This window comes from Kutzneria sp. 744 (assembly GCF_000568255.1).
Classification (GTDB): domain Bacteria; phylum Actinomycetota; class Actinomycetes; order Mycobacteriales; family Pseudonocardiaceae; genus Kutzneria.
In genome coordinates this window covers 11,467,061-11,523,984 of the sequence record NZ_KK037166.1, presented here as the reverse complement: position 1 = coordinate 11,523,984, position 56,924 = coordinate 11,467,061, and the positions used below count along the sequence as shown (strand labels likewise).

Annotated in this window: 53 protein-coding genes and 6 pseudogenes (1 of these 59 cut by a window edge); 31 read left to right on the top strand and 28 right to left on the bottom strand. The window is 67.8% G+C overall.

Going from position 1 to position 56,924, the window contains the following annotated elements; genetic code table 11:
* Positions 1-1,138, top strand: partial view of a pentapeptide repeat-containing protein gene (locus KUTG_RS52100; RefSeq protein WP_232241397.1) — the 3' portion only. The gene continues 95 nt to the left of window position 1, outside the view; 1,138 of the gene's 1,233 nt are visible here — the last part of the coding sequence; its start codon lies beyond the left edge, outside the window; the stop codon is at positions 1,136-1,138.
* Positions 1,139-1,685: 547 nt separating this feature from the next.
* On the opposite strand, the gene KUTG_RS52095 is transcribed toward KUTG_RS52100, so the two are convergent.
* The 7 genes and pseudogenes from KUTG_RS52095 to KUTG_RS52070 all read right to left on the bottom strand — a co-directional run bounded on the left by KUTG_RS52095 (position 1,686) and on the right by KUTG_RS52070 (position 6,064).
* Positions 1,686-1,892, bottom strand: a complete 207-nt coding sequence (locus KUTG_RS52095; protein ID WP_157495455.1) for a hypothetical protein — start codon at positions 1,890-1,892, stop codon at positions 1,686-1,688.
* A 230-nt stretch (positions 1,893-2,122) separates the two neighbouring features.
* On the bottom strand, positions 2,123-2,431 hold the full coding sequence (locus KUTG_RS65010) for a hypothetical protein (protein WP_052396471.1): 309 nt from the start codon (positions 2,429-2,431) through the stop codon (positions 2,123-2,125).
* A gap of 45 nt (positions 2,432-2,476) precedes the next feature.
* A pseudogene (locus tag KUTG_RS66950) lies at positions 2,477-2,620 on the bottom strand (MucR family transcriptional regulator); the annotation flags it as partial.
* Positions 2,621-3,221: 601 nt separating this feature from the next.
* On the bottom strand, positions 3,222-3,554 hold the full coding sequence (locus KUTG_RS52085) for a hypothetical protein (RefSeq protein WP_043727616.1): 333 nt from the start codon (positions 3,552-3,554) through the stop codon (positions 3,222-3,224).
* The gene (locus KUTG_RS52080) at positions 3,554-3,958 is read right to left on the bottom strand and encodes a hypothetical protein (protein ID WP_157495453.1); all 405 of its coding nucleotides are present in this window, start codon (positions 3,956-3,958) and stop codon (positions 3,554-3,556) included. The genes KUTG_RS52085 and KUTG_RS52080 overlap by 1 nt, the downstream gene beginning before the upstream one ends.
* Positions 3,959-4,294: 336 nt before the next feature.
* Positions 4,295-4,519 (bottom strand): hypothetical protein, encoded by a 225-nt coding sequence (locus tag KUTG_RS52075; RefSeq protein ID WP_043727612.1) that lies wholly within the window; start codon positions 4,517-4,519, stop codon positions 4,295-4,297.
* A 168-nt stretch (positions 4,520-4,687) separates the two neighbouring features.
* Positions 4,688-6,064 carry an AlbA family DNA-binding domain-containing protein gene (locus KUTG_RS52070; RefSeq protein WP_043727610.1) on the bottom strand — a complete coding sequence of 459 codons (1,377 nt, stop codon included), beginning with the start codon at positions 6,062-6,064 and terminating at the stop codon, positions 4,688-4,690.
* A gap of 273 nt (positions 6,065-6,337) precedes the next feature.
* Here KUTG_RS52070 and KUTG_RS52065 point away from each other — a divergent pair, with 273 nt between their 5' ends.
* The 3 genes from KUTG_RS52065 to KUTG_RS52050 all read left to right on the top strand — a co-directional run bounded on the left by KUTG_RS52065 (position 6,338) and on the right by KUTG_RS52050 (position 10,422).
* A complete protein-coding gene (locus KUTG_RS52065; protein ID WP_043733807.1) occupies positions 6,338-6,775 on the top strand; it encodes a hypothetical protein in 438 nt (145 codons plus the stop codon).
* A gap of 560 nt (positions 6,776-7,335) precedes the next feature.
* Positions 7,336-8,934, top strand: coding sequence for a hypothetical protein (locus KUTG_RS52055; protein ID WP_043727606.1), 1,599 nt, complete (start codon positions 7,336-7,338; stop codon positions 8,932-8,934).
* A gap of 450 nt (positions 8,935-9,384) precedes the next feature.
* Positions 9,385-10,422: an MFS transporter gene (locus KUTG_RS52050; protein ID WP_052396470.1), complete on the top strand. Its 1,038-nt coding sequence runs from the start codon at positions 9,385-9,387 to the stop codon at positions 10,420-10,422.
* A gap of 347 nt (positions 10,423-10,769) precedes the next feature.
* On the opposite strand, the gene KUTG_RS52045 is transcribed toward KUTG_RS52050, so the two are convergent.
* The 8 genes and pseudogenes from KUTG_RS52045 to KUTG_RS55155 form a co-directional block, all read right to left on the bottom strand.
* Positions 10,770-11,240 (bottom strand): hypothetical protein, encoded by a 471-nt coding sequence (locus tag KUTG_RS52045; protein WP_157495452.1) that lies wholly within the window; start codon positions 11,238-11,240, stop codon positions 10,770-10,772.
* 109 nt (positions 11,241-11,349) lie between these two features.
* Positions 11,350-11,487 (bottom strand): annotated as a pseudogene (locus KUTG_RS66945) (PHP domain-containing protein); the annotation flags it as partial.
* A gap of 249 nt (positions 11,488-11,736) precedes the next feature.
* Positions 11,737-11,940 carry a hypothetical protein gene (locus KUTG_RS52035; protein ID WP_043727596.1) on the bottom strand — a complete coding sequence of 68 codons (204 nt, stop codon included), beginning with the start codon at positions 11,938-11,940 and terminating at the stop codon, positions 11,737-11,739.
* A gap of 189 nt (positions 11,941-12,129) precedes the next feature.
* Positions 12,130-12,381 carry a hypothetical protein gene (locus KUTG_RS60290; RefSeq protein ID WP_157495451.1) on the bottom strand — a complete coding sequence of 84 codons (252 nt, stop codon included), beginning with the start codon at positions 12,379-12,381 and terminating at the stop codon, positions 12,130-12,132.
* 729 nt (positions 12,382-13,110) lie between these two features.
* Positions 13,111-13,779: a hypothetical protein gene (locus KUTG_RS52025; protein ID WP_043727592.1), complete on the bottom strand. Its 669-nt coding sequence runs from the start codon at positions 13,777-13,779 to the stop codon at positions 13,111-13,113.
* Positions 13,776-16,103 (bottom strand): hypothetical protein, encoded by a 2,328-nt coding sequence (locus KUTG_RS52020; RefSeq protein ID WP_043727590.1) that lies wholly within the window; start codon positions 16,101-16,103, stop codon positions 13,776-13,778. Before KUTG_RS52020 ends, KUTG_RS52025 begins: the two co-directional genes overlap by 4 nt.
* Before the next feature lie 239 nt (positions 16,104-16,342).
* Complete coding sequence (locus KUTG_RS52015) at positions 16,343-17,968, bottom strand: IS1634 family transposase (protein ID WP_232241396.1); 1,626 nt, start codon at positions 17,966-17,968, stop codon at positions 16,343-16,345.
* Positions 17,969-18,039: 71 nt separating this feature from the next.
* Positions 18,040-18,954: a hypothetical protein gene (locus KUTG_RS55155; protein WP_157495449.1), complete on the bottom strand. Its 915-nt coding sequence runs from the start codon at positions 18,952-18,954 to the stop codon at positions 18,040-18,042.
* A gap of 318 nt (positions 18,955-19,272) precedes the next feature.
* Between KUTG_RS55155 and KUTG_RS55150 the strand changes: the two genes are divergently transcribed.
* On the top strand, positions 19,273-20,190 hold the full coding sequence (locus KUTG_RS55150) for a winged helix-turn-helix transcriptional regulator (protein WP_157495448.1): 918 nt from the start codon (positions 19,273-19,275) through the stop codon (positions 20,188-20,190).
* 282 nt (positions 20,191-20,472) lie between these two features.
* Here KUTG_RS55150 and KUTG_RS55145 read toward each other — a convergent pair whose 3' ends face one another.
* The 5 genes from KUTG_RS55145 to KUTG_RS66940 form a co-directional block, all read right to left on the bottom strand.
* Positions 20,473-20,658: a hypothetical protein gene (locus KUTG_RS55145; RefSeq protein ID WP_052396467.1), complete on the bottom strand. Its 186-nt coding sequence runs from the start codon at positions 20,656-20,658 to the stop codon at positions 20,473-20,475.
* Positions 20,637-21,239 (bottom strand): hypothetical protein, encoded by a 603-nt coding sequence (locus KUTG_RS55140; RefSeq protein ID WP_157495447.1) that lies wholly within the window; start codon positions 21,237-21,239, stop codon positions 20,637-20,639. The genes KUTG_RS55145 and KUTG_RS55140 overlap by 22 nt, the downstream gene beginning before the upstream one ends.
* Positions 21,236-21,739, bottom strand: a complete 504-nt coding sequence (locus KUTG_RS62805; RefSeq protein WP_198047679.1) for a hypothetical protein — start codon at positions 21,737-21,739, stop codon at positions 21,236-21,238. The genes KUTG_RS55140 and KUTG_RS62805 overlap by 4 nt, the downstream gene beginning before the upstream one ends.
* Positions 21,740-21,801: 62 nt before the next feature.
* The gene (locus tag KUTG_RS62800) at positions 21,802-23,247 is read right to left on the bottom strand and encodes a hypothetical protein (protein WP_198047678.1); all 1,446 of its coding nucleotides are present in this window, start codon (positions 23,245-23,247) and stop codon (positions 21,802-21,804) included.
* Positions 23,248-23,494: 247 nt separating this feature from the next.
* Positions 23,495-23,902, bottom strand: a complete 408-nt coding sequence (locus KUTG_RS66940) for an RNA polymerase-binding protein RbpA (RefSeq protein ID WP_369794691.1) — start codon at positions 23,900-23,902, stop codon at positions 23,495-23,497.
* Positions 23,903-25,196: 1,294 nt separating this feature from the next.
* On the opposite strand from KUTG_RS66940, the gene KUTG_RS60280 reads away from it, so the two are divergent.
* The 16 genes and pseudogenes from KUTG_RS60280 (at position 25,197) to KUTG_RS60260 (ending at position 37,319) form a co-directional block, all read left to right on the top strand.
* Positions 25,197-25,649, top strand: a complete 453-nt coding sequence (locus tag KUTG_RS60280; protein WP_157495444.1) for a hypothetical protein — start codon at positions 25,197-25,199, stop codon at positions 25,647-25,649.
* 677 nt (positions 25,650-26,326) lie between these two features.
* On the top strand, positions 26,327-26,767 hold the full coding sequence (locus KUTG_RS60275) for a hypothetical protein (RefSeq protein WP_232241395.1): 441 nt from the start codon (positions 26,327-26,329) through the stop codon (positions 26,765-26,767).
* A 175-nt stretch (positions 26,768-26,942) separates the two neighbouring features.
* Positions 26,943-27,104 (top strand): hypothetical protein, encoded by a 162-nt coding sequence (locus KUTG_RS60270; RefSeq protein WP_157495442.1) that lies wholly within the window; start codon positions 26,943-26,945, stop codon positions 27,102-27,104.
* A complete protein-coding gene (locus KUTG_RS51970; RefSeq protein ID WP_052396465.1) occupies positions 27,101-27,991 on the top strand; it encodes a formyltransferase family protein in 891 nt (296 codons plus the stop codon). Before KUTG_RS60270 ends, KUTG_RS51970 begins: the two co-directional genes overlap by 4 nt.
* A complete protein-coding gene (locus KUTG_RS51965; protein WP_084580868.1) occupies positions 27,991-29,442 on the top strand; it encodes an MFS transporter in 1,452 nt (483 codons plus the stop codon). Before KUTG_RS51970 ends, KUTG_RS51965 begins: the two co-directional genes overlap by 1 nt.
* Positions 29,439-29,726: a hypothetical protein gene (locus KUTG_RS51960; RefSeq protein ID WP_043727581.1), complete on the top strand. Its 288-nt coding sequence runs from the start codon at positions 29,439-29,441 to the stop codon at positions 29,724-29,726. Before KUTG_RS51965 ends, KUTG_RS51960 begins: the two co-directional genes overlap by 4 nt.
* Positions 29,723-30,187, top strand: coding sequence for a cupin domain-containing protein (locus KUTG_RS51955; RefSeq protein ID WP_043727580.1), 465 nt, complete (start codon positions 29,723-29,725; stop codon positions 30,185-30,187). Before KUTG_RS51960 ends, KUTG_RS51955 begins: the two co-directional genes overlap by 4 nt.
* Positions 30,184-31,056: a YczE/YyaS/YitT family protein gene (locus tag KUTG_RS65800; RefSeq protein ID WP_052396464.1), complete on the top strand. Its 873-nt coding sequence runs from the start codon at positions 30,184-30,186 to the stop codon at positions 31,054-31,056. Before KUTG_RS51955 ends, KUTG_RS65800 begins: the two co-directional genes overlap by 4 nt.
* 221 nt (positions 31,057-31,277) lie before the next feature.
* Positions 31,278-31,649 (top strand): hypothetical protein, encoded by a 372-nt coding sequence (locus KUTG_RS51945; protein WP_198047676.1) that lies wholly within the window; start codon positions 31,278-31,280, stop codon positions 31,647-31,649.
* Between the two features lie 452 nt (positions 31,650-32,101).
* Positions 32,102-33,040 carry a glutaminyl-peptide cyclotransferase gene (locus KUTG_RS51940; RefSeq protein WP_052396463.1) on the top strand — a complete coding sequence of 313 codons (939 nt, stop codon included), beginning with the start codon at positions 32,102-32,104 and terminating at the stop codon, positions 33,038-33,040.
* Positions 33,041-33,229: 189 nt separating this feature from the next.
* Positions 33,230-35,080, top strand: a complete 1,851-nt coding sequence (locus KUTG_RS55130; RefSeq protein WP_052396462.1) for a pyridoxal phosphate-dependent decarboxylase family protein — start codon at positions 33,230-33,232, stop codon at positions 35,078-35,080.
* Complete coding sequence (locus KUTG_RS55125; RefSeq protein WP_232241394.1) at positions 34,971-35,978, top strand: pyridoxal-dependent decarboxylase; 1,008 nt, start codon at positions 34,971-34,973, stop codon at positions 35,976-35,978. The genes KUTG_RS55130 and KUTG_RS55125 overlap by 110 nt, the downstream gene beginning before the upstream one ends.
* A complete protein-coding gene (locus tag KUTG_RS55120) occupies positions 35,971-36,150 on the top strand; it encodes a hypothetical protein (RefSeq protein WP_052396460.1) in 180 nt (59 codons plus the stop codon). Before KUTG_RS55125 ends, KUTG_RS55120 begins: the two co-directional genes overlap by 8 nt.
* A 15-nt stretch (positions 36,151-36,165) precedes the next feature.
* A pseudogene (locus tag KUTG_RS66935) lies at positions 36,166-36,525 on the top strand (nitric oxide synthase oxygenase); the annotation flags it as partial.
* A gap of 34 nt (positions 36,526-36,559) precedes the next feature.
* Positions 36,560-36,844 (top strand): annotated as a pseudogene (locus tag KUTG_RS66930) (nitric oxide synthase oxygenase); the annotation flags it as partial.
* A 46-nt stretch (positions 36,845-36,890) separates the two neighbouring features.
* The gene (locus KUTG_RS60260) at positions 36,891-37,319 is read left to right on the top strand and encodes a hypothetical protein (RefSeq protein ID WP_157495441.1); all 429 of its coding nucleotides are present in this window, start codon (positions 36,891-36,893) and stop codon (positions 37,317-37,319) included.
* Positions 37,320-37,457: 138 nt separating this feature from the next.
* Here the strand turns inward: KUTG_RS60260 and KUTG_RS51915 are convergent, their stop codons facing one another.
* Complete coding sequence (locus KUTG_RS51915) at positions 37,458-37,877, bottom strand: amino acid permease (RefSeq protein WP_052396456.1); 420 nt, start codon at positions 37,875-37,877, stop codon at positions 37,458-37,460.
* Positions 37,878-37,966: 89 nt separating this feature from the next.
* Between KUTG_RS51915 and KUTG_RS51910 the strand changes: the two genes are divergently transcribed.
* The 4 genes and pseudogenes from KUTG_RS51910 to KUTG_RS64995 all read left to right on the top strand — a co-directional run bounded on the left by KUTG_RS51910 (position 37,967) and on the right by KUTG_RS64995 (position 40,116).
* The gene (locus KUTG_RS51910; protein ID WP_157495440.1) at positions 37,967-38,890 is read left to right on the top strand and encodes a hypothetical protein; all 924 of its coding nucleotides are present in this window, start codon (positions 37,967-37,969) and stop codon (positions 38,888-38,890) included.
* Positions 38,890-39,435, top strand: coding sequence for an RAD23 family protein (locus tag KUTG_RS51905; RefSeq protein ID WP_157495439.1), 546 nt, complete (start codon positions 38,890-38,892; stop codon positions 39,433-39,435). Before KUTG_RS51910 ends, KUTG_RS51905 begins: the two co-directional genes overlap by 1 nt.
* 103 nt (positions 39,436-39,538) lie before the next feature.
* A pseudogene (locus KUTG_RS66925) lies at positions 39,539-39,655 on the top strand (phosphate transport system regulatory protein PhoU); the annotation flags it as partial.
* 65 nt (positions 39,656-39,720) lie between these two features.
* Positions 39,721-40,116, top strand: coding sequence for a phosphate signaling complex PhoU family protein (locus tag KUTG_RS64995; protein WP_232241393.1), 396 nt, complete (start codon positions 39,721-39,723; stop codon positions 40,114-40,116).
* Here KUTG_RS64995 and KUTG_RS51895 read toward each other — a convergent pair.
* Positions 40,050-40,877 carry a hypothetical protein gene (locus KUTG_RS51895; RefSeq protein WP_043727575.1) on the bottom strand — a complete coding sequence of 276 codons (828 nt, stop codon included), beginning with the start codon at positions 40,875-40,877 and terminating at the stop codon, positions 40,050-40,052. The genes KUTG_RS64995 and KUTG_RS51895 overlap by 67 nt on opposite strands.
* Positions 40,878-41,211: 334 nt before the next feature.
* Between KUTG_RS51895 and KUTG_RS55095 the strand changes: the two genes are divergently transcribed.
* Positions 41,212-43,614 (top strand): LuxR C-terminal-related transcriptional regulator, encoded by a 2,403-nt coding sequence (locus tag KUTG_RS55095; RefSeq protein WP_198047675.1) that lies wholly within the window; start codon positions 41,212-41,214, stop codon positions 43,612-43,614.
* 21 nt (positions 43,615-43,635) lie between these two features.
* Here the strand turns inward: KUTG_RS55095 and KUTG_RS51885 are convergent, their stop codons facing one another.
* The 3 genes from KUTG_RS51885 to KUTG_RS51875 all read right to left on the bottom strand — a co-directional run bounded on the left by KUTG_RS51885 (position 43,636) and on the right by KUTG_RS51875 (position 48,678).
* The gene (locus KUTG_RS51885; RefSeq protein ID WP_063753674.1) at positions 43,636-44,904 is read right to left on the bottom strand and encodes an MFS transporter; all 1,269 of its coding nucleotides are present in this window, start codon (positions 44,902-44,904) and stop codon (positions 43,636-43,638) included.
* Positions 44,905-45,001: 97 nt separating this feature from the next.
* Entirely contained in the window at positions 45,002-46,375 is a 1,374-nt protein-coding gene (locus KUTG_RS51880; RefSeq protein ID WP_198047674.1) for a GGDEF domain-containing protein, read from the bottom strand.
* 1,109 nt (positions 46,376-47,484) lie between these two features.
* Complete coding sequence (locus KUTG_RS51875) at positions 47,485-48,678, bottom strand: cytochrome P450 (protein WP_043727573.1); 1,194 nt, start codon at positions 48,676-48,678, stop codon at positions 47,485-47,487.
* Positions 48,679-48,848: 170 nt separating this feature from the next.
* Here KUTG_RS51875 and KUTG_RS51870 point away from each other — a divergent pair, with 170 nt between their 5' ends.
* On the top strand, positions 48,849-51,191 hold the full coding sequence (locus KUTG_RS51870; protein ID WP_157495438.1) for an ATP-binding protein: 2,343 nt from the start codon (positions 48,849-48,851) through the stop codon (positions 51,189-51,191).
* A 373-nt stretch (positions 51,192-51,564) separates the two neighbouring features.
* On the opposite strand, the gene KUTG_RS51865 is transcribed toward KUTG_RS51870, so the two are convergent.
* The 3 genes from KUTG_RS51865 to KUTG_RS51855 all read right to left on the bottom strand — a co-directional run bounded on the left by KUTG_RS51865 (position 51,565) and on the right by KUTG_RS51855 (position 53,827).
* On the bottom strand, positions 51,565-51,951 hold the full coding sequence (locus KUTG_RS51865; RefSeq protein WP_043727571.1) for a hypothetical protein: 387 nt from the start codon (positions 51,949-51,951) through the stop codon (positions 51,565-51,567).
* 7 nt (positions 51,952-51,958) lie between these two features.
* Positions 51,959-53,158 carry a DUF1173 family protein gene (locus KUTG_RS51860; protein ID WP_043727570.1) on the bottom strand — a complete coding sequence of 400 codons (1,200 nt, stop codon included), beginning with the start codon at positions 53,156-53,158 and terminating at the stop codon, positions 51,959-51,961.
* A gap of 78 nt (positions 53,159-53,236) precedes the next feature.
* The gene (locus KUTG_RS51855) at positions 53,237-53,827 is read right to left on the bottom strand and encodes a helix-turn-helix domain-containing protein (protein ID WP_043727569.1); all 591 of its coding nucleotides are present in this window, start codon (positions 53,825-53,827) and stop codon (positions 53,237-53,239) included.
* A 513-nt stretch (positions 53,828-54,340) separates the two neighbouring features.
* Here KUTG_RS51855 and KUTG_RS51850 point away from each other — a divergent pair.
* The 4 genes and pseudogenes from KUTG_RS51850 to KUTG_RS62790 form a co-directional block, all read left to right on the top strand.
* Positions 54,341-55,489 carry an inositol-3-phosphate synthase gene (locus KUTG_RS51850; RefSeq protein ID WP_084581719.1) on the top strand — a complete coding sequence of 383 codons (1,149 nt, stop codon included), beginning with the start codon at positions 54,341-54,343 and terminating at the stop codon, positions 55,487-55,489.
* Positions 55,490-55,519: 30 nt separating this feature from the next.
* Positions 55,520-55,861: a SemiSWEET family sugar transporter gene (locus KUTG_RS57705; RefSeq protein WP_084580855.1), complete on the top strand. Its 342-nt coding sequence runs from the start codon at positions 55,520-55,522 to the stop codon at positions 55,859-55,861.
* A gap of 56 nt (positions 55,862-55,917) precedes the next feature.
* A complete protein-coding gene (locus tag KUTG_RS60250; protein ID WP_157495436.1) occupies positions 55,918-56,343 on the top strand; it encodes a hypothetical protein in 426 nt (141 codons plus the stop codon).
* Between the two features lie 379 nt (positions 56,344-56,722).
* Positions 56,723-56,924, top strand: a pseudogene (locus KUTG_RS62790) (hypothetical protein); the annotation flags it as partial.

Here is a 56,924-nt window from a genome sequence, read left to right as displayed (position 1 = left end):
CGCCGCGCTGTGGCTGACCGCTCGCCGACAGCAGACCGGCGAGATCGGGCTCAACCAGAAGGCTGTCGACCAGCACCACGCCGAGCAGCAGTTCGCGTTCCAGCAGCAACAGGCCGCCGACACCCGCACTCACCTGGAGCGCGTTGCGGCCGCCACCGAGGCCGACGCCCGGGAACGCCGGACCATCGACCTCTACGCCAAGGCAGCCGACCAGCTCGGCTCCGACAAGGCCCCGGTCCGGTTGGCCGGCGTCTACGCGTTGGAACGCCTCGCGCAGGACAACCCCGACCAGCGGCAGATGGTCGTAAACCTGCTGTGCGCGTACCTGAGGATGCCATTCGAGCCAACGCTTCGCCGCCCAGAGCAGCGTGGTTCCTCCCGCATCGGATCGCGCAGCTTGCGGATCGCTGGACCGGCCGGCCGTGTGCAAGGCAACGACGAGGAACTGCTGGTCCGCAAAACGATCCAACTCGTCCTCCGCAGCCACCTGTGCGCCAACGGCCACTCCTACGCCTGGTTCGCCGACGCGTTCGACGGCCAGTGGCCCGGCCTGAACCACCTCGACGGAGCCTTCTGGCCTGGCATGGATCTGGATCTCGCTGGCGCGACCCTTGTTGACTTCGAGATGAACTGCGCGGCGATGGCGAGCGCGGACTTCCGGCACGCACGGCTCATCGGTGGAGGCTTGTTCGGCGGCGCCCGCTTCAGGTTCTTCGCGAACTTCGCGTACACACGGTTCGAGGACGGAGCGGCGTCCTTCCCGAATGCGTGGTTCGGCTCGACCACCCAGTTCACGCATGCGGACTTCGGCCCGCAACAAGCCAACTTCGCCGGCACCACGTTCAGCGGGATGGCCAGCTTCACGGACATCACAGTCCCCGGCGGCATCGACCTCACCGCTGCCCGGGCCCTTACCAACTACAAGACCAACGCCGGCGCACCCCGGCTGTGGCCGACCGGCTGGACCGAGCGGCCACTGGGCGCGGACGAGCCGATGCCTCAGCCATCGTTTGACCGCTTGTGGGATGTCGAAGACGAGCTTCCGACAGGAACCGGTGTCTGGTCCGTTGTTGGGCGTGACGAGGCCAGCGCAGAGCCGGTGGTGCCGCCGAGCGCGGTACGCCCAGACGCGGGATAGGTCCGCTGCTGTGGCCGAGCACGCCACGCGCTGTCAGCGTCCAACGGCAGGTCGGACCGTGCTGCTGGGGAGCGCACGGCCGATGTCCGACCCGCCTCCGTGGGGACGCAGGCGCTGTTTCGTACAACGCACGAGCGGAGAAACGACTCAGCCCCAACACTTTCGTGCTGGGGCTGAGTGGAGCAGCGGGCTGATAAGAACCCGACGGCGACCCACGGCCTGCCACGCGCCTGCTCGACACCACCGCCGAGTCTGCCAGACCATCTGCCGTACCAGCGAGGCCCCTCCTCTGTAGGTTCCCGCGCAGTCGAACATGTGGATCTTGTGCGACCTGGGCTTTCCTTGCCGGTCTCAGTGCGACCGCACCATGATCAGTCTCAAGGTTCGTCGCATCTCGTCGTTGACCCGAGTGGCGAGTCGGGGCGGGAGCTGGGCGCCAGCATCTCCGGACATCCCGCCACGATCGCGCCGCTTGCGGGTCAGCCAGCGGCGGCGGACACTGCCGACGTGCCGTTCGATAGGAACCGGCCGATGGTGACGGTGTTGCTCACTCCGCTTCCACGACGCCCATCTCGACCACCCGCTCGGTGTCCTCTTCGTCGATCATCACCAACTCGGCCAGCAGCTGCTCTCCGGGCTCACCGCCTACATCCTCGGCGCTGATGCCGATCTGGTCGAACGACAACATCTCGTCGCGCTCGACGACGTCGACGGTGTCCCAACTAGCGGTCGTCGGGTTCCACAACTTCTTCACGTACCTGTGCTTCACGTGGTCACATGTCCATTCGAGCGGTGCTTTTTGATCGTGTTCACAGACAGGCCGGTGCGGCGCGCGAGCGGCCTGACCGCCTCGTCGCGGGTCGCATCGATCAGGGTCACAAAGTCGGTGTAGCCAACGGCATGCGCCTTGGTGTCAAGCGCTTGTTGTCGTACCCGTTGTCGGGCCTCGAATTTGTCCGACGTGACGCCGCACAGGCGTCGTCGCTACTGGCCGGCCGCTCCCAGCGTCATGCCCAGCAGGGCCGCCGGTTCGGTGTTCGAGGCGGAATGGAGCGTGATGAGAAGGTCATGCAGGTCGGCATGACCGAGTTCCCGGGCCCGTTGGTCGAGAACGTCCCTACGCTGCTGGGCTTGCTGTTCGCCGATTCGGCGCCCACTGGCTTGGTTGGTTGTGCGGCGCTCTGGACGGGCCGACGTCGCCGTGGACCTCTCCCGTCCGAGGGCCGCGAACTGCTCGCGTTGGTCTGGCGGATGATCGAAGTTGGTGGTCCACCAGTGCGGGTCGGCCGCCATGCGAGCACGAGCACGGTCCGCGTAGCCAGCTCGAATATCTACGGCTGCCAGGGGATGGTTGAGTTTCAGGCCGTGTTGACGCCGATAGTCGGCGCTGCTGGTGTCATGGCCGCGGAGGTGTGGGTGCAGCAGTCGCGCCCAGCACCCACAGTCCAAGCACAGCAGCCACCTGTCCCATTCCGGTTGCACGCCCGGCGCTGTAGCTGCGGCCAACGCCGGGTCTGGCTGAGGCCGCACCGGTTCGCCGTCGCCCCGGCCGGAAGCGAGCGATCCGCCTGGCGCCTTGTGCCGGCGCGCCGGCCTTGGACCTGCGCCGACCGCGGTTCTCGCCGACGCGTCATCACCCTGGACTACGTGAGCCGGGAGCTGCTCCCGCCGCGGGATCAGCCCCCACGACCACAGCTGCTGGTAGTGGTTCCTGCATAGCCCTCGGCCGGCGATAGGGCCGTCGCATTCCGAACGACGGCACACGGCCCGGTCGGACTCGGCGAACCGTTTGTAGTGCGTCGCGCAGTACCCCCACGCCCGGTGGGGTTTGGCGCATCCATCGATCTGACAGCCGCTGCGGCCGTAGGTGGAGAACGCTTCGCCCGGGTCGCCGGTGCGTCGCCAGCGGTGGTAGTGCCTGCTGCACAACCGGCGAGAGGCGGCTTTCTCCTCGCAGCCGGGGATCAGGCACACGTGGGCATACCGCGGCAGACTCCCGGTCTGCCACCAGCGCTGATAGTGCGAATGGCACAGGCCCGAGCGCACAAGGCCCTGCGGCAGCCCTCGACAGAGCAGCCCACCTCTACTCGGCCGGGCGGGTGTCGGTGCTGGCGCGGGCGCGCTCGACCAGCTGTTGGGCACGAGACCGGGAAAGGTTCAGCGCGGCGCCGAGCTTGGCGTAGGACCTATTGTCGCCCATGTCCTGATAGATCTCGGCGGCGGTGTGCGCGGTCATGTCGGCGACGCGGCCGGCGACTTCCAGCAACAGGGCGCGACGGCTGCTCAGGTGGGTGAACCACCAGGACGGGTCTTCGCCGTCGCGGTCGCCGACCAGCGTTGCCAGGACCGCCAAGACCTCGTGCTCCTCGACGCCGTAGCCGTCCTCGGCGCTGGCGTGGACGGTGTCGTCGGCCATCAGTGCAGGTCCATTCCCAGATAGGCCACGACCTCGGCCGGTAGCAGCTCGGTCAGGCGGTCCGACAGGTCGAGCATGTCGCCGGAGCCGGCGACCCAGTCCTCCACCAGGGCGTCGAAGTCGATGTCGAACTCCGCGCACAGGTCGGCGACCTGCACGTAGGGGATCTCGACCGTGATGCGCTCGCGGTTCCACAAGTCGGACACCGCCGCGATGCGGTGGGAGCCGGTGAAGGCGTTCTCGCCGTCGACCAGCAGCGGTGGCCCCTGCCACCCGCGTTCGGCCATGTCGCTCATCAGCGCCGCGTACTTGTCGCGATCGACGACGCTGTTGGGCGCGTTGAAGATGCCCGTGGCGTGCTCGATGAGAGCGTCGACCCGGTCGACCATAGGCGAGGTCTGCATAGGCCCCACTATGCACCACCGGATAGGCTTTGCATAGAGGGGGCTATACAGACCTTGGTGGCCGTCGGAGGCAGTGTTCGCCGCAGGAGTCCCTGTCGAGTGGTCGTGTATGCCGCGTAGCCGCTCGGGACGGTGTTGGCGCCTCAGCGCACGAGTGCGGGCTGCTGTGCGAGGACTTCAGCGATCGCCGCGGCGATCATGCGGCCACCGGCGGTGAGGCCGGTGATGGCGTGCGGCGCCACCGGCGAGCGGTGCACGAGCTACCAGGTCGACCGCTCCCGGATCAAGAAGGTGGCCACCGCCTGCGACAGCGACCAGCCTTGGACCAGGTACAGCTCACGGAAGGTATCCTCGGGGCAGCTCATCCCGAAGCCGCTGCTGCCGGTCGTCCTTCGCGCCCGTGTCGGGTGGGTCGGCGGTGAGCAGGTAGCGGGCGGCGGCCAACGGCATGCCGGCCTGGCCGAGCGGGACGCCGGCGGTGTGCAGGCGCAGCAGCAAGGCGCGGTCGAGCTGGCCATAGGTGTCGGACAGCGCCAGGTCGGGCCGGAGTGCGCAGACCACGCCGATTAGCTCGGCATACGCCGGTGACCCGGATCGCCGGGCCGTGTTCGGCCAGGACGTGGATGGAACATCGCTAGCACCCAACCGGCGTGCTCGCGACCGGCAGCAGCCCAGGCCAGCAACGGGTCGTCGCCGGCCAGCTGCACAACGTCGGCCACGGACACCACGTCAGGCATCGCGCTCCTCCTGTGCCTGCTGGCGTGGGCGTCCGAGGTAGTCGTCGGTCTCGACGCGGTTGAGCAGGTCGAAGGCGCGGGCGAACCGCATCATCAGCCGCCGGGTGACCGCGGCCGCGGCCGTGGTGAGCTCGCCGGTGACGGCCGTCGTGCCGGCGGTGTAGCGGAGCTCGCTGAAGGTGGCCAGCTCGGTGAAGTCGACGAAATCGTGCCTGCGGGTCACGATGGCGGCCGGCAGGCCGCGCAGACCGGTCACGCCGACCGCGAGCTGCCACTGGCCGGCGTAGCCGAACCGGGCGCCGATCTCGCCGGCGAACTGCACCACGCTGCGGACCAGCCCCAGCACCGCCTCCAACCGGACGAAATGCTGCTGCCGGTGGCTCGGGTTCATCGACCCGGACAGGGTGTCGGCGAAAAAGGTGATGGTGCCGTCGTCGTGCACCTCCAGGTCCGAGTCTCCGTGGGACTTCCCGGCCTGCCGCCGCCCCCGCAGGTTCCGCGACGGCCAACCGATCCCGCGCGCACGCGGATCGACATAGCCACCGCGCGGCCACCTGTCGTCCTCACCCGTGGCCCGCGCGGCGTGGATCACCGTGGTGAGAGCGCCGGTGACAAAGTGTTCGGTGAGCAGCTCCGGCGGACTGGACATCGGCCGGGCCACCACGTAGAGCCGAACCCCGTCCCGCTCGTCGGCCGGCGCCGGGTCGCGGTCGATCTCCCGGTCGATCAGTTCCTCGGCGGTGACCTGCCGGGCGCGGCGAATGACGTGCAGCCGCTCGACGTCGGCGTCGGGCAGGACGCGCTTGAGCGTGTCCGCGCGGCCGAAGTACTTGCCATCGACCATGTGCGGGGCCAGCGGGCTGGGTGGGACCTCCACGATCATGACGCCCCGATTCGGTCCGATGGGGTCGTTCGGATCGACGATCCGGTGGCACTGCACGAACACCGGCGGGTCGCAATGGTGGCCGACGATCTGTTCGACGGTCTCGGCCAGGCCGTCGAGCGACTGCGAGGCGAGAGTGAACGTGCCGGTCGTCTTGTCCTCGTCGATGCCGATGATGAGCACGCCGCCGTCGTTGGCGAACGAGGCGACGTCGCGCGCCAGCTCCTTCTTCGCGTCCTTCTTGCCCGAGCCCGTGCTGATCTCCCGCTTGGCGTCCAGCCAATGCCGTTCGGCCAGCAGGCCGTCCGCGAGCACGGTCCGAATGTCGGCGATGGTGCGCGGCTGCCACCGGGGCACGGCCGGCCCCAGGTACAGCGTCGGCGGCGTCGGGTCGGTCATGCCGCCATCATCGAGTACCGGCCCGCGCGCGGCGAACGGATTGCCGGTGCTGGCGGAGGGCAACGCCGCCCTGGTCGCCAACGTCATCTCCTACCGCCCGCGCATGGCGGTGCGCGACGTCGCCCGGCACCCTGGGCTACGGCCTGGGCCAGGCCGACGCTTGGACCCGAAGCCTGGACCACTGGTCGGCGCTGCCCGACCCCGCCGCCGCCACGCGCACTGGCATCCCCGAACTCGTGCTGGAGCTGACCGGCAAGCTGCAACGCGGCTTGCAGGGAGGGTATCCGGCTGGCCACTGATCGGCCGCGTCCGGCGAGGGCGCGCCCCGGTCGAGCACGTCGGGCGTGCACCATGGCCAGCATGGGCCGTGAGAACAGCGACGAGTACTACGTGCTCGACCTGTGCGACGAGGTGTTGCAGGAGGCCGGGAAGCGCCAAGCACGTTTCGAGTGGCTGCGTGGAGACCCAGACGCCCGCGGCCACACCGCCACCCTCAGGGTCGACTCGTACTGGCCCGGCCACGGCCTGGTGGTGGAATACCGCGAACTCCAGCACGACCGGCCGGTACCCCACTTCGACAAGCCGCACCGGATGACGATCAGCGGTGTCCACCGAGGACTGCAACGCAAGATCTACGACCAGCGCCGAGACCAGGAAATCCCCGCTCATGGCTTGAGGCTCGTCGTGATCAAGCCCGCCGACCTGGCAGCCGACCGCCGTGGACGGCTTCTTCGCCACCGCGAGCTCGACCTCGTGGTGGTGCGCGCGAAGGTCTCACCCCCGCTGGCGACTCGCTGATCCGATCCGGATGCCGTGCTGGTGGAGTTCCTGTACGATTTTTGGACCTCGTCGGCTGAGGCTTGAGGTTGGGGGCGGCAACACGCTGACCTGCTTCCTCGTAGCTCTGGTCGCTCTTGGCGCCATGAAGTTTGTCGATCTGATCTGCACCAACATGCTCGACGACCTGAAGCGGCACGAGGAGAACGACAGGTGAGGAGGCCCAACATGAATCGAGGCAAGGAGAAGCTGGCCTTGATGGCCATGAAATCGACTGCCAAGACGACGTGGGCAGTGGGAAAGTACGGCCTGTGCGGTCTGCTACCCCAAACCTGAGCTGACGATGCGCGCGAGGGGCGCCTCCTGATGACGGAGGCGCCCCTCGATGCGTAGGTGTAGGTTCTCGCCGCGGGCGACATGTCGATCTTGTTTGACGTGCAGGTTCAAGACTCGTCTCACAGCGATGTCACCATGATCAGTCTCATTTCGCGCGACATTTCCTCAGCCTAGGCAACGTAGTCACGATGTAGCACGGGGCGGGCGATCGACGACATACGAGCGGTAAGGGCCCCGGAGGTTCCATGACGCTGCGCACCGAGCTCGACCGTTATTACGACCGCCTGCTGGCCGCGCAGCGGCACTCGACCGTCGTCGATCTTCTCGGGGACATCCGCTTCGGCGGCGACGCGGTGGCGCGGGACGTGGCTCGGTTGGCGGCGGTGGCGGACCAGGCGCTGCCGGCGATCATCGGTCAACTGTCGGCGGCCGCCGAGCGCCTGGGCTTGATCGAGCATGTGCTCGCCAACCCGAGTCAGACGGCGGGCGACGAGCTGTTCCGCAACGGCTCCTACGCCCTCGCTGAGGGCTGGCTGCAGGACGCGGTCACCGACCTGGAGCGCGCGGTGGCGCAGTTTCGCTACAACCCGGCGTGGTGGTTCAACCTGGCGGTGGCGCGGGAACGCGCCGGTGCCGGTGCCGGTGCGGCCGAGGCGTTCGCCCAATGCGCCCAATACGGCGCCCGCCAGGCCCCGGTCATGGCGGCCACGGCTGTGCTGATCGCGGCGGGCCTATACCGGCGGCTGCACGAGGTCGAGCGGTCCGCCGAAGTGCTGATGCGGTACATCGAACCGCTGGCAGCCTGCGCCGAGCTGCATCTGGCGCTGGCCGTCCACCACGGCCGCACCGACCATTTGATGACGGCGTTCGCGTTGGCCCCCGGCCTCGTGGTGGACGCCCGCGCGGCCGGTCTGTCCGACGTCACGGAAACGGTAGCGGCCGCCGTGTGCGCCCGGCCGAACAGCCCGGTGGACCGGCTGAGCGCGCTGAACGACGTCATCACCCAGCTGGTGCAGGCGATCCAAGACGCCGACCTTCCGCCTGGGCCGGACGTCGGCCCTCACCCGCCCCTGCCGGCCACCGGGGGCGATGCGCTGCTGTTGGCGCAGGCGGGATTGTCGATGGCCGCCGAGCGGGCCCACCGACTGATCGAGCACGTCCAGGAGGCGCTCGCCGCTCAGCAGGCGGCCGTGGAATCCTCCCGCATCACCCTCGGAGCCGCCGCTCAGCACGTTCAGTTGCTCGCCCGGCCCTTTGCGGAAGTACGGTTCTACGTGCTGGCGGTCATGGAGGCAATGCAGGCGTACGGCGGCGGCAGCAGTGCTCACGTCTTGAGTCTCACCGCTCATGATTTCACCTACGAGCGCGAGCAGATCCTGGCCCTGGTCACCGAGCAGCACACCCTGTGGTTCCAGTTCGACGCCAGCGCCGACGTCGTGCACTGGGAGGTGTTCCTGCGGGTCGCCCCGGACACTCCCGGTGCCCGGGCGAGGCAGGCGTACGCCAACACGGTCCGGGGCGTCCAGCCGGAACGAGGGGTGTTCCTGCAGCTCAATCACCCCGACCAACTGGCCGCTCCACCGGTCGGCGAGGACGCCCAGGCCGCCATTCGAGCTGCCGTGGCAGCCGACCTGGCCGCGCAGCGGGCGCGCATGGCTACGGCTGCCGGCCTGGTCGACCAGGCAGAGTCACGCCTCGACGAGGCGCTGCAGCGCCAGGCTCGCCTGCAGGACCGGCTCGCCAGCCAGGCCGACGCGCTGCGCGAAGCCATCCGAGCGAGCGCGGCCGAACCGCAGCGGATCATCCCGTTCGGAAGTGACGCGTACCTGCAGCTCGGTGCCTAGCCGCTGACGAAGCGAGCAGGCTCCGCCCGCGGATGGCCGAGTCTCACATCGGCTGCATAAGTGCAGCTCAGGTGCAGTTCTCTTTGAGAAAGTGCAGCGAGATTTGAGACCGTACAGTAGGTGTAGGTTCTCGGCGCCCATGACATGTGGATCTTGTCCGACCTGGAGTTTCTCAACTCGTCTCAGCGGGCTGTCACCAAGATCAGTCTCAAACTCGTGACATTTCCTCCGCGACCGGCACGCGGCGGCGCTGCCGGACTGACCGTCTAGGTCAGCCCCCAGAGCCTTGGCTGCGACGTGTCGGCGCCGTTCCCGGCGGCCGCCAGGTGGCAGACGTGATTACTTGCTCGGCCGATGTCGATGTGCCGTGTATGGTCACGCCAGAACCGGGACAGGGCACGCGTCTGGTGGCTGGGTAGGCGCGTCTCGTGGTTGTGCCCGGGAGACGTCATGTCCTACCGCGAGCTCGCGCGCTCGTCCGGTCCCTTGTTCCTCGTGCTGGGCCTGGCCGCCCGGCTGCCCTACGCGATGGTGTCGCTAGCGACGCTGCTCTGGCTGCGGACCGGCGGCATGAACTTCGCCCACGCGGGCGGGGTAGCGGCTGCGCAGAGCATCGCGATCGCGGTGGGCGGACTGATCGCTGGCCGCCTCGCTGACCGTCATGGCCCGCGCCGCGTCGGCGTGGTCGCGGCGGTGCTCAATGTCGGCGCGGCGGCGTTCATGATCTGTACACCGGCGCACGGATGGCCGGCGGGGCTGGTGGCGGTGCTCGTCGGGCTGACACAGCCGCAGGTCGGACCGTTGGTACGCGTGCACTGGGCTCTGCACAGGCCGGATCTGCTGCCGGTGGCGTTGTCTTTCGAGGCGGCGGCGGATGAGATCGGCTTCATCGTCGGACCGATGATCGCCAGCCTGCCGGCGATGCTGGTTCTGCTGCTGGTGGCGGCGGTGCCGTTCGCGCTGCGGTACGACCGCGGCCGGCCGACGCCGGCGAGTAGCGCGGTCGCAGTGCGGTGGCTGTCGATCGCGGTTCTGGTCGCTGCGATGGTGTCGGTAGGAGTGATCTTCGGGGCCGTGCAAACCGGCGTCACGGCGCACGGCGGTGCCGGTCAGCTCTACGGGCTGCTGGGCGTGGGCAGTTGCGTCGGCGGTGTCGCCAACGGTTGGATGCGGCTGTCCCGAAGGCTTTCTGCCGCCGCATTGGTGATCGGCATGATCGGGCTGGTGGTGCTGCCGCTGCCACTGGCGATGATCATCGGGGGGATAACCATCGCGCCGTACATGGTGTCGTTGTTCGCGACCGCTGAGCGGTTGGCGGTCGGTCGCGTCGGCACGGTGATCGCGATGCTGAGCGCGGGCGGGCCGGTCGGCACCGCCGTAGGCCAGCTCGTTGCCGGCTGGCAGGCCGATCAGTACGGCGCCACCGGGGCTTTCGTCGTCGCTCCCGTCGCGGCTGTGTTCTGCGCGATCGCGCGACTGGCCGCGTGAAGTTCGAACCTGGCTCCACCTTGACGTCGTAGTCTCGGTCCCGCTGCACAGGTGCGGCGCAGGTGCAGTTCTTGCCGGGAAAGTGCAGCGGGATTCGAGATCCTACACAGATGTAGGGTCTCACCGCCGACGACATGTAGATCTTCGCTGACCTGGGCTTCGTCGGCTGTCTCACGGCCGTGTCACCCATGATCAGTCTCAAATCCTTGGCATTTACTCGGTCGACACCGGCCAGGTTAACGGTCGTCCGGCCCATCGCCGGCGCCGCTCGGGGGTTTGTCGAGGGGTCGTCGAGTTACCGTTGGACCCGTTCGGCGGCCACGAGCTCGATGCGGCTACCGGGCGACCTACGGCTCCAGGTCGCTGGCCTCGAAGTCGATCAGCGACGTGGATCTCCTGCCGGCGAGGCTTCGGCCGGAGCGGATCGGTGGGGCGATCTTGACGGCCCAGCAGGCGTCGATCGTCTCGCCGATCCATTTGCGGCCGATCACGCGGATGTCGGTCCCGGCGAGCAGGCCGAGCGAGCTGGCCACGATGCCGCCGAGCAGGAGCTCGGCGGCGGAGTCGACGCCGACGTTGGTGACGAACCTCAGTGTGAAGTCGGCGAGCTCGACGTACTCGAACTCATCGCCGTCGCTGCGCACGTGTTCGACGGCGTCGGCGAAGTAGGCGCACATGTCGGCGGCCGTCAGCGCCAGGTCGTTGTCCAGCTCGGGTGCGCCGCCCCCACCTGTTGGCCGCAGCCCGCAGCCACCGTTCTCGACGAAGGCCGCCAGCGAAAGCAGCTTGAGCAGCCGCAGCATGGGATCAGTCTCCATCGTATGAGCATGGCAGCATGGTGCCGGGAGTTTGGCCCGCGTGCCGCAGGCTGGCCCAGCAGGATCTGCGCTGTCGGCCGGCCGATCGGGTGGCGGCGGACGCGGCATCGCCGTGCAGGCCGTCGTGATCGGTGATCGCCAACGCGGACAGACCGAGCCGATGCGCCTCGGCGACCAGCTCGGCCGGCGACGACGCGCCGTCCAGGAAGCTGAAATGGGAGTGGCAGTGCAACTCCGCGTAGGGCATCGGCTCGGGCATAGTGCGGCTCCCGGACAGCAGGGCTCATGCCCGCCGGGGTGGCCGGGCACGCATGCTGTGCGGGGAAGCCCCGGGTCTCGCCGAGGCGCTCAGCTATCGACCGGTGATCGAATAATCCCAAGTCAGGTGGTGTTATTCGACTTCGTGGTCGACCGGGTGAGTACAGCCGATGTGCACGCCGTCGTCAACTCGAGGCGTCGCGCGGCCTGGCCGTTGGCGCGATCTGCGCCACGCTGCTCACCGCCGTCGGCTCGGGTCAATGCTGGGCACCCTCGCGGCCGCCTCCAGTTGCCGCAGCAGCTGCTCCTTCTGGATGGACAGCCGCTGGATGGCGGCGACCGCGAGGGCGAGGTGCTCGGTCAGCTCGTGGTTGTCGCGGCGCAGCCGGTCGTTGTCGGACTTGAGCCGCTCGAACCGGGTGATCTCGGCCTCGACGCCCACAGCTCCAGCCGCCTGCCGGCGCCGACTGGACAGTCGTGGCGACCTCGGGGAAGTGCCGGCGGAACGTGGTGTTGGCCAGGCCGACGCGGGCAGCGACCGCGAGGACGGTCGGTGGCTTGCCGGCCGCGTCGGTCAGCTCCGTGATCGCCGTCATGACGTCGGCGAGGGCTGGCAGGTTGGGCCGGCGGGTCACGGGGTCTCCCTGTGGCGGTCGAGGAAGTGGGTGATCTGGCCGTGGCGGGCGCGCAGTCGGTGCGCGAGCAGCGGCGGCAGGCTCGGTCGGGCGGCGAGTTCGTCGGCGAGCCGGGCGTGCTCGTGTCCGAGTGCGTCGATGTTGTCGGCGGTGGGCGCGACGTTGCCGCATTCCAGCGGTCGGCTCTCTGTAAAAATTCTGGCAATGCGATCAGGATGCGAAGAAGCTGGTAAAACTTGCTCGATCATTCCTCAAGGCCATACAACCTATAAATATAAGTCAGGAGAGTGTTGATTCAGGTTGTGGGGGCCTCTCCGGTCAGAGGTCATAGGTACCGATACATGTATCGGTGCTCTTGTGGCCCCGGTGCTTCGCCTAGCTCAACCTATTGGATTGGGCATCACTCGGGAACGACTCATATCGACGGTATTTATAACGGTTGACGCATCTACAGCCATAAGAATTATATCTGATTGATGGGGTGAAACTACCACAAGTACCATCTGTACCGTTCCACCCAGGCGAGGGCTTGTGTGATGCAAAACCAGTCGCTATTGGCTCAGAGCGGACTCCTCTCCCAGACCAACGGGCTTTTCCGACTTGATTTAACAGCCACCCTATATGATACCAGATCAGAAGCCGTGTTTCAGCAGAGGTGTAGGAGTCATCTAGCAACTTGACTATTGGTCCTTTACGCGGGCGAGGATGTCGAAGTAACTCTGCGGGCTATCCCCAACTGACAACGACGCAAATCTCTACATGCAACACCGGGGGTAGCTACTAAATGTTTTGCCTCGTTTGCCATCCGGAGTTGATGGGCCGAGTGTGCTCGTGCGCGTCGGCCATCGCCAGGAGCTGTTCGCCGCGGGCAAGGCCTGCTCGGACTCGACCTCGGCCCGGAACCCGGACGGGGGAGGTTCCTGTTGGTAATCCCGGCTATCAGAACTTGTTGAGATGGCATCTGGCCTGACGTGCTATCAGCTGTCAGGGGGTGGCACGTCGGTGCCGGGCGGCGGCGGTGGCACTGCGGGCGGCGCGGTGCCCTGCCACCCCGGACCTGGCTGCTGTGTCAGTGGCGAGCCGTACCACGGCGGACCGTAGCCGGATGGGGGTCGGTACCCGGGCGGGGGTGGCAGCCATGCCGGTGGCGGGATGCGGCGGAGTGATCGGTAGTAGCGATGGGCTGGCGGCACCGCGAGCAACACGAGCGCCCCGACTGCGAACGCCACCGTCACCCAGGCGATGATCACCGTCAGCTGCCGGTACCAGGCGACGCCGCTGGCCATGTCGACCGCAAGCACGATCACGGTTCCGATGACGGTGAGGACGCCGGTGATCCAGGTGAGGACGCGGGCCCAGTTCTTCCCGGCGCCGTCGAGCAGCGCCAGGACGAGGTACACGCCGGCGACGAGCAGGGAACAGACCCCGAGGACGACGATGCCGATCGCCGCGACCTGACCGCGCTCGTCGTCGCCGTACTGCTGGCTGTAGAGCCAGGCGAACTCCGGGACGGCGAAGAACGCCGCTATCGCGGCCACCAGCCGCAACGCCGCGACACCGGCCAGCAGGTAACAGGCCAGGGTGACCAGGGCCGGCTGCGGGCCTCGGCGTGGCGCGGGCGCGAGGGACACCGGGGGCATGGTCACGACGCCCCGCCTATCGCCACCGCCGACCGGCGGCGGCGGCGGATGAGAATCCACGCGCCGGCCAGGAGCCAGGCCAGGACGGGCGCTCCGGCCAGGACGTAGAAAATTGTGGTGGACGTCGCCGGGATCGGTGGGCTGAAGGCCAACTCGGTGATCGGACGGTCCGCCGTCATCCCGCCCAGCCAGACGTCCTTGCCGCCGTCGCCGGACACCGCGCCGATCTGCGCGTTGGCCACGGTTTGCGGCAGTCCGGGATCCTGCCCGGCGAACGCGCCGCCGCCCAGGTGGTTCTCGTTGATGGAACTGAAGTCGACGCCACCGACGATGTAGGTCTCGGTCAGCACCGTGTTGCCCTGGGTCGTGGTGTAGGTGCGGTGGAACTCGCCTTCCTTGTAGGACTTGACGTACAGGTCGTAGGTGTCCTTCGGCGTCCAGTTCTGCTGGGTGACCCAGCGGCTGACGTCCCCCTTGTCGATCAGGTCCGAGTAGGCGGTGTGCTTAGTGCGGCTGCGGTCGCGGTACCACTGGGCGGCGACCCGGCTGAAGTACACCCGACGCAGGTCGGCGTACTCCGGCGCCTCGTTCACCTTCTTCTGGATCAGCGGCAGGATGGTGCTGCGGTAGATCTCCTGGTTGTACTCGGAGTCGGCGTTCTTGCTGCACGTTGTGTCGCCGGCGCCGGTCGAGGACAGGTAGTCGCTCTCCGTCTTGACGGTGAGCGGCGCGTCCAGGATGTACAGCTCGTTGCCGGTGTCGTGCACGGTCGCCGTGCCCGGCACGATCCACGACCGGGACGACAGGCACTTCTTCTCGCCGCCGTGCAGGCTGTCCCAATACTGGCGGCCCAGCGGAGTGTCCGGGTCGATTAGCTGGGCCGTGGTCTTCTTCATCTGCAGGTCGGCCTGGAGCAGCACGCGGCCGGCGTCGGTGCGGCCGAACTGGCTGTCGATGATCCGCTCGGGCTCGTCCGGGTTGAGGTTGACGGTGAACGCGTCGACCGGCAGCTCCAGCCAGACGAAGAACGAGTCGGAGGCCAGTTTCGCCGCCTGCTTGCCGCCGTAGGAGGGCTGGTCCTCGGGAGTGGCGTCCGCCTTGAAGGCGAACTGAGCCGCGTGTCCCTGGTAGGAGTCGGAGACGTAGCGCAGGTCGAGCGTGGAGAAGTCCACGCCGCCCAGGTCGTCGGCGGTGGCCTCGTCCGGGGAGTAGTCGTCGCCGAATTCTTCGGCGTCCTCCGCGGCGACGACTTGAGCGGTCGCGGCCAGCTGTGCGGCGTCGGCGGCTGAATCAGGAGAGCTGGCCACGGCCGAGTTCAGTCCGCCGTCGGTGCTGTGCTGCCCGGCCGCGGCGAGGGCACCCCCGGCGCCTCCGGTAGGACCGGTGACCGGGTTGCCGCCCGGCGTGCTCCCGACACCGCCACTTGGCGGCGGATTCCAGTCCGGCCGATCCGGGACGGGATTCCCCTTCTTGTCCTTGTCGTCGGGGATCGGTTCGCCGACGGCGAGCGCCGGGTAGTAGCGGGCCATGACCGCCACCCGCTTCAACGGCGCACCGGGCGCGACGCCCTTGTTCTCCGGCAGTGCCCGATTCGCCTTGTCGATCTTCTTCAGCGCTTTGTCCGACGGCGGTTTCTGTAAGAGGTATACGCCGGTCTTGCCCTTCAACTGGGCGATCTTGACATAATCGTTGAGCTGGCTGTCCGTGCCCAGATCCGCGCTGGATTTGAAGTCGTAGAAGTAGGGATCGTTCTCGTTGTACTCATCGGGCCTCGCGGTTGTTCCGGTCCCGGCAACCTGATTGTCGGACTGCCATCCGGCACCGGAGAACAGTTCTTTCTCCTGTTCGCGGACGAACGGCTCGAACGCCTTTTTGCCCCGCTCTCGTGCGTGACTTGCGCTCACGTAATCGATGCGGTAGTCCGTAAACGAGTCGGTCCCGCCGCGGGCTTGGTACACTTTCCATCGCGCATAAAAATGCGTGGCGCTACCCGGCGTGTAATTTCTCGGCGCCGCGAGGCTTCGCAGGTACTTTTGATAGATCCGCCATTCGTCGGGAGACTTGTTCGGGTCCGGCGGCTCCGGCAGGGAGAATAGACCGTCCGCGTCCTTGAACTTGAACTCCTCCGGGACGAACCCCGGCGGCGGTGGCGTCGATGGATCGAAGCCGAGCGGCGGCGGTGCCGACGGATCGAAGCCCAGCGCGTACTTCGCGGGCGGTGAGCCGGGCGGCGCCGCGATCGCGGGACCTGGTAACAGTGCCCCGATCAGCGTGACGACGAGCGCGACCACCAATGCCGGGCCGAAGTGCTTCCCTCTGATCTCCGTCATCGGCGCGATCGCCTCCCCTACGACGGGGGGACGCGCTTGCGCCCGCCCCCTCGACGGAGGCGCGGGCAATGGCCACCCCTCCACCGGACTGTGACTCAACCCACACTGATGCGCACGTAGGGTAGCGCGGTTCGGGGGGCGCTGTCGGCGGATTCGACGCGTTGGCCCGTCGACGACGCTAGCCCCGTCTTTCGCACATGGCGATGAGTGAGATGGTCCCGGAATCGGGGATTTCTTGATCATGGTGGTTTAGTCGGGTCGACGGCAAGGAGGTCGAGTAGCCGGGCCTGGACAGGGCCGGGTTGCGGGATAGTCGCGGGTTGCCCGTCGGTAGCGGGGATCAGCCGTAGCCCGGCCAGGGTCTGGAAGATGAGCATGCCGGTGGGCTTGGCCTTCTGGCCGGGATACAACCCGGCCATGGTGGTGTCCGGGGCGAGGGCTCGGCGGACGGAACGCTCGACCAGGCAAAAGATCAGCAATGCCAGGCAGATCACAGTGATCAGGGCTTCGATGCGCCGGTTGGTCTTGAGGAACATCGGCGCCACTGCCAGCGGGCCCTTGAACGCGCTGTAACGGCGTTCCACCACTTCCTGGCCCTTGTAGCGGATCAGCACTGTCGCGGCGTCGATGGTGGCGGGCAGGTTGGTGAGCAGGGCGTACCAGCCGTCGGTAGCAGCTTCCGCGTCCAGGGCGGCTTGGTCGAACCACCAGGTCAGGGTGGGTTTGCCGGTGGCAGGGTCGGTGCCGGTCTCGCTGCGCAGACAGGTTTTCACCCGGCGGTCGCGGGCGATGGCGGTGACCCGGTCGGTCACGGCCTGCTCGGTCGGGTAGTGCCGCGAGCCCAGGCCGCGAGTCAGCCGTTCCAGATCATCGCGGGCGCGGCCGAGTTTCTTGGCCCGTGCCGCGGCCGCGGCCGCGGCTCGCACGCTGGAGTGCACGAACACCCGCCGCAACCGCAGCGCGGGATCGGTCTTCTTCTTGCCGGGCACGGTCAGCGTGTCCTCAAGCACCCGCCAGACGCCAGTGCGACCGGCGGGCTTGCCCGCGTCGCGTTCCGCGGTGTAGTCCACGGCGGCGGCCGCGTCGACGTCGAGCCCGGCCAGCTCGGCGGCGCCGACGTAGAGCTTGGACGCCGGGGCGATGAACTCCACCCCGGCCGTGATCATCGCGTGCAGATTGCCGTAGGAGATGAGTGTGGAGTCGCCCACGAGCAGGAAACTCCTCGGCCCGGCAACGGCTTTCAACGCGGTCATCGCACCCACGACCTGGGCCACCTCACCGGCGTTGCCGTCGTAGGCGCGATGCCAGAGTGGGATCCCGCCGTCTCCGGTCACCGCCAGCCCGGCCTGGATCTGCTTCAGATCCGGACGGCGATCCTTCGGATGCCCGAACTTCGGGGTCGCGAACTGGTCCTCGGCCTGCTCGTAGGCGCCGAACAGCGAGACCGACGTCATGTCCCAGTGCAGCCGGGACACCTCCACCCCGAACGCGGCGATCGCTTGCGCCCCAGCCGATCCGACGATCCTGTCGAGTTCCGGCGCGATCGCGTCCAAGGCGCGGGCGATCCGGTCGTCGCCCAGCGCGGCCGGGTCGATGCCGAGCGTCTCCTGCACCGCCCAGGCCCGCGCCCAGTCCTGGACCCGGTACAACGGCGACGGCGAGGTCAACCGGTTCGCCACCAGTGCCTCGATCACCTGCCCGTGCGTCAGGATCGCCACATCCGTCCGGATCGGGCAAGCCCGGTCGACGATCCCGGCCAGGTCCAGCCGCTGGCAGAAATCGGCCACTACCGGCAACGCACCCAGCACCTTCTCCACGCTCGGCCCGCCATAGGCCATCGGCTGCCGAGCCCGTCGTTCCCGCATCCGACCACGATAAGATGATCAAGGCGAATCGCTGTTCCGGCCCCAACCAACCTCATGTGCGAAAGACGGGGCTAGCCGACTTCGGTGCCCTCGCTCGCACAGCGCTCGTACTCCTCGCGCAGCGTGCCCGCTACCCGATTTCGGACGAAGTCGCTGAGCATGACGATTGGCATCACGAACTCGTCAACCTCGCCGGCCTGTTGCACGTAGGGGTCGCCGGCATAAGCGTTCGGCGCTGCGGGGTCCTGGGTGCGGAAGCCCCACGTCCCGCCCCTGACCCGGCGGACCACCTCCCCGAAATACCAGACAGCGCCCTCGACGAAGTCGCGGTGCTCCGGGTCTCGGAGGTCACCAGTGGTCGGCGTGATGCGTGTGAGCAGGTTCTCCAGCGCATCCAACGACGAGGGCTGAAAGTCCCACGCGACGTCGGCTCCGTAGGTGCGCGCCCACTGCGAGAACGCACCCCGCCGCTCGGCGACCCACGCGGCGATATGGGCGGCGTCCGCCGGGGTCATCTCGAAGGGGTCTACGCCCGGCGTGCGCGTCTTCGTCGGCGTCCATTGGGGATTGTCGACCTGATGTCGGGTGACGGCCGCCTTCCACACCGCGTACACGTCGGCGAACTCGTGCTCGGTCTGCTCGTGGATCGCCCGCGCGATGATTTGCAGCGGGAATGCCGGCGGCAGGGCGAGCGCTTTGTCAGCGCGGATGAGCGGCTCGCCCCCGCGCCAACCCCATGCGCCTCCGGTCTGCCGGAGCAACACCTCGCCGAGGTAACCAGCCGCACCGTCGATCAGGTGCCGATGCTCTGGATCATAGGTGACGTCTGGCTCACTCACGTGCGCCAGCAGCGCCAGCTCCAGCCCCTCAAGCGACGCGCCAGTGAAGTCGGGATGAAACCCGTCCTCACCCTCGAGTTCGTCCAGTGCCAGAAGATTGAGGCCAATCCGGTGCACCCAGTCGCTAAGCCCCTGGTACGCGTCCATCACCGCTCCTCACCCCGCAGACGAGACCAGCGCAGCCATCGTGCGACTCTTTCAAGACAGGGAGGCTACGCCAGGCCCGACTGGGACGAACGGCTCACCGCCGCGCCAGCCCCCAGGCCCCGCGCCGGCCGGCCGGCGCAGCACCTCGCCGAGGGAGCCTGCCGCGCCGTCGGCGAGGTCCGCCCTTCCGCGTGGTCCGATCCGGGTTGAGCCAGTCCGGTGAAGCTGCCGGAAGTCGCCCATCGGCGTGGCCGACGCCGGTACCTTTCCCCCGTTCGCACCATCCACAAGGGTCGGTGTTACCTCGAGGGGGAACGGATGCAGGGCAGGCCACGCGCCGTCTCGACCGTCATGATCGTGCTGCTGGCGCTGGCCTGCGTCGCGGTCGGCAGCGCCGTCGCCGAGGTGCTGCGCTACCGCGATATCGCCGACACGCTCAGCGGATTCGAGCAGCAGATGAGCGAGCTGGGCTCGAAATCCGGCTTCAACGTCCAGTTCACCCAGCTCCCGTCGGTCGCCATCGGGCCCACCATCACGGTGGTGGTCGTGCTGGCGGCCATCGCGGCCGGCCTGGTCACGCTGGCTCTCACGCTCCACCGGCCGCGCCCGCGAGCGCGGGTGATCACGCTCGTGGCCGCGGGCACGCTCGCCGTGCTGGCCGTCGCCCAGGCCGGGATCGCGCTGACCACTCAGCTCGCGCTGAATCAGGTCGACGCCGAGTTCCAGAGCATGCAGCAGAGTCTGGGCGCGCAGTACCAACACGTGGGAGCCATGCCGGCGTTCGGGGACCTGCTGCCGAGTTGGCCTTACTACGTCGACTACCTGACCTCGGCCCTCGCCGTCATCGGGTGCGCCGCCGTCATCGTGCTGCTGGCCACGCCGGGTGTGCGGACCTGGTTCGGCGCCGCGAACGCCGGGTCGACCGCGCCGCCGTCGGCCGACCTGCCGGGCACCACGCCAGTGACGGCCGTGGTCGATACCCAGACGATCGTCTCGGATCCGTGGCTGCGGTCAATCGTCAGCGAGTTGATGGCTGGCCCACGAAGCCTCACCGACCTTCAGTCGGGGCCCCTGGGTACGAATCCCGAGGTGCTGAACTGGCGGCTATGGGACCTGATCAACGCCGGGGTAGTGAGCCAATCGCCCACCGGGTACGAACTGACCCCGCGCGGTGAGAACCTCCAGACACTGCTTGCCGGGGCCGACCGCGGGGATCTGGGAAGCACCCCCGGCTAGCACGGGCCCTTCGACGTGGGAGAGCGCGAACAAATATCGCGGTGTTATGCCACTTCGCCCATGATCAGGGCCGCTGACGCGGCCCGTGCCTGCGCCATCTGATGCTCGAACGGCATCGGCGCCCCGCTACTGGGGGCGGTCGTCAAGCTTCTCAAGGCGTCCGGCCTGACCTGAGGGGTTCGATAGCGCGTGCCCGCTGGGCAGTAGCCAGATGCTGCGAGCCGGAGTCGCTGGTCCGGGCGGTCGGCGTTGGCGTCGTTGGGGCTGGCCCGCGTCATACGGTCAGATGTCGGCGGTTCGCCGGGATAGTTCGGCGGCGTAGCCGGCGCGGGTGTTGCCGGCGATGTCGTTCCAGGCCGTGGCGGTCCCGATGTGCAGGTTGAGCAGGTCGGACAGCACTGTCGCGGGAAGTTGGGCGGCCAGGTCGAACAGCGCAGTGTTGCGGCTCAGCCGTGCTTGGATGCCCAACCGCTCAACCTGCGCATCAGTTGCCGGGCGCTGATCGGGTGGCCGGGTGCGCCTCCGGGCAGCAGCCAGGTCAGCTCGATCGTGCGGCCCACGACAGCGCGTCCGTGGCGACGGTCGACCAAGTCCAGCAGCAGCGCGGCCAGCGGCGGGGGCAGTGCGAGGGGTTTGCTGCCCAGGCGAAGTTGGACACGATGGTCCGTGATCCGCTGGGTGAGTTGGTCGAGGGTCAGGGTGGCGATCCGGGCCAGCGGCTGGGCATAGAGCAGCAGGAGCAAGCCGGCAACTCGGTCGACAATGTTCAGTGCGTCGTCGTGCAGTAGCCGACGAGCCAGGGTCCAGCGTTCGTCGGCCTCGATGAACTCCGAACGCAGGTTTTCCTTGACATAGATGGGAATCGTGATGTCGTTCGCGTGTCCACGCCGGACGCACCACAGCGCGAAGTTTCTGGCGCTGTAGTGGTAGCTGGTGCCTTCGGCGAGCCACCGGTCGATGTCGCCCTGCCCGCAATTGGCCAGGGACTGGCCGCGAGTGTGGAGCCAGTCCAGCAGGCGCACAGCGACACGCGCCTCGCGTTTGATCACCACGGCTTGCTCAAACGTGCTGCGCCGCTGGGGAATCCTCGGCGTAGCCGCCGCAGGTGGTGCCAAGTGACGAAGCTGCGCACGATCTTGCGCTCGGCGCAGTCGTCGATCCCGTCGAGAAACGGACCGAGCCATCGTTCGATCGCGGCAAGGTGTTCGTCGCGATCGGGCAGCACCCGGTGCGCGACCAGCGTGGCGCGCAGCCGGGTGACGGCCTGTGGGTGGTCGAGGCCATCGAGCAGTGCGTGGGTGACCTGCCCTTCCGTCGCGGTGATCGCGGTGAGCACACGGCGGGGCGGTGCCCCGCGCAACCACAGCAGCACGCTGTACGGCTCGCTCGTCGCAAGTGCGTCCACGATCGGGACGACGGCCGGGCGCAGCGCGCCGGAGCTGTCGCTGAGCAGATCACGCAGCAGCCGCAGGCACGCGCAGCGGGTGCACAACCCGTGGTGGTACAGCCGCTCAAAGGCGCCGCATTCGCTGCAGTGCCGCAGCGACACGGGATGCACCTCGAAGCACGACCGGCACAACGGGCCTTCCGGCGCGCGTCCGTGCACCGGTTTCATCTGCCCGCACAGCGCGCAGGTGTCGCTGCGCTGGCTGCAACTGCCGCACACCCCACCGCCGTCAGCGGTGCGGGTCTGCACCAGTCGCACGGCGCCGCACCGCACACAGGTCTCCGGTTCCCGCATCTGACTCGTGCACGCCCCGCAGCGCGGCGTGTCCGTGGCGGCGAGGTAACAGGGCTTGCGCCGGCCGCAGACCGGGCACGTGGCCATCGGCGGCTGGTAGCAGCGCGGGCACAGGGTCTCCTCGGAGTTGTTGACCACCGGCGTCGCCTGCCGACCGCAGCGGGTGCAGCGCTGGAAGTTGAGAGGATCCTGTCGCGTGCAGGTGTGGCAGATCGCGTCCCCGTCGCGCGAGCGGGTGGCGATCCGCTTGGTGATGCCGCACCGGCCGCACTATTCCCGCAGTGGAAGCAGTCCAGGAAGGACACTTGCCGGCACGGTTTTCCGGTGCCCGGGTGCGTTTCCGGGTCCGAGCATGCGGTCCACACCCCGTCGACGGCCTCGGTCGCCGCCGGATCGTGCCGCACGCGCAGGCTGGCGCGTCCGGTCTCGGCCAGCGCGGTTCGGTGCACCGCCAGGGCGGCCTGTTCTGCGTCCAGCACGGCCTGGCCGACGACGTCCTCGGCCCATTCCTGGGCGGTAGGGTCGCCCCGCAGGTAGCTGGCGAACAGCACGCTGATCGAGTTGGAGCGGGCCGCCGAGGGCAGGTGGCCGCCGAGCGCGCGGGTACGGCGTACCTCGACGGTGGTACGGATGCGGCCCAGTTTCACCCGCAGTGGCGTCGGCGGCGCGTCGGCCCGAATCGGGTCCGCGCGCAGGGCGTGCCCGGCAGCCCAGTCGCTGATCTGTATCCCCGTCGACAGGTTAGCGGCGAAGGGATCGCGATGCTCGGCCACGGTGGCCGCGGCCCCTGACACTCCGTTGCGCCACTCCGCCCACAGACTCGTTGCGCAGCAGAGGGCTCGCCCGCGGGCCATGAGGCGGTGCAGCAGCAGATAGAGCCCACCCGGCGTGTGCAGCTGCCGGTGCGCAGGCCCGATCTCCCACACCAGCGTGTCGGTCCAGTGCCCAGCCCCACGACGGCGTTTGACCGCCCGCAGCTCGACCGCGACGCCGTCGAGAACACGATGCTCGGCGGGCAACTCCTTGAGCGTCTCGCTGTTGCGGCCGGTCACCGCGGCCAACAGCACCAGCAGCGGCGCGAGATCCGCGCGTGTGACGAACAGCCGGCGCGCGAGTAGGGATCGCTGGTGCCACTCGTTGCCCGTGCCGGTCAGCAACCAGGGAACCACGCCGGTCCGCGCGATCTGCGCTAGTTGGGCGCCCACCACCTTGTCCTGCTCGGCCAACGCGGAGGGCTGGCAGACTGCCGAATCCCAAACCATGTCCGGATTCCGTTGCATGTTGATCAGGCCGGTCTGCGTCGAGTTGCGCACCACGGGGACCCCATTGACCTTGACCAGCAGCGCTGATCCGTCAGCTCGGAGTGCCCACCGTCGCCGGCCGCGGCGCCGCCATCCGACAGCACCTGCTGGACATGCCCGCCCCGATCGTCGCCGACGCTCTCGGCTACCATCGCATCACCACGACCCGGCTCGCCGCCCAGGCCGGCACGACCTGGAGCCGATACGCTCCCGGCGATCATGCACCGTCATCTCCGTCGTGAACTGGCGAATACACGCGACCTCACCAGTCTGCGACCCCGCTTGGTCGAAAATCCAGGAGCGTCGCCAGTTCGGCGATCGAGCGGCACCCCTGGATCATCGGCCTGTGCATACTTGGCGGGTTCCGCTCGTCCGGCTCCGGGCCGCGATATCCATTGAGCGGTGTGCCGAGGACACCGTGTTGGCGGCATTCCCAGCCGCGGGGCGTCTCGACATCGCCTTCGGCGCTGAACGGCACGGTGAACTCGTGGTCGCCCTTGCCTGGCCGGCATCCGCGGCGCCACCGGGCTACGGTGTGACGCGGTCGAGTCTGGCATCTCTTCGCTCGCGGCGGATTGGCGTGGGCGAGGTGGCAGGGCGGCGCGGACGGGGTAGCTTGCTCATGACCGGTCGAGAAGGAGACGCAGTGGTTGACAACGGGGATGAGCACGACGTTCGATCGGCGGACACCTCGTTGCAGGTGCGCCTGCAGGAGCAGGTTAGGTCGGCGGCGGCTGCCGGTGACCGACAACGGGTCATGAGCCTGCTCACGTCACTGCATCTCGAGTTTCCCGGTGTCCTGGAAGGTCTTCAGGAAGGCGTTAGGCGAAAGTCTGGTAGCTCACCGGACGCGACCAGCTCACTGGGGGACCCGCAGGGTCACGACTTGTGATCAATAGTCGCCTGAGACGCCGCGATACGGAGGATGTCGCCAGTGGTGACGACCTGTGCCCGGAGGTAACGCCTGCGGTCCATGTCAGCCTTGGTTGGCCCGACAAACAGCGATACCTGCCTCACCTCGCGCGGGACAACGAGTTCTGATGGGGCACGTCGCCCAAATCGTCCATCGCCGAACTGCGCCTGCCACCGTTGAAGTCCCCGCACGTGAGGCAACGACGTCCAGTAGGCGGCGCGGCGGACTTGCTCCCAAAGCCTGACCGGCAGGTGGCAGCCCAGGCGGCCGTTGCCATCGCCCGTGCGACCAGCGGTTACACCCCAGCGTCTGCCAGGGACACTGGCTGCTCCCTTTGGTACGGGAACGTACCTGCGATCCCATCCGTTGTCCGCCAACACTTGTGTCAGGAAGTGGCGTAGCAGCGCGTCCTTGGTCGCCAGCACCTCCCCTGATTCCCGCCTGCGTAGCCGTTCGGCCTCGATGGCTGCGCGCGCCAGGGTTCGCTCCCAGGATGAGTCAAGGCGGAGTACCTCCTCCAGTTGGGCGTTCCACCACTGGAGTTCGCGCTGTTTCTCAGCCGCCACCCTCGCGTGAAGCGCGGCATGCAGTGTGGAGTCGCAGGTTGTCGATAGCCAAGGCACATCCACGATGATCCCTCGCCGATGATGCGCCGAACGAGTGAAAACTTGCCAATTGGCTAGTTTGACCGAGAGTGACGCTGTAGACCTAGTTCACCGGTCAACGCAGGTAGAAGGCAGACGTTCAGCTACGTCGCGTAACAAGCGACGTATTGGCTACAGCCGAGGGGGTCGGCATGAAGCGCAGCATGGTCGGCATAGGCGCTCTCGTTCAGTGGCGCCGACAGGCACCTGATTGTGGATCGCCGCTCGCCCCGGATGTCCGGCAGGTGCTGGAGCCAGCGAAGCTCTGGGACCTGGTTGATCGTCACCTCCAGCCGCCTCGCGGTACAGGAGCGGCTAGCGTGGAGTGCGCCCATCTTTCCCTTGCGCTGCAGCAGCTTGAGGGCGATGGAGTCCGATGGGGTCGAGACGAGCTGGGGTACCCGGACTTGGACCGGATCTGGGCCGCACGCGACGAACTCGCCGAACTTGGCCTCGAGTTGATCGTGCACGTCGAGATCGAGCTCGACGACCGTGGCGTGGTGCTATCGGTGCACGGGGCGGGTGTCGCCGGTGCAGTGGGCAGATATGGCTGGCTTGCGCTGGCACGCAACTTGACGACGTGCACCGCGACGGTCTGGCAGGCGCTCGGCCCGCAACCTGCACGGTCTACATTTGTTCAACGAATGTGGCAGGCTATGCCGGATTTGGCGCTGTTGATGCCGATTCCGACAACCATGCCACGGCCTCGTCGCCAGATCGTCGGTCGCAGTACGCATACCTGGTGGGAGTACACGCCGGGACTGTCGTCGACGTGTGGCCGCGACCTCGGATGCACCGCTCATCGCCTCGATCCCGACCGCGCGGCGACGCAGCATTTCGGACCAAAAGGGCGGAACTAACAACCTACAGGCTCGGTCGCGTGTCTAAATCCCCTCGCTCCACGTGACCGATTCGGCTGGCCTCACCGTCAAACCCGGTGCGGTGAGGCCAGCCGGCAACCGTCTACTAATTCGAAATGAGCCTTCCCGCTCGTGCAGGTCGAGCTTACTTCGTATGCCCGAAAACACTGCTCAGTGCGAATGGAAGGATCCTGGATCTTGCGAGCAACATGCGCAGCCACTGCCATGCTTTTTTTCCGTCGGCCTAATAGGCGGACTGACTAGCGAAGCGCAGGCCCCGTCACGATGGGGTCGTCGTCCCGCCTGGCGCGGCAGCGAAACCAAACGCAGCCGCACGGGCGGCGGATAACACGCGAACTCAGGCCGTCGCGGATGGTGTGAACATTCTCCGAACCCCGTGGAGAACCGTCATCGGAACGGCCAACCACACAGACCTCGTTTCGAATACCATCGACTACGCCACCGAGCCTGACGGCAGCTACCGGAAAGAGCTGGTCGACTACTCCGACGGTAACGTCGGGGGTGGACTATCAGGACGTACGTGACCGAAGGCATCCCTGCGAATGAGTGTCCGTAGAACTCACCGAAAGGAGATCTGTACCACGGCGTCTTCCGGTCATTTCTGGCGGGACATTCATTTCGTAGTGTTCATCTCAATCGCGTAGGGAGATTTCTATATGCGAGCGCTAGTTCGCGGGATGGCTGCCGCGGCACTTGTGGTCGGACTGGTCGGCGGGCTCGCTGGTGCCGCACAGGCCCAGCAGCGGGACGGCGTGAACGCCCACACGCAGGTCATGCCACGTCATGACGGCAGGGAGATCGAGGCCGTCCAGCCCGCAACCCGCGACATGGGAACGTCGCAGACCGCCAAAGCCAAGCCTCAGGGCGTTGCGGGCGGCTGTCAACAGGAATGGTGGTTCATCGACGGTTACGGGGTGAACCTCCGTTCGACTCCGTGGGGCGAGATCAAGGCCCATGCAAACGCGGGTGACAACATTTATTTCCTCGAATACAGCGACGACGGCCAGTGGGCAATGATCAACGACTACACCGCGAATGGGTGGGGCGTGTGGATCTACACCCAATATCTCGGCCACGACGAGAACACCTGCTGGTGAGAATGGACGGATAGACCCGCCGTTTCCGTCTATGTACCAGTCGGCAGGCATGGCCGGCGTTCGAACGTCGCGCGTGAGGTGCGGGAACCGTACCAGGATGTCGCACCTCGCGCCGCGACACTCAAGGCCGGACACTTCGACAGGTTGCGACTGCCGTCATTTTCCGACTCCTTCGATGGGTGAAGTGATGCGTCCTCATCAGATCGATATGGACCCCAAACGGCGGTCGCTCGGCGATCGCATTGCCGGCGTGCTCGAGATGGTTGCACTGGGTATGACGACTGGCGTTGTTGTGGTTGCCGGTTTCGTTCCTCGAGCCGAAAGGAAGGTTCGATGAGCACCGTGCATGTATCGCTGACGGCGGGTGTCAGGGGTGACTATGACGTCCTGCCAGCTCTGAACGACTGGCTTCAAACCCATGGCGGCGAGGTCATCGACGGGCGGATCGTCACCAAGAACAGCAACGCGCACAGGCTCAAGCTGATACGCAGCACGTTTCTTCTGTCGAGTGCTGGAAAGCTGGCGGAATTGCAGGCCGGCTTCACCGAGCATGTCGGGCATCTAATCGCCGAAGGGCAGCGCGTCGATCCGGCGTTCGATGTGAGTTGGCGATTGTCGCGAGTCGGCGCACACCGCATCTTGATCATGGTGTCGAAGACGCTGTACGGGCTGTACAACGTGCTCGGCATGTACGCCGAAGGGCTGCTCGGCGACGCTCACATCGTCGGGGTGGTCAGCAACCATCGGGATGCCCACGTGCTCGACGGCCTCGGCGGCGTCCCCTTCGCATTCGTCCCCACCGACGACAAGGACGAAGCCGAGCGGCGCCTGCTGCACATGGTGATCCACCAGCGGGTCAACGTGATCGTGCTGGCCCGCTACATGCAGGTCCTCAGCCCATGGCTGTGCGCGGAGTTGGAGGCCGCCGGCGTCCTGGTGATCAACCTCCATCACGGCGACGCGATCGGCTTCCCTGGCGCGCGGCCGAGCCGGCAGGCGCTGGAGCGCGGCGCCCGCCAGATCGGCGCGACCGTGCACGTGGCGACGAAAGATCTCGACAGGGGACCGATCCTGGATCAGGGCTTCTGGCCGGTCCCGCCAGCGGCCAGCGAGCAGGACCTCACCCGGATCCAGTGGCGCGGCGGCCCTCTTCTGGCCGAGACGTTGTGGGCGTACCTGTCCGGCCGGGTCGTGGTGTGCGGCGCGTCGGCCGAGATCATCTGATGGCCGCGCATGCCCGCCTTGACGATCCGCCGTCTGGTTCGCGGCTGCGGCTGGTGGACGCAGTGAGCGGGCCCGCTACTGCACCGCATCTGCTGATCACCGTTGCGTTGTCGGTGTCGTGCTGTTTACACGGGTTTGCCGCGTCGTCGATCGCGACGGCGGTCCCCGTGATCGGGCGAGCCTTGCACGCGGGCGTCGGCGGCGGTGAAGCGCTGGTCACCGCGTTCTTCCTCGGCGCCGCCTTCGGTGTGATCGCGGCGGGCCGGATTGCCGACGTCTTCGGCGCCCGCCGGGTGCTGGTCGCGGGACTGGTGGTGGTCCTCTTGGTCACACTCGCGTCGGGGCTCGCCTCGACCTTGCCGGAGTTGGTCGCGGCCCGCCTGACGGTGGGAGTGGCTACGGCGAGTCTGTACCCGGCGGCGATCCGGATGCTGGCGCACACGAACACCCGCCGCGGGCTCGCGGTCACCATGGGTTTGCCCTCGATCGTGGCCGCGTCGGAGTTGATGTTCGGCATAGGGCCGGCCGCGGGGGGCGCGCTGGTCACGGCGTTCGGCTGGCGGGTCGCCTGCATGGTGCTCGCAATCCCAGCGGCAGCCGCAATTGTGTTGGTGTACAAGGCATTCCCAGCGGAGATCGACTGCGTCGGCGCGCCCGGCGCGGTGCGCCGGCGGGTCTGGTCGGAGGTCGACCCGGCTGGTTTGGCGTTGGCGATCGCGGTGGCGGCGACGGCTGCAGCGGTTCTGGTTGTGCCGATCCGACTGTCCTCGCCCACGATGGTGCTGCCCACTGCGCTTCTGGCGCTGATCGCCGCCTTGGTGGTGCACAGCCAGCACCGCATGAGGCCGGCGATCGATCTGACGGTGCTGAGCTCGAGGCCGATCCTGTTGGGCCTGGGTCGCACCGCGACGGTGTATGTCGCGGTGTACGCCGTGGTCTACGGCTTGCCCCTCTGGTTGGCCGACCGGGGCTGGACGGCCGAACAGTCCGGAGCGGCTCTGCTCCCGGTCGCCGCGCTGTCGGTCGGCGCGGTGGCGATGTTCCGCGGCGCGGTCCGAGACCGAGGCCCGGTTCCACCGCTGTTGGCCGGAGCAGGCTCGTTGGTCCTGGTGGGCACGGGAATGCTGGCGATGCCAACGTTTCCGGTGTCCGGCACCGCGGCCGCCGTCCTCGGCGTGCTGGCCTTGCTCGGCGTGACCTGTGGCGCGGCGAACCTCGCAACCCAGCACGGCTCGGTTGCGGCCAGCCCGCTGTCCCGTGCTGGCGGTGTCGCGAGTTGGAGCCGCCTGATCCAGTTCGTCGCCGGTCAGGGCACGACGGTCGTCGTCGTGCAGGCGCTGCCGGGAACCGACGTCGGGCTGCGCGCGCTTGCGGTCGGTGTCGTCGCGCTCGGACTGCTCCTTGCTGTGACCACAGCGATTTCCCCTACATCTCAAGGAGATCCGTCGTGAACCCCGTTGACGGCGACCAGCCCGACCACCCGGCGGGCGGCTACGTGGGCTTCGACAACGACCACGAGCCGGCGCTGGGCGAGATGGTCTCCCGCGTGGGGCCGCTGGTGCTGCGCGTGACCACACCCTTTGTCCGCGCCGCCCACCTCGCGCTTGGCGCATTCGCGTCCCTGGTGGCTGCGGCCGCGTTGGTGCCGCTGCTGCGGCACCGCCACGGCGTCACCCCAACCTTTACAGCTCGGACCACCCGGCCGGGCCTGCACGATCGATCGGACCAGCCATGACCACCATGCTCCAGCACCTCAACATCGCGGACACCACACCGATCTCCACCCCGCACGGCCAACCACTTCGCTACGTCGGCGGCGGCGCACAGGGCCACTTGTGGGCCTTGGACATGCCACCGCTGCACGTCGCGCATGTTCACTCCCACGCGGTCACCGACACCATCCTGTTCGTGCGGGCCGGCCACGGCTTGACGCTGCTGGGCGAGGAACTCGACCCGATCGTGCACCACGCCGATGACGTGCTCGTCATCCCGGCGGGCCGACTGCATGTAGGCATCAACCTCTCAGCCCGCGTCGACTTCGAGCTTCTGGAGTTCCGCACCGACGCGCCCGACGCGCTGGACGTGCACCTCGCGCACTGGGTCCAGTCCGAGATCGAGCAGCTCGCGCGCCGGGCCCAGGATGCGGTCGCGGCCGGTCAAGACCCGGTGGCCGCGATCCGACGGAACGCGGCATGAACGCGTCGGTGATCACGGTCCGGCGCTGGGCGCAGCTTCTCCTCGGCGCGGCGGCGATTGGGTGGGGTATCGCGGCGATGATCACCGCGCACGCTGGCTATTTGCCGTGGGACGTGTGGCACGTCGCCCTGACCAACTGGCTGCACGACGTCCTTGGCGCGGACGCGACCGTCGGCGGCGGGGTGATCGCCACGGCCGCCCTTGCGTTGATCGTGTCCGTCGTGCTCGGCGAGCCGGTGCGGCCCCGGACCCTGCCGGGGTTGCTGGTCGGTCTGATCGTTCCCGGTGTCTGCACCGACTTCGCTCTGACGGTGCTCCCCGCGACCGACGCGCTGGCCGGCCGCGTCGGCTACCTGCTCGGCGGGGCGGTCGTGTTCGCCGCCGGGTCCGCGGCGATGGTGGGCTGCGGGCTGGGGGCAGGACCTCGGGACCGGGTGATGCAGGCCTTGCTGCGGAGGGGTTTGTCGGTGCGCCGAGCGCGGATCGGTATGGACGTGCTGGCGCTGTTGGCGGGCATGGTGCTGGCTGGCGTGCTGGCGGCTGATCCGCTCGCCGCCCTCGAGCACCGGCAGGTCTGGGTCGGGACGGTGGTCGTGGCCGTCGCGGTCGGGCTGCTGGTCGCGTTGTTGTTGCCTCGCCTGAGCATCGACAAGGGCGACGCTGAGCGTGCCTCGGCCGGCGCCGGCCGGGTGCGGCGCCGGTCGGGCCGGCATCGAGCGCCACGACGCAGGCGCGCCGCGCGTGTCACGCGCCGGCCTGCCGCGTCCGGGCCGGACTTGATGGCCGGGGCGTTGAGCTCGGTCACTGTGCTGGCCGATGCGAACGCCGGGGCGGCGTTTCGCCGACGCTGGCGGGAAAGGAGGTCATAGCCCGCCGGACTTCTCATTAACGCCGAATCACGTCGCATAGCGATGCCGGCGGCCATGGCGAAGTCGAGAACTCCAATTGAATGGACGGGGAGGTGTGATGACCGACGGCGGTTCCCCCGGGCCTTATTGGCCTGTCGTGATCTACTGAAAACACTCACGCAGGTCGCATGTTACGTCATCTCGACGCCCACTACAGATTTGAACGACAGGAGAAGTCTGTCATGAATCGGATAGTCACAGGCGTGGCCGCGGCTGCGCTCGCGGCTGGCCTCATCGGCGTAGCCGCAGGTACGGCGCAGGCCCAGTACATGCCTCGGGCCGGTCATGCCGCCCAGGTGGTGCAGCCGGCAACGCGTGATATGGCGGTCAACCGGGATTGCAGTTCTCATCCCTACCTCGCCGCTGACGGCGTTCGAATTCGGGCGACTCCCGGAGGAACGATCCTCGCCCTGGCCTACACCAGCGACGATTATCAGCTCTTTTTCCCCGCCTATGGGAACACGTGGTACATGAGCGACATGACACGGCACGTCACCGGGTACATCGCCGCCCAGTTCGTGGACTGGTCTATCACACCCACCTGCCCGGCGTAACACGCCATTGCAATGAGCGGGTCATGCCGGCCCGTTCGCTGTTTGGTTACAGGCGTGGGGTGCGGACGTCGTACCAGGATTTCGCACCTCACGCCGAACCGTAAGGAATGCACTTGCCGGACGCCTGACGCTGCTTCGTGGTGGGCCTTGACGCCGCCGCTTTGTCGTCGCGAGTTTCGCTCGCAGAACCGGGAAGGACTGACTCGAAGATGACCGGGAATGCAAGTAACGGTGCGTGTCGGCGTCGGTGGGAGCCACGGCATGTCGGCACCGTGGTTGTGGCCGTGGTCGCGAGCCCACTCGTGGCGCGGATCTTGCCGCGCGTCGCAGTCAACGCCGGCCGAGGACGCTCCGGGAACGGTGGTCGGCGAAGCCGGTTGCCGGGTCGACACCGAGCCCCGCGCCGTCGTTGGTTCGGACGCCGCAACATCGCTCAGGAACGGTTCGGCGCCGTGGCGCGGGGCCTGGTGGCCGCCAGCCTCCTGGCGGCCACCGGTTGTGCCGCGATTCCCATGCCCGAGAACCCCTTCGCTACCGCCCCGCCGTCGGAGCCCGCACCGACGACGCTGAGCGTGCAGACGCTCGGCACTATCCCGCAGCCCTCCGCCACGCAGTTCGTGGAGGGCCTGGACGCGCTGCCCGACGGGAACCTCGTCGAAGCCACCGGCGCAGTCGACGGCCAGCCAAGCCGGCTGATGGTCCTGGCCTCGGCTACCGGCCGCGTGCTGCGGCAGGTCGACGTCAAGGGCGTGTTCGCCGAAGGGCTCGCGGTGGTGCACGGACTCCCCGACAGGCCACCGTCGATTTGGCTGCTGACCTGGCATGACCAGGTTGCCCTGCACTACGGCACCGACCTCGCTCTGCTCGCGACGGTGCCGCTGACCAACCCCACCGGGCAGGGCTGGGGCATCTGCTTCGACGGCCATGAGCTGATCACCAGTGACGGCTCGGCCACCCTGACCCGGCGATCCCCCGCCACCCTCGCGGTGACCGGAGCGTTCACCGTCACCGCGGCCGGCCGACCCACGATCGGGCTCAACGAGCTCGACTGCGCCGACGGCGTGGTGTGGGCCAACCAGTTCCCCACCGGTCCCGGCCTGACCACGCCGCTCAACAGCGGCAACACCCTGTTCGCCATCGACCCCTACACCGGCCGGGCCGGAACAGCAGCGGACCTGGCGGGCCTGCAACGAGCCGAGCACCCCGGCGGCGGCGACCCGGACGCGGTGCCCAACGGCATCGCCATCAATCCCGACGGCACCGCGTGGATCACGGGAAAGGACTGGCGGGACCTCGTGCGGGTCCGCTTAACCGAGAAAATGCCGAAGTCGGTTGGCGCCGGTTATCATCATAGAGGACCGTTCGCTTTACGGACGTTTTATGACGTTTAACTTGCACAACCGACTGCGCATCGTGAGGTGGACGGGGTTGCAACGATTGCTCGCCACTGCGCCTTAGCTCAACACTACGTGCAAGCAACTCTAGGTGAAGCAGTCAGCCCATGCTCGTCTGGGGACCTCGCTGTGTTACACCTAGGCCGGCCACTTTTCAATCAGGCTGGCGACCAGGCTGGCGACGCCATGCGCGCCGTGCACGAGGCGATCCGGCACTACGCGGAACTCGCGTGGAGCGCGACGGCCGCGGGCCGGCTCCGACCCGCGCGGCCCGGCAGCTGGGTCCGTGAGTTGCTGTCCGACGCCATCGGCGAGCGCCCGGAGCGGGTCGAGCACGTCGCCGCCCAGCTCAGCCAGTTCTGGGCGGCCGCGGGCGAGCCCTGGCTTCACCCGGCGCGCATGGCCTACATCCCCGCGACCACGTCGATCCCCGCGCTCGTGGCCGAGGTTCTCGCCGCGACAAGGAACTCCCATGTCTGGCCGAGCAACATCGCGGCGGCGCAGTGGGAGCGCGCGACGACCGACCAGCTCGCGCGCATGCTCGGTCTCGCGCCGGGTCTGACCTGGGCCGGCGGCGGTGCCGGCGTCGTCCTCGGCTCGGCGACCTCGGGCGTTCAGCAGGCGCTGCTGGGCGCGTTGATCCGCACGCGGGGACTGCGATGGCGGCAGGACGGGGTCCGCGGCGACGAACGCGTCTACGTCACCAGCCAGACCCACGGCAGCGTGGCACGAACCGTCCTGGCCGCAGGACTGGGCCAGCAGGGCCTGCGCGTGGTTGTCCACGATCCGGACACGGGAGCGATGAGCGCGACGGAGCTGGCGGCAGCGGTGGCCGAGGACGTCGCGGACGGTCTGTGCCCGGTCATGGTGGTCGCGACCGTGGGCACCACGGCCAGCGCAGCCGTCGACGACCTCGTCGCGCTCGGCGCGATCTGCGCCTCCCGGGGCCTGTGGTTGCACGTGGACGCCGCGTGGTGCGGGGCGTTCGCGGTGCTACCCGAGCACCGCAACCTGTTGGCCGGCAACGCGTTCGCCAGCAGTCTGGTGGTCAGCCCGCACAAGCTGCTGCGCACCGGGCTGGGCTGTTCGGTGCTGTGGACCCGGTGGCCGGACGCGATGGCCGCCGCTATGGCGGTGGACCAGCCCTACCTGGCCAACGGCCAGCCCGGCGAAGGCGTCGATCCGCGCGGGCTGCAACTACCCACCGGCCGGCCGGACCGCGCGCTGGTCCTGGGCATGACGTTGCGCTGCCTCGGCCAAGCAGAGCTGCGCCGTCTGCTGCGCCGCAACCTCGGACTGGCGCAACGGATCGGCATCTGGGCCACAGCCCAACCTCAACTGGAATCCCGCACCCGGCTCGGCCTCGTACTGCTGCGCGTCCGGGACGGGAGCCAGGCGACTCAGGCCTTGTTGGACGCGGTCCACCGCGACGGCCAGGTCCTGCTGTCCTCGGCGACGATCGAGGGCCAGCTGTGGATCCGGATCGCCCCCGGTGGCCACAGCGGCCGGGTCCACGCGCACCTCGTGGTCACCGCGCTGGCCCGGGCTCTCGTGGTCGCGGTGCCGGCTGCCGCGCCGAACCGGGGAGGCCACGTCCTCGACCTGGCGCGGCTCGCCGCCGGCCACCCCCGCAGCAGACCACTACCGACGACAAGGAACCGGCATGAAGGCAGTGCGCACCACCGAGAACTTCTCCGCCACCCGCGACCCCGACGCCGGGCCCGGCCTGAACGGCTTCACCGCGCTGCCGATGACGCCCCAGCGCCGCGAGGACGTGCTGGCCGAGCTCCGCGTGATGATCGCCCGTTCCGGCCCACCAACACCGGCACCGGGAGTCGCATTGGACAACCGGGCCGTGGCGCATTGGTCGGCGCGGACGGTGGACCTGCTCGCCCGGACCGTCGGGCTTCCTGCCGCGTTCACCCGCATGGGCGGCGGGATCGGGTTCGTGTCCAGTTCCGCCACCGAGTTCGCACGATTGGCGTTGGCGGGCGCGTTGACGCGAGCTGGGCGCACGTCAGGACTGGCCGGTACTGAGACGGTGTACCTGGCGGCACGGCCCGAGCAGACGGTGACGGCCGCGGTGCTGGCCGCCGCGCTGGGCGCAGGGGCGTTGCGGTGGGTGGACACGGCGCCGGACACTGGGCGCATGTCGACTGCGGCGTTGCGGCGGGCGATTCGGGAGGACACGGCCAGCGGTCGCCGGCCGGTGATGGTGGCCGCAGTGGTCGGCGACTCCTGCGGGATCGCGGACGATCTCGCAGGGATTGGGTCGGTGGCCCAGGAGGTCGGCGTCTGGTTGCATGTGGACGCCCCGGCCGGGGCGTACGCGATATTGCCCAAGCGCCGGTCTCTGCTGGCCGGCGTGGCGAAGGCGCAGTCGGTGTGCCTGGATCCCGGCGTGCTGGTGGACACCCCGATCCTGTGCGCGGCGGGCTGGACCACTGACCCGGCCGCGGTGCGCGCCCCAGCGCTGATCAACGCGCTCGGCGCACGCCACGAGTTCCTCGGCCTTGGCGCGCCCGAGCGGGCGCTGGGCCTGGCCCTGGCCTTGCACTGCTCTGGTCTGGTCGCGCTGCGGGCGCACCTGCGCGCACAGGTCAACGCCCTGCGGAAAATCCGGGAAACCGTCCGCGCCGATCCACAGTGGACGATGGCGGTCCCGGAGGGGGTCGGGTCGATGGTGGTGCGGGTCAACAGCGGCCAGGGCCGAGCCCACGACGACATCCTGACCCAGCGGGTGATCGACCGCCTGACGGTGGCGGGCCTGCGCACGGTGCGTGGGGCTGAACTCGCGGGCCGCCCGGTCATCGCGGTCGTCCCCCATCGGGCGAACGCATTGTCGGCCACTCAGGTTTGGGGCGAGCTCACCGCGGCGCTGGCTGCCGCCGACACCCGAGATCGGCATACAGGGTCGGAGGTGCTCTATGCATGACCTGGCCGTCGCGCAGTGCCCCACCATGGCCGCCCCGCAGGTTCAGCGCGGTCGGACCGGCGAGCTGGTGCCGATGGATGTGCTGGGGCAGGCCGTGCTGCTGCTGCGGGACCCGGAATTGATGCGGATCAGCACCGCCGCCCGCCGCGCCGAGATCCTCGACATGCTGTGAGTCACAGGGCAGGTAAAGTTGACCACTCGTGAGCTGCGCCGCGCCGTCCAGCTGTCGTGGCGCAACAACGCGCGCTGCCTGGGTCGGTTGTGGTGGCCGGCGATGCAACTGCGCGATCAGACGACGGCGAGCACAGCGGCGGAGGTCGCGACCGCGGCTGAGCAGCACCTGAGGTGGGTCATGCGCAGTGGTTCCCGCCGCGGCCAGCTCGTTCCGGGCGTCACGCTGTTCCCCGCCGACCAACCCGGTCACTAGCCGGGAATCACGATCGTCAACGGGCAGCTCATCCGGTTCGCGGGCTACCGCGAGAGCGAGAGCCGGGTGCTCGGCGACCCGCACAACGAGGACCTGACCACGCTGCTGATCAAGGCGGGCTGGACTCCGCCCGCCCACGCGGCCGGGCCCGTTCGACGTCCTGCCGCTGGGCATCCGGACCGCCCGCGACGGGCTGATGTTGCACGAGCTGCCTGCCGACGCCGTGCCACTGGTCGAGCTGGAGCACCCGCGCCACGCATGGTTCGCTGGCCTTCGACTTCGGTGGCATGCCGTGCCGGCGATCTCGAACATGAGGATCGATTTGTGTGGGCGGCGGTGGTCTACGATCTTCAGCGGTTCTCTCGCCAATCAGCAGATGTCTCACGGGCGAGGTCCGCCGTCTCCAAGAGCACGTCGTCGAGCATGGCCCACCTGGTAGGAATCGCGTGTTCCCCGGAAGCGATGTCCGTGCCATGTGGAGAGTTGTGGAACTGTTCGTGACAAAGCCTCGTGTTCTTCGCGAGGTGACCGAAGTACCCGGCATCAGCCCGGCCGACCTAGCCGCGCTGCTGAGCGCCCGGCGACCCCATGACCGGCAACCGATCCTGCTGGACGAGCAGATGCGGCCCGTCGAACCCATCTCGACCTGGTTCCGGATACTCGCGCTCGCCAGCCGGGACGCCAAGACGATGCTCGACTATGCCTACATCGGCCGTCGGCTGCTGCTGTTCCTCAATCACCGCGGCGATGGACCGGCTGCTGGCTGGCAAACCCGAGCGAACCGACGGTCGGCTGATCAAGGACAACCTGTGGAAGGAGGCACAGGTCAGCCGGGCCACGATGAATCGCGCCCCCGGCGTGCTAACCGAGTGGGACAGGCGAACCGCCGCGACCGGGTCTCGTACGCCGGGTGAGGTCCGTAGTGATCAGGAACTGGCCGAGCTGCGCCGGAAGAACCAGCTGGCTGACTGAACCCGCCGCCCAGGGGCGCATTGGCAGCACCTAGTACGGCAACCGGTGCGCCCAGTGATCAGGTCATGACCGCTGGACGATCACCTCCTGATCACTGGGCGCACCGGTTGCCGTACTAGTGTGAGCAGGCTGCACGCGACCAGCATCCGGGTCAGCTGAGCGGTCCTGGCCACGCCGCGGTAGTTGAGCACGGCCAGGCCCAGCACGGCCACCACGGCGACGACCCGCTGCGCCCAGGAGGGTCCGGACACAGCGTGCGAGACGAAGGTGAGCGCCATCGCCGCGCACGACGCGGACTTGTCGACCACGAACCCCCAACCGGCGGTGGACCCCCACCACTCGCCGAGCCGCTCCTGACCGTAGATGTACGTGCCGCCCGAGGTCGGGTGGGCCGCCGCCGGCTGCGCCGACGCGGTGGCGTTGCAGTACGCGACGAGCGCCGCGACGGCCAGGCCGATCAACAGCCCGGCCCCGATCATCGAGCCCAGCCCGATGACCACCGTTTCGTCCGAATCGCGCGCTGGACGGCGTCGAGTCACCGGTAACACTGGGACGTAGAATGCCGACACCCTGGCGGCAGAGGAGTGCGATGAGCGATCACGGTCCGATGGACGACACTGATCCCACTTCTCTGCAAAACATTCTCAATGGCCGGGCCGACCAGGTCGTTCAATCCGGCGAAATCCACGGTGGCGTGCACGTCTGGAGCGGTGCGGGCCCGCGATGGCTGGCTCTGGTCGCCGTGCTCGCCGTTGCAGGGCTGGTGAGCGTTGTCATCATCGCCTGGCCCCGCGCATCGCCGACCGCCGCGTCGCCGGCTCCAGCTGACCTGCGGGTGTCGGCGGATCTGTCGTACAACGACCAACCGCCCTGGGGATACGTCAGCGCCTCCCCCACCTTCCCCGGCCCCACCTTGATCACCAAGGTCGAGAACACCAACATCTCCATGGATGACTCAGTGGCGGCGGCGCTGCGGCACACCGACGCCGCCAAGCTGAAGACGCAGACCATCCGCCTGCATCTGGAAGGCCCACGAGATCACCCGGTGCGGATCACCGACATCAAGCCGGTCGTCGTCAGCAGGAAGCCGCCGCTGTCCGGCAGCCTTGTCTGGGCAAAACCGCAGGGCGGCGAGGAATCCACCGAGGCGGCGGTGTATCTGGACGACCAGTTTCCCATCCTGCAGGCCACGAAGCCCGTAGCCGACGGGTTTGTGCCCGCAGGTCCGCTGTTTCCGGCCAAGACCATCAACCTCAACCCCGGGGAAACGTCCGAGGTGGTGGTGACGGCCCTCGCCGACAAGGGCAGCTACGAGTACAAGTTCGCCGTGGTCTACGAATCCGGAGACACACTGAGCACGCAAGTCGTGGACAACAACGGTCAGCCGTTCCGGGTGTCCGGTTTGAACTGCGGCCCCACCCGACTGGCCTCCTATGGCGCGGCCTACCTGTACGAAGGCAAGCTCGGCCTGACTCCAGCCGACGACCCACAGCATCTGGCCGGGATGTGCTGATGCGCGCCGCAGCGTCCACCAGCCTCCGCCGCGCCACCATCGGCGTCATCGTGCTGGCCGTGCTCATGGTTGGACTGGCCGTCATCATTCGGGAAACCGGCGGGCCGGCCACACCGCAGGGCGCTCCCCCGCAATCCGCTGCGCCAGGTTCGACCGGTCAGTCACCGACCGGGCCGGCGACCCCGCCGTGCGGCACCGTGGCACCAGCGGACGCCAGCGGTTCTCCGTTACCCGCGCCCGTGCTCGGCGAAGTGACCACGGTGCACAAAGCCGCCTGCCAGCACGACTTCTCCACACTTGCCAGCCAGTTCGACGCTGGGCCGCACGGACAGTCCATCGCCGAACTGCGCGAGCGCGACGGCGCCGAACTCGCCATTCTGGCGCAGACCCTCGAAACCCCCGCCCGAGCCGACCAGGGCGGTTGGGTGTACTGCCACCCGCACGGGGCCGTGGCGATCTTCGCGCGAGGCACCAACACCCACCCGGGCACGTGGAGCTTCTTCTCTGTGGCCGGCAACGACCCCGGGTCGAGCTGCTCACACTAGTACCCCAGCCGCAGGCAGACGACGATCGAAGCCACTACGCTGCGCGGTTGTGCGCGAAGCCTTCCACGGAGACCTCACCCAGCTCGGCTAGCAACTGGCCGGCATGAGCACGGCGGCTGCGGCCGCGATGCGCGACGCCACCCGGGCGCTGCTGTCGGCCGACCTCGGCCTAGCCGAGCAGGTGATCACCGGCGACACCCACCTGGACGCCCTCCGCGCCGCGTGCGAGGAGCAGACGTACGCGCTGCTGGCGTTGCAGGCCCCGATCGCCCGGGACCTCGGATCGTGCTGGCCGCGACCTACTGCGCGGAAAAGGTCGAGCGCATGGGCGACCTGGCCGCGCATATCGCCGACGCCGCCCGGTTCGATCACCACGGACACACGGTGCCGACCGAGCTGGAGCCGACGTTCGCCGACCTCGGGCAGGTCACCGCGAGCATGGCCGACCGGCTTGCTGAGCTGATCACGGCGCCGGCGGCCGGGGCGTTCGCCGAGCTGGAGAACACCGACTGCCACGTCGACCAGCTGCACGCCGGCCTGCTGGCGACGACCCTCGACCTCGCGTCCCCGGCGCGACAGTGGCTGGTCCTGCCGCAGAAAGAGACGACCGATCACTACGAATCGCCCTTTAGCGTTACCGCAAGTGTGATCACACCACTACTCGGCAGCCCAGCGCCGTAGTCGTAAAGCGGGTGAAACGAGGTGGGTGTCAGCTGCTTGAGCACCTGAGCCTGCCAGCGCGCACGTTCCGCGCCGGCCGGCCCCAGCGCGCGCAGGCGCACCCGGAACCGTCGCCAGTGCACGTCCGCTGCGCCCATCAGCTCGGCTGCCCGGACGTACCGGCCTGAGGCGGCGGCGAGCCAGCTCAGCAGCTCCAACGACCAGCCCAATCCGCGCCAGTCACGCATGTCAGCAAAGCGGGTCGCCGCCGTGGCGATCTGCTGCGCGGCGCCGTCTCGATCCGCCCACCGGTCGACCAGACCGGATAGCCACGCTGCCCAGCACAGCAGTCGGTCATCGTCGAGGTGTGCGGCAAGCTCCCGGCATTCGGCGGCGGCCCGTGCTGTCGTTCGCTCATCCCCCCGAAGGTGCGCTTCGAACGCGCAGTACACGGCGCACAAAGCGGCGTCCGCGAGCGCTCCGACCGCGACGAAGTCGCCCAGTGCTGCGTGCAACAGGTCGCCCGAGCGCTGGTCATCCATCGCTAGCCAGCGGTAGGTGCCCTCCGCCAACGTGACTACCGCGGTCTGCCCCTTGCTGAGCCTGGGCAGGATCGGCGCGATCTCGGCGCGACATCGTTCGCGCAGGGCGTCCGCACGGCCGTCGCCCTGCAACACGGCGATCCACAGCCGCGTGCCCAGGGCAGTTGCCCGTGTCGCGTCCGGCGCGCGACTGAGGTCGAGGTCCAAGTGCAGGTCGCCGACGGCGTCGCCACCGGACAAGCTTGCCAGGTGTAGGTCGGCGATGAAGGGGTGCTCGAGAAGGCACCGCGATTCAGATTGACGGCGATCGGCAGCTGGGGCCGCATTCGGCCACCATGCTCCCGACGATGTGGTGTCCCTCTCGTGTTCCCCAGACACACGTCTACGGTATTCGGGCAATCCAGCAATTCAATGAGTATGCGCTACCTATCTTTCGCCGATGACCGGTTTAGGTAGGGGTCGGCGCGGCACGGGCGAACGAGCTACACCCCTCGCCCCCGTGGTGTCGCCCGGATTTGCGGGGTTCACCACCAAAACGCTGAGACCTCCATCTGTTTAGCCTAAGGTGAGGGCTGTGACCAGCGCCGACTCGGTGGACCCGCCCAGGGTGGGTGGGTTGCCGGCGTCGTTGACGACGTTCATCGGCCGGGAGCGGGAGCTGGCCGAGGCGGGCGCGTTGTTGGCGGATCCGGCGGCCCGGTTGATCACGTTGCACGGGCCGGCGGGCTCGGGCAAGACCCGGTTGGCTGAGGAACTCGCCCGCCGCGTCCGAGACCGGTTCGGCCAAGGGCTGGCGCTGATCGATCTGACCCAACTCGAACACCGGGAACGGCTGGCGCGGTTCATCGGCGAATCCCTGCCGCGTCCGCTGCACGACCAGTCCGCCGAGCCTGGTCTGCGAGGGCTGATCCGGCATCTCGCGGATCTCGCGCACGACCAGGCGCTGCTGCTGGTGCTCGACAACTGTGAGCACCTGGTCCACCCGATCGCTGAGTTGGTCGTGGCCGTACTGCGCGCCGTGGACAACATCACCATCATCGCCACCAGCCAGGAGCTGCTCGGTGTCCCGGGCGAGCGCAAGATGGCGGTGCCGCCGCTCGCCGTCGCGCCCGCTCGCGGCGACATCGCCAGCGACGACCCGGTGCCGTTGACGGACGCCGACGGCGGCGAGTGGGAGGCGGTCCAGTTGCTGGCCGACCGGATCCGCGACATCCAGCCCGACTTCGTCGTGACCGACGCCAATCGGGCCGGCCTGGTCCGGCTGTGCCGCGCCGTCGACGGACTCCCACTCGCCATCGAACTCGCCGCCCGCTGGCTGCGCGTGCTGTCCGCCGAACAACTGCTGGAACGGCTCGACCTACTCGATCAGACTCCGGGCACGGGAGTGGGCCGTCGCGACACCCACCGGTCGCTGGAGGCGATGGTCGAGGCGACCTGGAGCCTGTGCACGCCGGCGCAGCGCGCGCTGTGGGCCCGGTTGTGGGTGTTCGTTGGACCGTTCGACCTGGAGGCCGCTCAAGCCGTCGGCGCGTGCGAACAGGTGCCCGCCATGGACGTGGTGACCGTGCTGGAGGAACTGGACGTCCGGTCCATCATCGTCGCGGTGCCGGGTGAGACTCCGAGGTTTCGCCTGCTGGAGACCTTCCGGCGCGAAGGGCGCCGCAGGGCGGCGTACGAGAACGGCTTGGTCGACGCGGTGCGGCGCGGGCACGCGCTGCACTACCACCAGGGCATCACCCGCACGGCGGAGTGGTACTACACGGCCCGCGAAGAGGAAGGCATGCGATGGTTCGGCACGCACATGCCGAACATCCGCGCCGCGCTGTCGGCATGCTGCGAGATGCCCGGGCTGGAGCACGTCGGTCTGACCATGGCCATCGGCCTCGGCGGCTACCTGGCGTGGTGGTTCCACGGCAGCTTGAACGAAGGTCTGGTCTGGCTGGCACGTACCTGCGCGGTGAATCCGAACCCGAGTCCCGCTCGGGCCACGGCGCTGGCCCAGCAGGGTTTCTATGCCAGCTGTCAGGGCGACCACGACCAAGCGAAGCTGCTACTCGATCAGGCACGTCTGGTCCTGGCCGAATGCGACCCATTCGACCCGGCAACGACCTACGCCGCCGCTGCGCTTGCCGGGATCGATGGCGCCCACCGGTGGCTGAGCGGCAACCCCGACAGCGTCGAGTTGCTGCTGCGTGCCGCCGACGCGATGGACGCGCTCGGCCAGCGCGGCCGCCGCTACTTCATGCGCAACCTCGCCATCTTCGCCGGCGCGACTTACTCGTCGGACGCCGAGCAGATGCTCACGCTCGCCGACTGGCTGCTTGCCGACTCTGCCGAGGCCGGCTATCCCGCCTGGAACCACAGTTGGGCGCTGGCCACCGCCGGACTGACCCAGCTCCGTCACGGCGACCCGGTACTGGCCGTCAATCTTCTGCGTGACGGGCTGCGCCAGCAACTTGACCTCGGGGACCAATGGGGCCCTGGCCTGGTCGCGATGGAGCTGGCCGAAGCCCTGGCCGTGCTCGGCAAGCACGACGTCGCCGCCACGATGCTCAACGCGGCGCTAGTGCTGGTGGAGCGCTCCGGCATGGGTCTATCGAGCATGATCCCGCTTGCCCGCGGCGCCGAGCGCGCCGGTGAGATGGTGCGCAGGGCTCTCGGCGAGGACGCGCTTGCACGGCCAACCCGCGGCGGGCGCGCCGAGGCCGAGGGCACACTCGCCGAACTCGTCAATCAGCGCCTACTCGCAGAGAGACCCGACACCGCAGCGGCCCCGACCACGCCGGCCCTGACGAAGCGCGAGCTCGACGTCGCCGCTCTAGTCGCCCAGGGCCTGACCTATAGGCAAATCGGCGAACGGCTGGTCATCTCACGTCGCACAGCGGAGAACCACGCTGCGAATGCCATGAGCAAGATCGAGGCCAACGACCGCGAGCAGCTCGCCGCGTGGTTCCGGCAGCACCACGGCGAATCCTGACCAGCCGTAATCCGGCGAGTGTCACGCCGTGACCATCGCGGCGATCTTGACCGGCTCGGCGACTCGGGCCCAACTGACCGCGATGACCGCGGCGATGACAGTACCGACGGCACTCATGGCGCCGATGGCGAACGCCGCGCTCCCCAGTCCCTGGGCGAGAACGCCGCCCACCGCGACGCCGGCACCCTGGGCGGCAGTGATCGCCGAGCGCGCGAATCCCGCAGCCTGGCCACGAACGCTGTTCGGAACAAGCCGGTTGAACGTCGGGCTGGCGGTGATCATGTAGCTCGAGCACATCGCCGACCCCGTGACCAGCAGCATCGCCACCCACAGTGGCGGATGCACCAGGTACGGCACCAGCAGCAGGTTGGTGGCCACGACCAGCGCGCCGAACACCTTCAAGCGGGTCTCCATCGATAGGCGGCGCAGAACAAGCCCACCAAGTACGAACCCGACCGGGTCGGCGGCCATCACGACGCCCACCATGGCGGTCGGCGCGTGGGACTCGGCAACCCACGGCGCGGCCAGACCTTCCGGCACCACTGTGGACAACCCCGCCAGGCACGCTGCGCCCAGCAGCACCGGCAGGCGAGAATCCTTCGCGAGCACCGCCCAGCCGCCCAGCACCTTCCAGGGAGACGGCCGCCCGCCGGCGGTTGCGCTGTCGGAAGAGTGTGGGGCCGGCCGCGCCGCGACGCCAGCGCGAAGCAGGACGGCCGAGACGCCGAACGTCACTGCGTTGACCAGCAGCGCGGTCTGCGGTCCGATCGCCACCACGATCAGCCCTCCGGCACCGAACCCGATCAACCCGGCGACCTGCGCGCTGAGCTGGCGGAGCTCATCGCCGGCGGGGTACGCGCGGCCGGTGAGGACCTCGTTCACTGAGGCACTCTGCGCGCCGTCGAACGGGGCTTTGAGCAGTTGGGCAGCGACCACCAGCGAGGCGAGGGCAGGAAGGGACAAACCGGGCCAGGCCATCGCGGCCACTAGCACCATGCGTGTGAGGTCACAGGCGATCATCACCGTGCGGCGCGGAAAGCGGTCGGCCAGCCGTGCGAGCACCAGTCCGCCGATGATGTTGGGCAGCATGGTCAAGGCGTAGGTGAGCGCGGTCAATGCCGCCGAGCCGGTGCGCCCGAAGACCAGCAGCGCCAAGGCTATCCGGGCAATCTGGTCTCCCAGCACGGATTGCACCCCCGCGAGCCAGATCGCCATGAACTCCCGGGACTTCAGCGCGGTGCGCAAGTCCGACGACGTCCCTGCCACCCAGTGCCTCCCCAGCGTGGTCATCCCGCGACGCACCGTACAACGGTGGCGGAGTTGGGGCGGCAACTTCAGGAAAGTCGAGGTGGTGGAGCGCCGTTGCACCACCACCTCGAAGTGGCGTCTACGCAGGCAGCGGCATTCCCATGGCCGGTGTCGCCACGGCGAGCGGCGCAGAGCTGGCCGTCGGGACGGTCACCATGTCGTCGGTGAAGGCGCAGACCGCGTTTCGTACGCGTTTGGCCTGGTAGAGGGCGGCGTCTGCCTGCGACCCGGCGTGTTCGATCAGCTCCAGCGCCGCCTGATCCGCTCGCGCCTGGTCAGTGTCGCTCGCGTCGAGCGCCGCCCGTAGCGCGGCGAGGTCGAGGTGGGCGGCGCCGATGGACGCTGATATCGCGCGCGAGGCCTTGATCGTCTGGTCGAAGGCTGGCACCCCATCGGCGGCCCACCGGACGGGCTGGTTCCCGCGGCCGGCGAGCACGACCGGCTGACCGTTGTGGTCGGTGGCGTGTACACGGACCTCGGCCAGGGCAGCGCGGATGCGCTCGGCGGCGACCACGCCAGCGGTGAGGTCACCGGGTGCGGCGACGACGATTTCCTCGCCGCCGAGCCGGGCGATCACGGCGTGATCGTGGGCGCGCACGACGCCACGCACGGTCGCGGCGGCCTTAATGAGCACCTTGTCGCCAGTCGGGTGGCCCCAGAGATCGTTGATCGTCTTGAAGTGGTCCAGATCGAGTTGAAGCACGAACAGCTGGATGCCGATGTCCGCACAATGCCGGCCGAGTGCGACTGCGCTGGCGGCCCATCCCTTGCGGTTGAGGAGCTGCGTCAGTGGGTCGGTGCAGGCGTTGCGGTGTTCGGTGCTGGCCCGGTCGAGGGCCTTGTCACGTTCGGCGATGGCCGATTGGACGGCGGCCTGGTGTTCGGCAAGTAGTCGTTCCTGGCTGGTAGCGCGCTGCCCCGCGCGATCGAGTGCGATGGTGGCCGCGGTGACCGGTCCGGCGACCACGAGCGGCGCCCACCACCAGCCCGCCGCGCCGACCACGACGCCCAGCAGCAGCATCGCGGCCTCCAAAGCGTTGTCCGTCGGAGTGCCGAGTGTCTCTTTCCAGGGCATGCGCGGGTTGCTGGTCATCCGGATGACGTTGCCGATCAGTAGTGCCTGGATCGCGCCGTGGACGCCGGCCGCACCAACGAGGATGCCGAGCTCCGTCAGCTGGGCGATGCCGTCGCCCCGTGTCGTGGTAACCATCTGCGCAATCACGTGAGCGGCCAGCGCGGACAGCAGGATCGACGCGGTTCCGAATGCCACCTGGTGCGGTGGCCGGCGACGCATGCAGGCTGTCGCGACCCGCATGGCCACGATCATCCCGATCAGCAACGGCGCCGGCAGCACGACCACCGACGCGAACGTGAAGACTGACCGCAAGTCGATGTGCGGGCCCGTGCCTGCCGTGGCGTCACGACGGCGTTCCTCATGCCGCCATGCGATCACGTTGTGGACGGTCACCGCCGACGCTAGTCCCGCAGCCCACCACCATGAGGCGGCCGTTACCGGCGGCGAATACACGACCGACCAGACGCCGCTTGTGACAGCGGTCACACATACACAGAGTATCCAGGCCACGACCAGCGGAGGTCGTTTCCAGAGATGCCACGCGGCCAGCGCACGCCACAACCTGGTATGGCCCTGGTGACGACCACAGGAGATCCTGACCGCAGCGCGTCGGGACGCGGTGCGCACAACGGTCGAAGCGCGAGGCTGATTCGGTCTCGCGCGGACATCTCCGAGAGGGGACACGCTGGAGGCCAACGTGCTTGTCCCCTCCTCCGCCCACGGTACGTCAAGGAGGAGGTGATCAGTGTGGACATCAACCGCGACCGGGACTGGTGATTCTATTATCTCCGGATTCAGGGTCTCCGGGTTGTGCATTGAGGTACCCCCGTACCAGCCGTAGCGCCCAGCGTGTCGGCGTATGACCTGGGAGGCCTGCATCTCGTTACGGCGCGGCGACGGGCCAACGTCGCCGCGCCTTCCGCAATCCCCCAGATCGCTTGCCGGCGCAGATGTTCTGCATGGCCACACTAGACATTATTTCCAGGCTAGCCGATCCCGGTTCTTAAAAAGCACCGAGATGGAGTAATCCAACTCGGCGCGGTGACATTGCGTTTCTTGACAAGAGCTCCCGGCTATGACTCGAAGGTCGGCGAAAGCCGCCTCCGCCGAGGGCAATATGGTCCCTACCAGCGGTTATGTCTGATCAAGTCAGCGGCGACAGGCGTCGTCAAACGGCCCATCGGGCCGACACCCTGCGTGATCGAGCGTTCGACCGGGATGACTCGGGCTTGGTTCTAAGTAGATTCGACGTTGACCCCTGAGTATCTACTTACGTCGGCGAGGGCGATGAGTTTAAGTAGGTTTCGCCGCCAATTCTGAGTGCCACTTTCGGGTATCAACCGGGGGGCTCCATATTTCTATGGATGCCATTCGGGTGACGATCGGCTCGCCCATTAGCGAGAGAGTGTGTCGCTCCGTCATCGGCCGCCGCGCTCCCCTTGGCCTTTGTGGCCGCACGCAGGAGCAGGTGAGTACCTGCCAGAGCGCTACCAGATCACCGGCAGCGCTCGGACACCGCGGACTAGGCGGTCCGTCCGCCATTCGATCTGCTCGGGTTCGACAGCAAGGCGTAGCTGCGGGAAGCGCGTGACCAGCGACGCGAGGGTGGTGCGGAGTTCGAGGCGAGCTAGTTGCGCGCCAAGGCAGTGGTGTGCGCCGTGGCCGAAGATGACGTGCGGATTCGGGCTGCGGTCCAGGACGAGGCTGTCCGGGTCGGCGAAGACTTCGGGATCGCGGTTGGCGGCGCAGACCTGGACCAGCACAGCGTCGCCGGCGGCGATGTGCTGGCCGCCGAGTTCGATGTCGGTCCGCGCGATCCGGGCGAAGTCAGCGGCTGCGGACATGGGGATGTAGCGCAGCAGCTCCTCGACGGCGCCGGGGATCATGGAGGGCCCGCCGGCGACCAAAGTCTCCCAGCGATCAGGTTCGGCCAGCAGGACAAAGGCCATGTTGCCGATCTGGTTGGCGGTGGTTTCGTGGCCGCTGATCAACAGGGTCACGCCCAGGCGGACCAACTCCTCCTCGGACAGCTTGTCGCCATGATCGCGCGCGGACACCAGAGCCGACAGAAGATCGTCCGTCGGGCGGCTCCGCCGTTCAGCGATAAGGTCGGACAGGTAGGTGTTGAGGTTGTCCCTGGCAGTGACCGGGTCGACGGAGCCGTCTTCCCCGAGCGCGAGTGTGGCCTCCGTCCAGGCCCGGAACGTCTCGTGGTCGTCGCCAGGGACGCCCAGCAACTCGCAGATCACGCTCGCGGGAAGCGGCCAGGCCAGACCCTCGGCCAGGTCTGCCGGCGGGCCCGCGCTGATCATCGTGTCGAGCAGGCCGTCGACCAGGGTTTGGATGCGGCTTCGCATCTGCTCGATGCGTCGTGTGGTGAAGGCCTGCGCCACGAGTTTGCGCAGCCGAGTATGCCTGGGCGGATCCATGCTGAGAATCTGGTCCGGTGAATCCATCGGAGGGCGCGAGCGTGGGGTGTCCCGGCCAGCCGCTTCCGCGCGAGAGAAGCGTTGATCGCCGAGCACAACCTTCGTGTCGTGGTAGTCGGTTACCAGCCATGCTTCGCCCCCGTAGGGCATCGTGACTCGCACCGGGCCGGCGCCGCGTAGGCGGCGGTAGCCGGGGTGCTGATCGAGCCCTGTTGCCGGTCCGAACGGATAGCGCGGTGCCTCGCCGGTCATGTGGGTCCCCCTCGTCCTTCGCCGGGTCCATGCCAGCCATGGGTGACCGGCCACTACAGCAGACCGGAGGACGTCCCGGACTTCAATCCGCCGGCTGAATCGGCACCGAAAGTACCGGGACCCTGACCGTCCGTTTGTCCTCGCCGATCGGGTGGTGTTCGCTGTCCTGTGTGGCAGACACGCGATCATCGAAGGCCGAGGCAGCATCGGCGCTGCCGGCTGCGCGGTCGCCGCTGGTCGGTCGCGCGGATCTGATCAACGCGGTGATCGCGGACCTGGCCGCTGCCGTGTTAGTGACGCTCGACGGCGTCGGGGGCGTCGGGAAGACCTCGGTGGCCCTGGCCGTCGCGCGGGAGATGGCTGCGGCCATGTCCGTGACGGTGGTCGAGCTGAAACCGCATCGGGATCCCGACCTGGTCGCTGCCGCTGTCGCCACGACGTTGGGGCTGCACGACAACGACGAGCGGACCATCCTCTCGACGCTGGTCGAGTGGCTGCGCACCAAGCGGATGTTGTTGGTCCTGGACAACTGCGAGCACCTCATCGACGGCGTCGCAGCCTTCGTCGACGCGATCTTGGACGGCGCGCCCGGCGTCCGAATTCTGGCGACCTCGCGTGAAGCACTCCGAGTGGAGGGCGAACGCATCAGGCCGGTTCCGCCGCTGCCGGTCCCGCCGGAAGGGCAGCACCAGTCAGCTCGACATGTACGCGACCTGGCCTATGACTCAGTCCAGCTGCTCGTCACGCGCGCCGCAGATGTCGGTCTGCTGGACTTCGGCGACACCGCCGATCCTGAACTGGTCTCGCTACTCGTTCGGCGACTGGGCGGCATCCCATTGGCGATCGTGCTCGCCGCCGGACGGCTCCGCGGCATGGGCCTGCGGGACATGCTCGAGTCGTCCCGCGGCCTACTAGCAGTCCTGGACCGCAGCGGCCGTGACTCCACGGACGGCCACCAGACCCTGCGGGATTGCATCGCCTGGAGCGAGAGCCTATGCAGCCCCGCCGGCCGGGACCTCTGGATGCGGCTGTCGGTGTTCGCGGGCGACTTCGACATCCAGGCGGCGGAGGCAGTCTGCGCCGATCGAGACTCTAACGGACTGATCGGCGCCGAATCCATCGTGGATGTCCTGGATTCGTTGGTATGGGCATCGGTAGTCACTCGCGAGCAGACGGTCGATGGCCAAGCCCGCTACCGGCTCTTGGATCCAATCCGAGACTACGGCCTGACCCTTCTGCAAACCTCAACTCCGGACGGCGACACCCAGTGGCACGAGCGCCATGCTGAGTTCTTCTGTCGGGTCGCGACCGAGGTGGCGGCGAAGCGGTTCTCACCATGCGATTCCCTGGTAGTGGACACCGTGCGGCACCACATGCCCGACTTTCGGGTGGCGGTGACATGGTGTCTGAGCCATATCCACCTCACGGATATGGCGATTTCCTTGCTTGCCGCCCTGAGTCAAGCGACCACATGGTTCACTGCGGCCTCCGTCGCAGAAGGGCAGCGTTATTTGATACGAGCACTCGGAATGCCCGATGCGCGACCGAGCATTCAACGAATGGTCGTTTTCACGCACACAGTGTGGCACGCGATGTTGCAGAACGATCCTGCCGCCGAGGACTGGGCGAATCGGTGCCAACACGCCGCGAAAGAAACAGCGGAATCTGAACCGCGCCACGCGGTAACCGCTCACGCATTGGCCGATTTTGCTGAGGGTGTGCACCTTCTCTTCGGCAAGGAAGATGCACGTGCGATCGACGTGCTCGGCAACGCGGTCGCCGCCTTGCGTTCGGGCGAAATGCCCACCTATTTTCATCTGAGCACCTTGTATCTTGCCCAAGCAGGGATGAAATTCGACGATCTTGCTGTGGCGGACAGGGCCAGCCAGGAATGTCTCGTGCATGCCGAGGCTCACGCGGCGGGGCACTCGCTGAGCTGGGCCAGGTGGGTACGCGGCCTCGTCGAACTGGAGATCGGGGAGGCCGCGAAGGCTCGCGAGCGCTTCGAACAGGCCCTCCGGGTGCAGCGAGATCTGGGCACCTACTGGGGGACCGAGTTCATGGTTGAGACCCTTGCACGATGCGCGGCGGTGGCACGTGAACATCTACGCGCGGCGCAATTGCTCGGCGCAGCATCCAAGCTGAGCACGGTGGCTGGGGCAGACAACTCGGGGCCATCTTTCCCTGCCCCGCATACGACCACTGAGAATCTTATTCGCGAACATCTCGGTGCAGAACAGTATCGCAGCGCCTACCACGCCGGCGCGTCACTGACGTTCGACGACGCCGTTGCATTGGCCTTGGGAGAACAGTCAACCTCTGTGTTGTCAGACAGGCAATTTGAGGTCGCACGGCTTGTCGCGCAGGGGTTGACGAACGAGGCTATCGCAAAGGAGTTGCATATAGCTGAGTCTACTGTTCACACCCATGTTCGCGATGTTCTAAGAAAGCTGAAAGTTTCCAACCGTGCAGGCATCGCGGCCTGGTTTACTCGGTATGCGGCCAACCCGTAGGCCGGGCGCTGAGCGCGTCTACTTCCGTCCAGTCCGCGTCTCGGCGAGCATGGCGACACCGTGCGACATCAACCTCTCACCTATCGTGATGTCCGACCATACGGCGGAGTATATGGTCCGCGATTCACCCGCCCGCTGGCCGAACATCAGGTGCTTGATCAGAAGAACCAGCCGGAGGGAGCCAGCCATCAGCTCTGGCCGGCAACAATCCTCGTTCAGCTTCGAAGGTAGGGGAATCAACCCGGCTGGCGTTCCCAGGAGTTCGAACATCCGTGCAGTCCACTTCGTACATCGACAGGCCTGGCGCACCGTTGGCCCGCCATCCCCGGGTGGCGCCGGCCGGCGCGAGTCGAGGTCGGTCACCGTCGCCTCGTCATCGGCTGCATACCGCCCAGACGCGGCTCGCCGCGTGCCGCAGGTCCGCCGAGTAGTGCTCGTCCCAGTCGTCGAAGTCGTTCCCGAGCTCGTGGATCAGCGCGTCGTGCTGGGGGTGCCCGGCAGCGTGCCCGCAGTGACCACGCCGATCCCGACGTCTCAGTACGACGCCCTGCATGACCGCGTCGTCCGGGTCGGCTGGCGGTGTGGGCAGCAGCATCGCGCGTGTGCGCAGAACCGGGGGCACCGCGCGGCGCACCAGCAGGTCGCCGTCGCGCTCGACCGCGCCCCGCGGAGCGCGGGGCAGCAGTCGGCGTTCCCGCTCGGTCAGGTCGTCTACCGCGACCGGGACACCGGCCGGCAGGCCCATCATGGCCTCCAGCACGGCCCGGTCAGTCCGTCCGATGCACGTCGGGCATCGGACGGCGGACATCCCACTCCAGCAGCGCGTGTCCACTCTTGCGGTAGTAGTCCCGTTTTTCGGCTTTGCGCTGTTCGTAGTCCTCACGGCCGAGGACGCCCCAGACTTCGACGTAGGTGGGCGGATCGGTGTCGATCAACACGAAGTCCGGCAGCGTCGCCATGAGGTCCGGGTCGTAACGCAAGGGCTTGATGAACACGCGGCCGGCGCTGATCAACGCGTCCGCCATCGTCAGCTCGTAGCTGGAGTCGACGGGGATGTAGGCGAAGTTGGTGGGCATCACGGCCATGTCGTCAACGCGAAGGTATCCCTTCGGGCTTCTGCTGATCACGCACAGCGCGATGCGTCGTCCGGAGTTCCGGCTGTGCTCGTCGGTGAAGGCGACGCGGTAGGAGTTCTGGACCCGTTCGATCAGTTCGGGGCTGGCGTAGGCGGCGTCGGGCAAGTGTGCGAACTGGACCCGCATGCTGAAGCGGGCAGGGACGATGTCGCGGAGCTCGCCGAGCACCAGCGCGTGGCGGCGCACGGGGCCGACGGTGTCGAGTTGCCGCAGGAACGCCTGCCAGGCTGCGCGGTTGCCGGCGGTTTCGTCAGGGCGTTCCTTGCGATAGGGCGGGATGACGTGCAGCACCTCGGGCAGCGGGAAGCCCTTGGTCGAGCACTGCGCGACCTGGTCAACAAGCGCCGGTTGGCAGTCCCGCCAGCGGCGGCGCGTGATGGACGAGTGCACCGCTAGCTCGGGTTCCCAGAGGAAGTGCACCAAGCCGAGCAGGCCCAGCCCACGCTGGGACACGGCCTGCTCGCCGAGAGCATGAAGATGCGCCGGGGTCCGGTCGGCCGGGTCAGTGCGGGTGGTCAAGGGGACAGCGAGTCGCAGGCGGATGCCGTCGTTGGTGTTGTCGATCGCGCCGTCGCGTTCGTAGCCGGCCCGACCGGACAACTCGGGGTCGGCGCGGTACCACAGGCAGCTCGGGGCGTGGTTGTGCCCGTCGTTGGGCCATCCGGCAAGGTGCAGGCGGCCGACGCGGCGGCGAATCACCAGCCGCAGCGGCCGGCCGGGCCGGCAGAGGCATTCGGCGTGGCCGACCTCGGCGCGAGCGGCGGCAAGCAGGTGCGCGTACCGCTCGGGATAGGTTCGCAGTGCTGCCGCCGGCAGGACGCGACCAGCCACACGGACGGTCGTCGCGGATTCGTAGCCTGGTACGTCAGATTCTGCCGGCGGCATCGGGTCTCCGCCCTCCCTGTGCTGTTACTGGAAGCCAGTGTCCTCGGTGTCAAGACGTTTGAGCACGCCTCGCATTCGCGGGAGCACTGTGGCTCCGCCAGATCTTTCGATGTGCGCCAGGAGCCGATCGAGCAGTTCGAGTACTTCCGGCGAGCTGATCTCGGCCACCCTCAGCAGCACGGAGCGTTTCGCGGAATCTGGCCCGTTGTGGACTAGAGCACGCGCGACCGCCGCCTCGTCGGGTGACAGCCTGTGGTCGAGCGGGCTCACCGAGCAAGGCAGCATCCACCACAGCGGGTCGGTGTCGAACGCCAGCGCGAGCGGCACCAGGACATCGGTCGAAGGTGTGCGGATGCCCTTGCGGAGTCGTCCGATGGTGGTGATGTCGAGTCCGGAGCGTTCGGCGATCAGGGTGTTGCTGAACCGGTTCTCACGTGGTCTCGTGCCGCGCCGATCGTCGGGTTCCGTGGGCGGCGGCGGACTGTTGCTTCCTCTGTCCTTTTCGGCGGCGCGGTCGATGGGCACCTCGGCGAACAGCTGGTTGAACTTGGTTTGCCAGCGCGTCGGGTCGGTGAGGTCGGCATAGGTGTCGGGTGTGACGGGCACGGAACGCATCACTCCAGGTGGGACGGGGTGGCGGGTCGTGTCCAACCTACCCATCCGCCTCTCGTCAACGCTACGCCGTTGGAGTGAAAACTTGCCACTCGGCTAGTTAGACTCTGAGTGATCGGGTAGATCTTTCATCACACGTAAATGCAGGTAGATCCACCTACAAGCAACTACAGTGAGTCAAATCTGGGGGAGTGCAGGCGCGGACCGACGCGGTCCTGCCTGCGAGGTGCTCAGGGCGAGTGAGACCCAGGGAGCGCCACCACCAAAGGCCGGCCGCTGCGGATGTGCGACTGGACGCGCCCCCCAGGTGTCGTCGTACAGGATCCCGCGCGGCCGCACTGGTCCCGCCCGTGGTCGCCCCGCGGGTCACGGGTACGGCGCCACGGGCGGGACCAGTCGCAGCGCCGAGGGGGAAGACGAGTTCTTCCCGCCAGCTCTCATGATCAATTGCGGGCCGGCGGACCGCGCGGCTTGAGGGCGCACGCCAAGGGGCACAACGACGGAGCCGAGGATGGTATGCCAGCCCAAGATGACAGCAGGTACGCCGAGTACACCTCACATCATGCCAGCTGGGCGGACTCAGCCAAGAACTCGGTGCGGGTAGCCGTGGTGGGCGTCGGCAACTGCGCGGCGTCGCTGGTGCAGGGGGTGCACTACTACCGGGACGCCGAGCCGGGGACGCGGGTGCCCGGCCTGATGCACGTCCAGTTCGGCGAGTACCACGTGCGGGACGTGGAGTTCGTCGCCGCGTTCGACGTGGACGCCAAGAAGGTCGGCCTCGACCTGTCCGAGGCCATCCTGACCAGCGAGAACAACACCATCAAGATCGCCGACGTGCCGCCGCTCGGGGTGCCCGTGCAGCGTGGGCACACCCTCGACGGACTCGGCCGGTACTACCGGGAGACGATCGAGGAGTCCGACGAGGACCCGGTCGACGTGGTCAAGGCGCTGCGGGACGCCCAGGTCGACGTGCTGGTCTCCTACCTCCCGGTCGGCTCCGAGGAGGCGGACCGCTTCTACGCCCAGTGCGCCATCGACGCTCACGTCGCCTTCGTCAACGCGCTGCCGGTGTTCATCGCCTCCGACCCGGCCTGGGCCGCCAAGTTCGCCGAGGCCGGCGTGCCGATCGTCGGCGACGACATCAAGTCTCAGGTCGGGGCGACCATCACGCACCGCGTGCTGGCCAAGCTGTTCGAGGACCGGGGCGTGCTGCTGGACCGGACCATGCAGCTCAACGTCGGCGGCAACATGGACTTCAAGAACATGCTGGAGCGCGACCGGCTGGAGTCGAAGAAGATCTCCAAGACGCAGTCCGTGACCTCGCAGGTCGACCGTGACCTCGGGGCCCGCAACGTGCACATCGGCCCGTCCGACTACGTGCAGTGGCTCGACGACCGCAAGTGGGCCTACGTCCGGCTGGAGGGCCGCGCCTTCGGCGACGTGCCGCTGAACCTGGAGTACAAGCTGGAGGTCTGGGACTCCCCCAACTCCGCCGGCATCATCATCGACGCCGTCCGCGCCGCCAAGATCGCCCTGGATCGCGGCATCGGCGGACCGATCCTGTCCGCCTCCTCCTACTTCATGAAGTCGCCGCCGGAGCAGTACTCCGACTCGGTGGCCCACGAGGCCGTGGAGAAGTTCATCCGCGGCGAACTGGAGCGCTGACAGACCCTGTAACGAGGAAAGGTGCGATCTGTGGGCCCGATACTCGGACTTCTTGCCGGCCTTCTCACCACGGGCGCGTGGCTTCCCCAGGTGCTGAAGACTCTCCGGACACGGGAAACTGGTGACTTCGCGTGGGCTTATCTTCTCACATTCGGCAGCGGGCTCGTCTGCTGGAACATCTACGGCGTGATACAGGGCGACTTACCGCTAATCCTGGCCAATGCCGTGTCCTTGCTCCTGTTGGCCGCGATCATCGCCGTCAAGTTCAGACACGACAACTGGCGTTGGCGCGGAAAGAATAGCGTCACCAAACACAGTGAAATCTCGCGGCACCGCGAGGCGAGGCAATCAGCTCATTCAGTCCACCGCTAGGGCGTGACTGAGCGTAGGCGGAGTCAATCGCCAGTGTCGAGGGGGAAGGATTTACTATGCCAGCACCAGGGCGCCAGGTCGGCATCGTGCTCTGCATCGTCGTCGGGGCCGCCACGATCGCGGCCTGCAACGGTCCGCCGCCAGCGCTGACACCAGCTCGGCCGCCAGCCACCACGGTGACCCTGCCGCCTCCCGATCGCCAGGGGCCGATGATCACGGTCGACGGGGAGGCGATTTGGCTCACCAACCATCCCGGTTGCGGCGAATTGGTGCTGGGCTCCCCGACGGATCCCGCGCATCGCCAGCGGCTACGCCTGAGCGAGCCGATCTTCGAGCAGTTCATGCGCCAGGCACTGACCGGGGACACCCCGGCTACCGAGCGGGTCCGCCTGGTCGGCTACATCGCGGAAGCTGCGACATCACCATGCAGCCGTGAGCGCGCTTTCGTCATCCAGCAGGTCACGTCCGCGTTCGGCCAATAGTTAATCTCGACACTCAACTCCGGCCACATGCCCGGCCGGCGATTTCGCGCGCCGAAAAACCGACCGAATAAGCGGCGACCGAAAGCCGTTCGGAAGATTTGCAGGATGCATTGACGGATCATGTCGCGTCAGTGCAGGGTGTTGCCGACGTCGTCGAACATGCGACTCAACCGGCTAGGACTGTCGTCGGCGATCAAAAGAACAAGCGAGCGCACGCTTCGGCGGCCTGCACGCTCCGAGATTGTGCGCGCGAGGTCCAACTACCAGGGAAATACGCGAGCGCAGGCAGCTCGCTTCGGGTGTCGTTCACGGAAACTCAAATACGGGGGCTTTCATGTCATTTCGACCATCTCGTGCTGCCGTAGTAGCGGCCGGGTGTGTGGCGCTGGCCGGCGCGATGGCGACGACCGCGGCGGCTCAGGTCAGCGACGGCACCGCGCGTGCGGTCATCGCCGGCTCCACGCCGGCCTGGGCAACGATCTCCAGCCAGGTGGGCGACGCCAACGGCGCGGCCGTGCGGCACGTGCAGTTGGCGTTAGGGCTGCGCGACGAGGCCGGCGCGGAGTCGCTGGCCACGGCGG

Coding starts and splice junctions, on each gene's coding strand:
- KUTG_RS51855 (WP_043727569.1), bottom strand. CDS start 53,827: ATGCGTTCCGTGCCCGTCACACCCGACACCTATGCCGACCTCACCGAC.
- KUTG_RS60290 (WP_157495451.1), bottom strand. CDS start 12,381: ATGATCGAGCAAGTTTTACCAGCTTCTTCGCATCCTGATCGCATTGCC.
- KUTG_RS52055 (WP_043727606.1), top strand. CDS start 7,336: ATGACGCTGCGCACCGAGCTCGACCGTTATTACGACCGCCTGCTGGCC.
- KUTG_RS51955 (WP_043727580.1), top strand. CDS start 29,723: ATGACCACCATGCTCCAGCACCTCAACATCGCGGACACCACACCGATC.
- KUTG_RS51910 (WP_157495440.1), top strand. CDS start 37,967: ATGAGCGATCACGGTCCGATGGACGACACTGATCCCACTTCTCTGCAA.
- KUTG_RS51875 (WP_043727573.1), bottom strand. CDS start 48,678: ATGACCGGCGAGGCACCGCGCTATCCGTTCGGACCGGCAACAGGGCTC.
- KUTG_RS51970 (WP_052396465.1), top strand. CDS start 27,101: ATGAGCACCGTGCATGTATCGCTGACGGCGGGTGTCAGGGGTGACTAT.
- KUTG_RS52050 (WP_052396470.1), top strand. CDS start 9,385: ATGTCCTACCGCGAGCTCGCGCGCTCGTCCGGTCCCTTGTTCCTCGTG.
- KUTG_RS52020 (WP_043727590.1), bottom strand. CDS start 16,103: ATGACGGAGATCAGAGGGAAGCACTTCGGCCCGGCATTGGTGGTCGCG.
- KUTG_RS52080 (WP_157495453.1), bottom strand. CDS start 3,958: ATGCAGACCTCGCCTATGGTCGACCGGGTCGACGCTCTCATCGAGCAC.
- KUTG_RS51945 (WP_198047676.1), top strand. CDS start 31,278: ATGAATCGGATAGTCACAGGCGTGGCCGCGGCTGCGCTCGCGGCTGGC.
- KUTG_RS55150 (WP_157495448.1), top strand. CDS start 19,273: ATGCAGGGCAGGCCACGCGCCGTCTCGACCGTCATGATCGTGCTGCTG.
- KUTG_RS60250 (WP_157495436.1), top strand. CDS start 55,918: ATGCCAGCACCAGGGCGCCAGGTCGGCATCGTGCTCTGCATCGTCGTC.
- KUTG_RS51905 (WP_157495439.1), top strand. CDS start 38,890: ATGCGCGCCGCAGCGTCCACCAGCCTCCGCCGCGCCACCATCGGCGTC.
- KUTG_RS55130 (WP_052396462.1), top strand. CDS start 33,230: ATGCGCGCCGTGCACGAGGCGATCCGGCACTACGCGGAACTCGCGTGG.
- KUTG_RS51885 (WP_063753674.1), bottom strand. CDS start 44,904: ATGACCACGCTGGGGAGGCACTGGGTGGCAGGGACGTCGTCGGACTTG.
- KUTG_RS55125 (WP_232241394.1), top strand. CDS start 34,971: ATGGGCGGCGGGATCGGGTTCGTGTCCAGTTCCGCCACCGAGTTCGCA.
- KUTG_RS52070 (WP_043727610.1), bottom strand. CDS start 6,064: ATGACGTTGGCGACCAGGGCGGCGTTGCCCTCCGCCAGCACCGGCAAT.
- KUTG_RS55120 (WP_052396460.1), top strand. CDS start 35,971: ATGCATGACCTGGCCGTCGCGCAGTGCCCCACCATGGCCGCCCCGCAG.
- KUTG_RS52065 (WP_043733807.1), top strand. CDS start 6,338: ATGGGCCGTGAGAACAGCGACGAGTACTACGTGCTCGACCTGTGCGAC.
- KUTG_RS52045 (WP_157495452.1), bottom strand. CDS start 11,240: ATGGAGACTGATCCCATGCTGCGGCTGCTCAAGCTGCTTTCGCTGGCG.
- KUTG_RS55155 (WP_157495449.1), bottom strand. CDS start 18,954: ATGGACGCGTACCAGGGGCTTAGCGACTGGGTGCACCGGATTGGCCTC.
- KUTG_RS52085 (WP_043727616.1), bottom strand. CDS start 3,554: ATGGCCGACGACACCGTCCACGCCAGCGCCGAGGACGGCTACGGCGTC.
- KUTG_RS51965 (WP_084580868.1), top strand. CDS start 27,991: ATGGCCGCGCATGCCCGCCTTGACGATCCGCCGTCTGGTTCGCGGCTG.
- KUTG_RS52015 (WP_232241396.1), bottom strand. CDS start 17,968: ATGCGGGAACGACGGGCTCGGCAGCCGATGGCCTATGGCGGGCCGAGC.
- KUTG_RS65010 (WP_052396471.1), bottom strand. CDS start 2,431: ATGGCGGCCGACCCGCACTGGTGGACCACCAACTTCGATCATCCGCCA.
- KUTG_RS51850 (WP_084581719.1), top strand. CDS start 54,341: ATGCCAGCCCAAGATGACAGCAGGTACGCCGAGTACACCTCACATCAT.
- KUTG_RS60275 (WP_232241395.1), top strand. CDS start 26,327: ATGCGAGCGCTAGTTCGCGGGATGGCTGCCGCGGCACTTGTGGTCGGA.
- KUTG_RS60270 (WP_157495442.1), top strand. CDS start 26,943: ATGGGTGAAGTGATGCGTCCTCATCAGATCGATATGGACCCCAAACGG.
- KUTG_RS65800 (WP_052396464.1), top strand. CDS start 30,184: ATGAACGCGTCGGTGATCACGGTCCGGCGCTGGGCGCAGCTTCTCCTC.